This is a genomic window from Bartonella sp. CL70QHWL (assembly GCF_042194855.1).
GTDB lineage: Bacteria > Pseudomonadota > Alphaproteobacteria > Rhizobiales > Rhizobiaceae > Bartonella.
Genome location: NZ_JBHINJ010000002.1, coordinates 115,343 through 173,013, shown reverse-complemented (window position 1 = coordinate 173,013; position 57,671 = coordinate 115,343). Strand labels below are relative to the sequence as shown.

General features: G+C 38.6%; 53 protein-coding genes (2 of these 53 running past the window's edge). 40 read left to right on the top strand and 13 right to left on the bottom strand.

Going from position 1 to position 57,671, the window contains the following annotated elements; translation table 11 throughout:
* From ACFIJZ_RS01980 to ACFIJZ_RS01970, 3 genes are all read left to right on the top strand, one after another.
* Positions 1-164: the 3' portion of a hypothetical protein gene (locus ACFIJZ_RS01980; RefSeq protein ID WP_375630889.1), read on the top strand. Its footprint begins 157 nt before the window's first position; the window shows 164 of its 321 coding nt (coding positions 158-321); its start codon lies beyond the left edge, outside the window; the stop codon is at positions 162-164.
* Positions 151-654: a hypothetical protein gene (locus tag ACFIJZ_RS01975; RefSeq protein WP_375630888.1), complete on the top strand. Its 504-nt coding sequence runs from the start codon at positions 151-153 to the stop codon at positions 652-654. The genes ACFIJZ_RS01980 and ACFIJZ_RS01975 overlap by 14 nt, the downstream gene beginning before the upstream one ends.
* A 69-nt stretch (positions 655-723) precedes the next feature.
* Positions 724-981, top strand: a complete 258-nt coding sequence (locus ACFIJZ_RS01970) for an AbrB/MazE/SpoVT family DNA-binding domain-containing protein (RefSeq protein ID WP_375630887.1) — start codon at positions 724-726, stop codon at positions 979-981.
* A gap of 675 nt (positions 982-1,656) precedes the next feature.
* On the opposite strand, the gene ACFIJZ_RS01965 is transcribed toward ACFIJZ_RS01970, so the two are convergent.
* On the bottom strand, positions 1,657-2,142 hold the full coding sequence (locus ACFIJZ_RS01965; RefSeq protein WP_375630886.1) for a hypothetical protein: 486 nt from the start codon (positions 2,140-2,142) through the stop codon (positions 1,657-1,659).
* A 310-nt stretch (positions 2,143-2,452) separates the two neighbouring features.
* On the opposite strand from ACFIJZ_RS01965, the gene ACFIJZ_RS01960 reads away from it, so the two are divergent.
* The 22 genes from ACFIJZ_RS01960 (at position 2,453) to ACFIJZ_RS01855 (ending at position 22,702) form a co-directional block, all read left to right on the top strand.
* Positions 2,453-2,767, top strand: coding sequence for a hypothetical protein (locus ACFIJZ_RS01960; protein ID WP_273724397.1), 315 nt, complete (start codon positions 2,453-2,455; stop codon positions 2,765-2,767).
* Entirely contained in the window at positions 2,748-4,073 is a 1,326-nt protein-coding gene (locus ACFIJZ_RS01955) for a PBSX family phage terminase large subunit (RefSeq protein ID WP_375630885.1), read from the top strand. The genes ACFIJZ_RS01960 and ACFIJZ_RS01955 overlap by 20 nt, the downstream gene beginning before the upstream one ends.
* Positions 4,058-6,112, top strand: coding sequence for a portal protein (locus tag ACFIJZ_RS01950; protein WP_375630884.1), 2,055 nt, complete (start codon positions 4,058-4,060; stop codon positions 6,110-6,112). Before ACFIJZ_RS01955 ends, ACFIJZ_RS01950 begins: the two co-directional genes overlap by 16 nt.
* Positions 6,113-6,123: 11 nt before the next feature.
* A complete protein-coding gene (locus ACFIJZ_RS01945) occupies positions 6,124-7,035 on the top strand; it encodes a hypothetical protein (protein ID WP_375630883.1) in 912 nt (303 codons plus the stop codon).
* Between the two features lie 97 nt (positions 7,036-7,132).
* Positions 7,133-8,275: a N4-gp56 family major capsid protein gene (locus tag ACFIJZ_RS01940; RefSeq protein WP_375630882.1), complete on the top strand. Its 1,143-nt coding sequence runs from the start codon at positions 7,133-7,135 to the stop codon at positions 8,273-8,275.
* Between the two features lie 19 nt (positions 8,276-8,294).
* Positions 8,295-8,744, top strand: a complete 450-nt coding sequence (locus ACFIJZ_RS01935) for a hypothetical protein (RefSeq protein WP_375630881.1) — start codon at positions 8,295-8,297, stop codon at positions 8,742-8,744.
* A 72-nt stretch (positions 8,745-8,816) separates the two neighbouring features.
* Positions 8,817-9,515 carry a hypothetical protein gene (locus ACFIJZ_RS01930; RefSeq protein ID WP_375612494.1) on the top strand — a complete coding sequence of 233 codons (699 nt, stop codon included), beginning with the start codon at positions 8,817-8,819 and terminating at the stop codon, positions 9,513-9,515.
* Positions 9,515-10,972, top strand: coding sequence for a hypothetical protein (locus tag ACFIJZ_RS01925; RefSeq protein WP_375630880.1), 1,458 nt, complete (start codon positions 9,515-9,517; stop codon positions 10,970-10,972). The genes ACFIJZ_RS01930 and ACFIJZ_RS01925 overlap by 1 nt, the downstream gene beginning before the upstream one ends.
* Positions 10,973-11,013: 41 nt before the next feature.
* Positions 11,014-11,397 (top strand): hypothetical protein, encoded by a 384-nt coding sequence (locus tag ACFIJZ_RS01920; RefSeq protein ID WP_375630893.1) that lies wholly within the window; start codon positions 11,014-11,016, stop codon positions 11,395-11,397.
* 1 nt (position 11,398) lies between these two features.
* Entirely contained in the window at positions 11,399-12,454 is a 1,056-nt protein-coding gene (locus ACFIJZ_RS01915; protein WP_375630879.1) for a tail fiber domain-containing protein, read from the top strand.
* A complete protein-coding gene (locus ACFIJZ_RS01910) occupies positions 12,454-14,217 on the top strand; it encodes a hypothetical protein (protein ID WP_375630878.1) in 1,764 nt (587 codons plus the stop codon). Before ACFIJZ_RS01915 ends, ACFIJZ_RS01910 begins: the two co-directional genes overlap by 1 nt.
* A complete protein-coding gene (locus ACFIJZ_RS01905) occupies positions 14,210-16,456 on the top strand; it encodes a hypothetical protein (protein WP_375630877.1) in 2,247 nt (748 codons plus the stop codon). The genes ACFIJZ_RS01910 and ACFIJZ_RS01905 overlap by 8 nt, the downstream gene beginning before the upstream one ends.
* Positions 16,456-17,448, top strand: coding sequence for a transglycosylase SLT domain-containing protein (locus ACFIJZ_RS01900; protein WP_375630876.1), 993 nt, complete (start codon positions 16,456-16,458; stop codon positions 17,446-17,448). The genes ACFIJZ_RS01905 and ACFIJZ_RS01900 overlap by 1 nt, the downstream gene beginning before the upstream one ends.
* Positions 17,441-18,421, top strand: coding sequence for a phage tail protein (locus tag ACFIJZ_RS01895; protein WP_375630875.1), 981 nt, complete (start codon positions 17,441-17,443; stop codon positions 18,419-18,421). The genes ACFIJZ_RS01900 and ACFIJZ_RS01895 overlap by 8 nt, the downstream gene beginning before the upstream one ends.
* A gap of 9 nt (positions 18,422-18,430) precedes the next feature.
* Complete coding sequence (locus ACFIJZ_RS01890) at positions 18,431-18,694, top strand: hypothetical protein (protein ID WP_375630874.1); 264 nt, start codon at positions 18,431-18,433, stop codon at positions 18,692-18,694.
* A gap of 6 nt (positions 18,695-18,700) precedes the next feature.
* On the top strand, positions 18,701-20,410 hold the full coding sequence (locus ACFIJZ_RS01885) for a hypothetical protein (protein ID WP_375630873.1): 1,710 nt from the start codon (positions 18,701-18,703) through the stop codon (positions 20,408-20,410).
* Between the two features lie 13 nt (positions 20,411-20,423).
* Complete coding sequence (locus ACFIJZ_RS01880) at positions 20,424-21,089, top strand: lysozyme (RefSeq protein WP_375630872.1); 666 nt, start codon at positions 20,424-20,426, stop codon at positions 21,087-21,089.
* Positions 21,086-21,313 carry a hypothetical protein gene (locus ACFIJZ_RS01875; RefSeq protein WP_375630871.1) on the top strand — a complete coding sequence of 76 codons (228 nt, stop codon included), beginning with the start codon at positions 21,086-21,088 and terminating at the stop codon, positions 21,311-21,313. Before ACFIJZ_RS01880 ends, ACFIJZ_RS01875 begins: the two co-directional genes overlap by 4 nt.
* On the top strand, positions 21,246-21,452 hold the full coding sequence (locus tag ACFIJZ_RS01870) for a hypothetical protein (RefSeq protein WP_375630870.1): 207 nt from the start codon (positions 21,246-21,248) through the stop codon (positions 21,450-21,452). Before ACFIJZ_RS01875 ends, ACFIJZ_RS01870 begins: the two co-directional genes overlap by 68 nt.
* Positions 21,445-21,663, top strand: coding sequence for a hypothetical protein (locus tag ACFIJZ_RS01865; protein WP_375630869.1), 219 nt, complete (start codon positions 21,445-21,447; stop codon positions 21,661-21,663). Before ACFIJZ_RS01870 ends, ACFIJZ_RS01865 begins: the two co-directional genes overlap by 8 nt.
* Positions 21,664-21,754: 91 nt before the next feature.
* A complete protein-coding gene (locus ACFIJZ_RS01860; protein ID WP_375630868.1) occupies positions 21,755-22,177 on the top strand; it encodes a helix-turn-helix domain-containing protein in 423 nt (140 codons plus the stop codon).
* A gap of 294 nt (positions 22,178-22,471) precedes the next feature.
* Positions 22,472-22,702, top strand: coding sequence for a hypothetical protein (locus ACFIJZ_RS01855; RefSeq protein ID WP_375630867.1), 231 nt, complete (start codon positions 22,472-22,474; stop codon positions 22,700-22,702).
* Between the two features lie 463 nt (positions 22,703-23,165).
* Here ACFIJZ_RS01855 and ACFIJZ_RS01850 read toward each other — a convergent pair whose 3' ends face one another.
* The 6 genes from ACFIJZ_RS01850 to ACFIJZ_RS01825 form a co-directional block, all read right to left on the bottom strand.
* Positions 23,166-23,399: a hypothetical protein gene (locus ACFIJZ_RS01850; RefSeq protein WP_375630866.1), complete on the bottom strand. Its 234-nt coding sequence runs from the start codon at positions 23,397-23,399 to the stop codon at positions 23,166-23,168.
* An 8-nt stretch (positions 23,400-23,407) separates the two neighbouring features.
* Positions 23,408-23,614: a hypothetical protein gene (locus ACFIJZ_RS01845; protein ID WP_375630865.1), complete on the bottom strand. Its 207-nt coding sequence runs from the start codon at positions 23,612-23,614 to the stop codon at positions 23,408-23,410.
* A gap of 892 nt (positions 23,615-24,506) precedes the next feature.
* Entirely contained in the window at positions 24,507-25,292 is a 786-nt protein-coding gene (locus ACFIJZ_RS01840; protein WP_375630864.1) for a DUF1499 domain-containing protein, read from the bottom strand.
* A 533-nt stretch (positions 25,293-25,825) separates the two neighbouring features.
* Entirely contained in the window at positions 25,826-26,365 is a 540-nt protein-coding gene (locus ACFIJZ_RS01835) for a hypothetical protein (RefSeq protein WP_375630863.1), read from the bottom strand.
* Positions 26,358-26,954, bottom strand: coding sequence for a DUF1214 domain-containing protein (locus ACFIJZ_RS01830; protein WP_273791544.1), 597 nt, complete (start codon positions 26,952-26,954; stop codon positions 26,358-26,360). The genes ACFIJZ_RS01835 and ACFIJZ_RS01830 overlap by 8 nt, the downstream gene beginning before the upstream one ends.
* A gap of 17 nt (positions 26,955-26,971) precedes the next feature.
* Positions 26,972-29,122 carry a transglycosylase domain-containing protein gene (locus ACFIJZ_RS01825; protein ID WP_375630862.1) on the bottom strand — a complete coding sequence of 717 codons (2,151 nt, stop codon included), beginning with the start codon at positions 29,120-29,122 and terminating at the stop codon, positions 26,972-26,974.
* A 343-nt stretch (positions 29,123-29,465) separates the two neighbouring features.
* Between ACFIJZ_RS01825 and ACFIJZ_RS01820 the strand changes: the two genes are divergently transcribed.
* The 12 genes from ACFIJZ_RS01820 to ACFIJZ_RS01765 all read left to right on the top strand — a co-directional run bounded on the left by ACFIJZ_RS01820 (position 29,466) and on the right by ACFIJZ_RS01765 (position 43,922).
* Complete coding sequence (locus tag ACFIJZ_RS01820; protein ID WP_273723886.1) at positions 29,466-29,702, top strand: hypothetical protein; 237 nt, start codon at positions 29,466-29,468, stop codon at positions 29,700-29,702.
* A gap of 21 nt (positions 29,703-29,723) precedes the next feature.
* Positions 29,724-30,389: a response regulator transcription factor gene (locus ACFIJZ_RS01815; RefSeq protein ID WP_375630861.1), complete on the top strand. Its 666-nt coding sequence runs from the start codon at positions 29,724-29,726 to the stop codon at positions 30,387-30,389.
* Positions 30,389-31,807: an ATP-binding protein gene (locus ACFIJZ_RS01810; RefSeq protein WP_273791546.1), complete on the top strand. Its 1,419-nt coding sequence runs from the start codon at positions 30,389-30,391 to the stop codon at positions 31,805-31,807. The genes ACFIJZ_RS01815 and ACFIJZ_RS01810 overlap by 1 nt, the downstream gene beginning before the upstream one ends.
* A 234-nt stretch (positions 31,808-32,041) precedes the next feature.
* Positions 32,042-32,812 carry a tetratricopeptide repeat protein gene (locus ACFIJZ_RS01805; RefSeq protein ID WP_273791547.1) on the top strand — a complete coding sequence of 257 codons (771 nt, stop codon included), beginning with the start codon at positions 32,042-32,044 and terminating at the stop codon, positions 32,810-32,812.
* A 77-nt stretch (positions 32,813-32,889) separates the two neighbouring features.
* Positions 32,890-33,369 carry a cytochrome c maturation protein CcmE gene (gene ccmE / locus ACFIJZ_RS01800; RefSeq protein WP_273791548.1) on the top strand — a complete coding sequence of 160 codons (480 nt, stop codon included), beginning with the start codon at positions 32,890-32,892 and terminating at the stop codon, positions 33,367-33,369.
* A gap of 7 nt (positions 33,370-33,376) precedes the next feature.
* Complete coding sequence (locus tag ACFIJZ_RS01795) at positions 33,377-35,356, top strand: heme lyase CcmF/NrfE family subunit (RefSeq protein WP_375630858.1); 1,980 nt, start codon at positions 33,377-33,379, stop codon at positions 35,354-35,356.
* Between the two features lies 1 nt (position 35,357).
* Complete coding sequence (locus ACFIJZ_RS01790) at positions 35,358-35,768, top strand: cytochrome c-type biogenesis protein (RefSeq protein ID WP_273791550.1); 411 nt, start codon at positions 35,358-35,360, stop codon at positions 35,766-35,768.
* Positions 35,769-35,982: 214 nt separating this feature from the next.
* Entirely contained in the window at positions 35,983-37,494 is a 1,512-nt protein-coding gene (locus ACFIJZ_RS01785; protein ID WP_273791551.1) for a Do family serine endopeptidase, read from the top strand.
* Between the two features lie 73 nt (positions 37,495-37,567).
* Entirely contained in the window at positions 37,568-38,254 is a 687-nt protein-coding gene (locus ACFIJZ_RS01780) for a response regulator transcription factor (RefSeq protein WP_273791552.1), read from the top strand.
* Entirely contained in the window at positions 38,251-39,633 is a 1,383-nt protein-coding gene (locus ACFIJZ_RS01775) for a HAMP domain-containing sensor histidine kinase (RefSeq protein WP_273791553.1), read from the top strand. The genes ACFIJZ_RS01780 and ACFIJZ_RS01775 overlap by 4 nt, the downstream gene beginning before the upstream one ends.
* Positions 39,634-39,710: 77 nt before the next feature.
* Positions 39,711-42,656 carry a bifunctional [glutamine synthetase] adenylyltransferase/[glutamine synthetase]-adenylyl-L-tyrosine phosphorylase gene (locus tag ACFIJZ_RS01770; RefSeq protein WP_375630855.1) on the top strand — a complete coding sequence of 982 codons (2,946 nt, stop codon included), beginning with the start codon at positions 39,711-39,713 and terminating at the stop codon, positions 42,654-42,656.
* Positions 42,657-43,097: 441 nt separating this feature from the next.
* Positions 43,098-43,922 (top strand): outer membrane protein, encoded by an 825-nt coding sequence (locus ACFIJZ_RS01765; RefSeq protein WP_273791555.1) that lies wholly within the window; start codon positions 43,098-43,100, stop codon positions 43,920-43,922.
* 1,450 nt (positions 43,923-45,372) lie between these two features.
* Here ACFIJZ_RS01765 and ACFIJZ_RS01760 read toward each other — a convergent pair.
* The 5 genes from ACFIJZ_RS01760 to ACFIJZ_RS01740 form a co-directional block, all read right to left on the bottom strand.
* Entirely contained in the window at positions 45,373-46,257 is an 885-nt protein-coding gene (locus tag ACFIJZ_RS01760; protein WP_375630853.1) for a metallophosphoesterase family protein, read from the bottom strand.
* A gap of 606 nt (positions 46,258-46,863) precedes the next feature.
* Positions 46,864-48,960 (bottom strand): glutamine amidotransferase, encoded by a 2,097-nt coding sequence (locus ACFIJZ_RS01755; protein ID WP_375630851.1) that lies wholly within the window; start codon positions 48,958-48,960, stop codon positions 46,864-46,866.
* Positions 48,957-51,755 carry a DUF4159 domain-containing protein gene (locus ACFIJZ_RS01750; protein WP_273791246.1) on the bottom strand — a complete coding sequence of 933 codons (2,799 nt, stop codon included), beginning with the start codon at positions 51,753-51,755 and terminating at the stop codon, positions 48,957-48,959. Before ACFIJZ_RS01750 ends, ACFIJZ_RS01755 begins: the two co-directional genes overlap by 4 nt.
* Positions 51,752-52,663, bottom strand: a complete 912-nt coding sequence (locus ACFIJZ_RS01745) for a DUF58 domain-containing protein (protein ID WP_273791245.1) — start codon at positions 52,661-52,663, stop codon at positions 51,752-51,754. Before ACFIJZ_RS01745 ends, ACFIJZ_RS01750 begins: the two co-directional genes overlap by 4 nt.
* Positions 52,664-53,695 (bottom strand): AAA family ATPase, encoded by a 1,032-nt coding sequence (locus ACFIJZ_RS01740; protein WP_375630849.1) that lies wholly within the window; start codon positions 53,693-53,695, stop codon positions 52,664-52,666. It abuts the gene before it with no gap.
* A 245-nt stretch (positions 53,696-53,940) separates the two neighbouring features.
* On the opposite strand from ACFIJZ_RS01740, the gene ACFIJZ_RS01735 reads away from it, so the two are divergent.
* Positions 53,941-55,194: a CCA tRNA nucleotidyltransferase gene (locus tag ACFIJZ_RS01735; RefSeq protein WP_375630847.1), complete on the top strand. Its 1,254-nt coding sequence runs from the start codon at positions 53,941-53,943 to the stop codon at positions 55,192-55,194.
* A gap of 633 nt (positions 55,195-55,827) precedes the next feature.
* On the opposite strand, the gene ACFIJZ_RS01730 is transcribed toward ACFIJZ_RS01735, so the two are convergent.
* Positions 55,828-56,304, bottom strand: a complete 477-nt coding sequence (locus ACFIJZ_RS01730; protein ID WP_273791242.1) for a tRNA (cytidine(34)-2'-O)-methyltransferase — start codon at positions 56,302-56,304, stop codon at positions 55,828-55,830.
* A 724-nt stretch (positions 56,305-57,028) separates the two neighbouring features.
* Here ACFIJZ_RS01730 and petA point away from each other — a divergent pair.
* Together petA and ACFIJZ_RS01720 are read left to right on the top strand one after the other, a co-directional pair.
* Positions 57,029-57,577, top strand: a complete 549-nt coding sequence (petA, locus tag ACFIJZ_RS01725) for a ubiquinol-cytochrome c reductase iron-sulfur subunit (protein ID WP_375630845.1) — start codon at positions 57,029-57,031, stop codon at positions 57,575-57,577.
* 4 nt (positions 57,578-57,581) lie between these two features.
* A protein-coding gene (locus ACFIJZ_RS01720; RefSeq protein ID WP_375630843.1) for a cytochrome bc complex cytochrome b subunit crosses the window boundary here: on the top strand, positions 57,582-57,671 show its beginning. The gene runs 1,164 nt beyond the window's last position; the window shows 90 of its 1,254 coding nt (coding positions 1-90); its start codon is at positions 57,582-57,584; its stop codon lies off the right edge, out of view.

Sequence of the window (57,671 nt, the reverse complement as noted above, 5' to 3'; positions counted from 1 at the left end):
GGGGGCTGGCTAATGATAAAATAAAGATAAGTGTATTAACTATAATTATAGGTCTCTCTTTATCCACGTGGTTATTTATTTTGGATAAAGAAACATGTTTAGCATCAGATGAAATTGGGCAAGATATTAGACAGACATTTGGGGGTATAAGTGAAAAAAAATAAAAAGAAAGATGCTTACATTTCACAAGTGAAAGTACGTCAAGATCCTGTTAATCAATTGGCAATTGAAATGCGTGCTAAACGCTTTGGTTTGACTATTGAAGAGGCTAAAAATCCGCTTGCTGGTACTTATGTTGGGCGGCTGTGTTTGCAAGGTGTGCTTACTCAAGACCAGTATGATGCTGCACAAAAATATCTTGAAGTGAAAAATGACTATTTGTGTGCAAAAGGTTTACCAAGCGCTGTTTATGATGAAATACCATCATCTTCTGATGACAAAGCAAGAGAAAAATGGGTTGAATTTGCAACAGGACAGTTTTCTAATATGCAAGAGGCGATAAAAGAAACACAACATCTCTATAGACAGTATAATCTTTATGCAGCAATACAATATATTGTTGTCGAAGACCGAACATTAGCACATCTTGTGAATTCATTGCGGGTCGCTCTTAACGCGCTTCATAAATATTTTGACAGAAAAACTAAATGGTAAATGTTTTATTGTTCTTTTTCCATACAATATGGAAAGTTATTGAAGGATAAGTTCTAGAGAGAGCATTTTATGTATATAACAAAATTACGTAAAGTTAGAGGGTCAGTTATGCTCTCTATACCGCCGGCATTGCTTGATGTTCTTCATCTTTCTGAAAACACGCAAGTGGGTTTGGTTGTTGACAATGGACGCTTAATTGTAAAGCCACAGGTATCGCCAAATGACACTCTTGAAGAATTGTTAGCACAATGTAACCCTTCAGATGATTTTGCGGATGATGATATGGAGTGGTTTGATGCCAAGCCTGTTGACAGAGAGCTCTTGTAATGAAGAGCGGGAAAGAGAATTGCGTTATGACGATATCTATTCGATTGCCTAGTGAACCCTATGATAAGGAGCTTGTCGTGTTAGTTTTGGCTGTTGGACATAGAAAAAATATATGTAAAGGCTAAGGAAAATCTTTTATAAAATATTTTGATTCTTAATCAAGGATTAAAAGGAGTAATACCGCGCAACTAATTAGAGCAGTTGTTAATAAAAAGAAATAAGCAGGAATTTTCAATTTAAAGCGCCAAAGTAAGTTAATGATGATGGACATTATACTAATAAATATGAATATTCCTGTTATAATGATGAATATAATGATGAAATCATCAAATGTTATGCGCCTCTGAGGTTTTTCATAATCAGAAACAGTGGAAAACGAAATGTTATATTGATTAATTCCACTATCTGATAAAATCTTGTTTGGGTGCTGTTCTACTACGTATTGCTTTTGCAAAACTTTAATTTTTTCATGTAAATTTTCATCAGTATTAGAAGACTTGTAATGAGTAAGAATCTGTTCACTGTTAGCATAATCAGAAAGAAAAAGCCCACTGATCACTATGATTAATAAGTAAATTATTTTTTTTGCTGATAAGTAATTCATTATTTCTTTTGTGGTTGGAGTTTAAGTATATATTAAAGATTAGGGAAAACGCTTAATAAATATTTTGATCGTTAGACAATTTTCCAAATAAATTTGATCAACGCTACCAGCGCTATAAGACAAATTAATATCAATGCTATAATCGCTACGATTCCTACAATTTTATCTAAATTTTCTATTATAGTAATAAAAATACCAATAAAAATTAACACTCCTAAAAATGCTATTCCTATTACAGGATAAAATACAAAAGCTGCCGACCCAGCCGCCCAAGCCGCTGTTTGGAATTGGAGGGACAAGAGCTCATAAAATGCGCTGTCAATATTTTCATCTTTTAAACTTAGCTTTTCTTCTCTTGCACATGCACTTAGTATCAAAAGATACGATACAAATGCTACAAATATTGGTACAATTAATTTATCTTGTTGTTGATTGTCTAATCCGAAGGGATTAAAAGCAAGTATCATAAGACTAATTATAGCAAAGAACGGTAAAAACAAAATTAGTGTAAATGTCTTTTTAATTCTGCATAAAGCAGCTTTTTTGAAAAATAACATTAATTCCCCCCCACTTTTTGCTAATCAATAATTTAGTGCTTCCGTATAATTGATTCGTTGAGATAATACAATTGTGAGTTATTGGGTGCTAAAGACACTAGATTTAGGTGAAAAAAATAAAAAATACACAATATCGTGATTTTTTTTGTTGACAGGATATGAAAAATAGTGTTTTATGGCGCTGCTGTACTAGTCGAATTGTGTCTAGAATTACGGTAAAGGTATAACCTTTCTTATAAGTTTATATGATTGTTCAGAACCCTGCTTTTGCGGGGTTTTTTTATTGTCTTGTTTACAAAAAGAAACACACATGAAAACCACTGAAAAACTTGCAAAAAGAACGCCCCCAAAGGCAGGTCAAGGGCGGGTAAAAGGTGTGCCAAATAAAACGACACGTATTTTGAAAGAAGCAGTGCTTAAGGCAGCAGAGCGCGCTGGTAAGAAATATGGTGATGATGGTTTGGTCTCTTATCTAGAAAAACAGGCAATCAAATGCCCCGCTGCTTATTTGGCATTGTTGGGGAAGATTTTGCCTCTTCAAGTGACAGGGGAAGATGGCGGGGCGATTAAGATGATAACGCGTGTGGAAATCGCGCCTTTAGTTCATGACAACACGACAGATTAATATTGTTCCAAAGCTTATACCGATTTTTACAGATAAGGCTTTGGTGCGTGCGGCTTGGGGTGGACGAGGGTCTGGAAAGACAAGATCATTTGCCTTGATGGCTGCTTTAAAAGGCTATCAATTTGGTAGGGAAGGAATATCAGGCACTATTCTTTGTGCACGTCAGTTTCAGAATTCTTTGGCAGAAAGTTCATTGGAGGAGATTAAACGCGCCATTGAAGCGCACGACTTTTTAAAGGACTATTACAAGGTTGGGGAGTCGTCGATTAAGTCGATAGATGGTCGTATAGCCTTTCAGTTTTCTGGTCTGGACCGGAATATAGCTAGTATCAAGTCTATGGGGCGTATTTTGCTTTGTTGGGTTGATGAGGCAGAGCCCGTTACAGAGACGGCTTGGCAGACGCTTATACCGACGTTGCGAGAAGAAGGAGAGGGATGGCGGGCAGAATTATGGGTGACATGGAACCCGTTGCGAGAGAATGCCCCCGTTGAGAAGCGGTTTCGCTTTTCAGACAATGCGGCAATTAAGCGTGTTGAGATCAACTGGTCAGACAACCCGAAGTTTCCCAAGATTTTGAATGAAGCGCGATTGGATGATCTGAGAAACCGTCCAGAGACCTATAAGCATATCTGGGAAGGGGATTATCTGAAAGCGGTTCAAGGCGCTTATTATCAAAAGGAAATGTTGGCAGCCGAGCAGGAGGGGCGGATAGGGCGCGTTGCTCGTGACCCCTTGATGCAAATACGTGCTTTTTGGGACATTGGGGGTACGGGCGCCAAGGCAGATGCAACAGCGATATGGATAGCACAGTTTGTGGGGCGAGAGATCAGAGTGCTTAATTATTACGAAGCACAGGGACAGCCGTTATCCGAACATATCGGTTGGTTACGTCAAAATGGTTATGAGAAGGCATTGATGGTTCTCCCCCATGACGGTGCGACCAGAGACCGTGTGCACAATGTGAGTTTTGAGAGTGCTTTAAATGATGCGGGCTTTGAAACACAGGTTGTTCCTAATCAAGGGGCTGGTGCGGTTAAGATGCGTATAGAGGCGGTGCGGCGTATTTTTCCTTCTGTTTGGTTTAATGAAGAGATGACGGTAGCAGGGCGCAAAGCACTGAATTGGTATCATGAGAAATGGGATGAGAAGCGCGGCATTGGTTTGGGTGCAGAGCATGATTGGTCGAGCCATGGGGCGGATGCCTTTGGTTTAATGTGCATTGTCTATGAAGCACCCAGTGTCAAACCCAAGCAAGAGCGTTATTGCACTATGGAAAGAGAAGCGGCATCATGGATGGCATTCTAGATCAAGACTTTCAAAAAACGACAATCCTTGATGAATATGAAATCTATAAGCGTTTAAAGTCTTGGTATGCAGAAGATATTGAACATGTTAATGAATGGCGTGAACAGGCGCGTGAAGATTTTGATTTTTATAATGGTCGTCAATGGGCAGAGGAAGATCTTGCGGTTTTAAAAGAGCAACGCCGTCCTGTCATGACTTTTAACCGCATTGCACCCCTTGTGAATGCTATTGTTGGAGCGGAGCGTAATAATAAGCGCGAAGTACAGTTTCAACCACGGCAAATGGGAGCAGCAATACCCAATGAATTGCTTACTGGAGCAGCAGAATGGTTTCGTGATGAGGCGGAGGCGGAATATGCCGATTCCGATGCTTTTCAGGATATGGTCATTTGCGGTATGGGCTGGACAGATACGCGGCTTGATTATGATACAGATCCCGAAGGGATACCTGCTGTTCAACGTTTAGATCCCTTAAAAATGGTTTGGGATGCCAATGCTGTAAGACCAAATCTCATTGACGCACAGCGTATGTGGTATGTTGATCGCAAATCCGTTGAGGATGCTAAAAGTCTTTTTCCTGATGTTGCTGTTGAAGATCTTAACGCCGATTGGGCTATCGATAGTACAACCGCTTCTGAGGATTCTCATGTGTCGCTTGATGCGTATCAAGATGACTCCAATGCGACTTCTCTCTCAGATCCGTATTCTGGGAAACGCTATGTTACGCTGGTTGAATGCCGTTGGTTTGAATATGAGACCACTTACAAGGCGCCTGATCTTCAAACCGGACAGATGCGCAACTATAGCAAACAGGAGTTTGAACAGCTTCAAAGGGTAATGCCACAATTACAAGGGGTGTGTTTTAATAAAAAAGTGGTGAGACGCGCTTTTCTGGGACGACGTCTTTTAGCAAAGCCCGATAAGCCATTAGCACCTGATGGGCAACTTGGGTGGGAGTGTATCACGGGCACGCTGGATAAGCTTAAAAACCAGTTTTACGGGATTGTTCGCCCCGCAAAAGATCCACAAAAATGGTCGAATAAATATTTTAGCCAAGTGATGTATATCCTTAATAGCCAGTCTAAGGGCGGCTTGATGGCAGAACGAGGCGCTTTCGATGATGATCGCCAAGCCATGGAAAGCTGGGCGCGAACGGATACGATTACTTGGGTTAAAAATGGCGCGCTTACAGGAGGGAAAATTCAACCAAAGCCAAGTGCACAATTTCCCAATGGATTTTTCCAGCTGTTTAATGAATCGCGTGAAGCGATAACGCATGTAACAGGGTTATCGGCTGAGTTTATCGGAACACGGGAGGTCAACCAAGCCAATGTGCTGGAAAATACACGCCGGCAATCAACGCTTAATTTGCTTGCGGGGCTGTTTGATAATCTCAAGCTTTATCGGTGTAGGCAGGGAAAGATTATCCTTTATCTTATCCAGAATTATCTCTCTGATGGGCGTTTGGTGCGTATTTCTGGACAAGAGAATGCGCAGTATGTTCCATTAACACGTGAAGCTGTCACAACGCTTGAATACGACATTATTGTTGATGATTCACCGACAAGCCCCAATGAAAAAGAGAAAACTTTTGCGACAATTACGCAGATGTTGCCATTGCTTGGTGGGTTCTTAACACCGGAGATGATTCCAGATCTTTTAAAGCTTTCCCCACTACCGGCAACATTGGTAGCAAATTTAACGGCAAAAGCACAGCAGGCACAACAAGAACAACAGCAACAGCAGATGATGCAACAAAGCCAAGGGGCGCAATTAACTCCAGAGCAACAAGCAAAGATTGCTGTTTTACAGCAAGAAGCGCAAGAAAAGAGCACACTCTATCAACTTGATGCGCAGCAGAAACAAGCGGCATTGCAGCAGAAAAATATCGAACTTTTCTTGAAACAAGAACAAGCGCGCATGCAGCTCGAACTTCAACAGGCAAAAAATGAAATAGCGCAGCGTGATTTAGAACGCAAAGCTTTACAGACACAGTTGGAACACTATCGAGTTTTGACAAAAAATATAATAGCACATTGAAGGGACAGAATATGGAAGAAGAGTTTACGCCTGAAGAACAAGCAATCTATGATGAACATTTTGCCAGTGATAATGCTGTTGAGTTGGTCGAGCCAGAACAAGTTGAGGAAGTTTTTGATGCAGAGGAAAGTTCTGAACAGCCAGCTGTAGAACCACTTCAAGAGCAGCCAAATTCTGATGTAATAGAATCTGATAAACTAGAGCAAGAGCGGCAAGCACGACAAAAGGCAGAACAAAGCGTCATTGAAGCGCGTGAATTGGCTATTGAACTTGCGCAAAAATATGCCGCAATGCAGGAAGAAATCACGCGCCGCCGTGAGGAAAATATTCCCTCCCTAGAAGACGACCCAAAAGCACATTTTGCATGGCTTAGTCATAAGGTACAAGAACAACAGAAATTGCTTGATGAGTTTTCTCATATGAGAGAGAGCCAAGAGCGCATGAGTCAAGAGGAATATGAACGCCAAAAGTTGGGGGATTATTTCGAGGAAGCTAAAGCGCAAGTACAAGATAAATATCCAGATTTAGACAGTATCACGGACTATCTCTATGAAAGAGCAGACAGTGTCTTACAAGCGCAAGCAAGCCTTTATCCGCAATGGAAAGATCCAGAGGCACGGCAACAACAAATTGGTGCTGAATTGCGCCAAATATGCCAGCAGTGTCAGAAAGCCGGTATAAACCCAATTGAGGTGCTGGTGCAAAAAGCAAAAGCTTTTGGCTATAGTGGAGCGCCCGTTAAGGACGAAGTAGGAGCCCTTCAAGAGCGCTCTCAAGCAGCGCGGACACTTACAGCGCGCGGCGGACAAGTTCCAACAGGCGGTATGGATGTGAGAACGCTCTTTTCCATGCCAGAAGCCGAATTTGCTGTATGGGTTGAGAAAAATCCCGAAAAATTTGAACAAATTATGAGCAGAGCGTGAGATGTGCGTGGTGACGCAACAGAGAGAACCAAGTGATTGTTATCGTTTGGGGGTGCCGCAAGGCGAGTTTTAAAAACCAAGAAAGGCATTGATTGAAATGGCAGTAACACAGGTAAATCTTAATGACCCATTAGCCGTTGGCGTTTGGGCTAAGATGCTAAACACAGAAACTTCAAAAGCGTTGCCCATTGCACCGCTGATGGGAAAAGGAAAAAACAGCATTATTCAAGTATTGGATATGCTAGGAAAATCCGCTGGTGACTCTGTGACGAGCGGATTAAGAGTCCAACTTATGGGGGATGGCGTTAGCGAGGGACAAACGCTGGAAGGCAATGAAGAAGCACTCCAATTTATGAATGAAACGGTGCGTATTAACGAGCTTTCTCATGCTGTACGCGTAAAATATGAAGGCACCATTGATCAACAACGTGTTTTATTTAATTTACGAACAGAAGCAAAGGATGGGCTTGTTGATTGGTATGCAGATCGCTTAAGTTTGATGTTCTTCATTCAGGCAGCAGGTTATACAGCACCATGGATTCACTTCGAAGGACGCACCATAACCCTTAAACCCGTACATTATGGCTTTAATGCTCCATTAGAGCCAAGCAAATTGCGTATTATTCGCCCAGCTAAGAAAAAGACTGATGAAGAACTTACAAAAGACGATGTTTTTACATTAGATCTTATAGATCAGGCTGTTGAACGCGCTAAACTTGCTAATCCACGTTTGCGCCCTGTTCGTGTTGATGGAAAATCGGCATATGTGATGTATCTCCACCCAACACAGGTGACCCAATTGCGTACCAATACAAAGAGCGGGCAATGGTTAGACATTACCAAGGCAGCTTATGATGGCTCTGGAGCTAAGAACCCAATTTTTAATGGTTCTTTGGGGATGTATAACGGTGTCATTTTGCGTGAAGCTGAACATGTCCCCAATGGTATCAATTCAAAGACACAAGAGCCTGTAACATCTGTTCGCCGTGCTGTGTTGCTTGGTGCGCAAAGTGTTATCATGGCTTATGGGCGCGTTGGCAATGGAGCAACAGGAGGCGATGGGAAAGGGGGAACACGCTATAAACTTGTTGAAGAACTGTTTGATTATCAACGTGAATTTGGGGTTGCAGCTAAAACCATTATCGGCATGAAAAAATCACGCTATACCTTGCCGCATTCTGATCAAGGGGGGCAGGATTTTGGTACGATTGTTATCCCTTCTTTTGCCGAAGCAAGCTAATTATTAAAGGATGACAATTATGGCAGAAAAATCGCTAATTACACAGGAACCTGATGAAATCGTTGAAACCATTGAGACTATTGGCATGACAGATGAGGGATTGCCACCTGTTTTGCAGGGACGCAACAACTCTACGCAGCAGGTTAGTTTTTTACGGGCGTGTGTTAAATGTACAGACCAAGGGTTGATAACGAAAATTGGCGTTCTACCCCGAGGGGCTTTTATCAAAAGCATTACAGCTTATACTATGGAGGATTTTGAAGATGTAAAAGCTACATTTGGAAAAGAGCCTCATGGTAATGATTATGGAGATGTATGGCTTCGGCAATCTACCGATGGCAATGTGTACATACCCATGGAGGAACGAGATGTTCCATTAGAGGCTGAAAATACGATTTACATGACACGAGACAAGAAAAGCACCAAAGGTGATGCTGAGGTGATTGTTGAGTTTTACACTAATCGTTAAAGGCAAGGGGGCGTTTATTGCTTGCGTCCCCCTCCTATACAAGATGCCCCAATACATTTGGAAGAGGCTGATATGACAATAATAGTACAGACAGGTGGTCCGATTGGAGACAAACAGACCATTGCTCCTTGGGATAAAAATTTTATCCAGATGTTAAACGATATTCAGGATGAAATAGATGATCAAACAGATGAGTATGTTGATCAAGTGCAAAGGGCGATATTTTCGGCTATTCGCTTTTGTGAACGATTGCCTTTTTATTTCAATGAAAGCCGCGAAGTTGTTTTTACCACTCTAAAGGGCAAAAGCCGTTATGGCGCAGAGGAAAATCCAGTTATTCCGGCTGCTGTTCGCATTGTTGATGCTTACGTTTATGAAGATAATCACAGCAAAGCAAAGCTTTTGCAGGTAGATCCTCTTGTTATTGAGAATCTTGAGGATGATTGTAGCCATGGCATGCCTACACGCTATGCTTATTTTGAACAAAAGCTTGTCTTGTATCCAACACCAGAGCGCGTTTATTCTATCAGGCTTATTCTTGACCCTGTAAGAATAAAAGATATTGAGAGTGCACAAGAAGCGTCCATATGGTTTTTAGAAGCCTATGAACTGATCAAAACGCGTGCAAAATATGAAATTTATACCAATATTATTAAAGAACCACAGATGGCAGCGGCAGCTTTTGCCATGTTTCAAGAGCAACTCGATGCGCTTCAAATTGAAACATCACGGCGCAAGAATTTGTTAAAAATTCAACACACGGATTTCTGATGACCTTTATTCCTATTGCTGAGTATAGACCAGATGTTGCATTTATTAATAGTGGTTATTCTAGTGAGATCGTGAACGTTTTACCTGCACCAAATTCGTATATTCCGTTTCCCATTGTGGCGCCGGTCTCAGATCCTTTTCCGGATGTGATTTTGGGGGTCTATGCGGTGCGCTCATTGGGTGGTGTGCGCATCATTGTGGGGGCACCAACAAAACTTTATGAATATGACAACAGCACGCGCGGCTGGAAAGACATTAGCAAACCTCACACACAATATCACGCCAATGAGACTGCACTTTGGTCTTTTGCCTCCTTTGGTGATCATATCATTGCTGTTAATAGCAATGACCCACCACAAATGCTTTCGTTAAAAACGGATGAAAGGTTTTGTGATTTGAGTGGTAATCCCCCGCGTGCTGGACTTGTGCGTGTGTGGGGTGATTTTGTTTGCCTGATGCAATTAACAGATAAGCCAAACCGTGTTCAGTGGTCCGGTTTGAATGATGCGACACATTGGACGGTTGGGGAGAAAAGTTGCGATTATCAAGATTTTCCCGATGGAGAATATGTTCAAGGGTCTACGGAATCAACAAATCCACTTATTTTCATGCGCTCAGCCATTTATCATGCAACCTTTGTACCAGGCTCTAAAATTATATTCAGTTTTGCAAAAATAAAAGACAAAATAGGTGCGAAAAGCAGCACAGCAATTGCAAGCCGTGGAGACTGTACTTTCTTTGTCTCTGATGATGGTTTTTATCAAATCAACAGTGCTGGTGAAATGCTCCCTATAGGCTTTGGTAAAGTCGATAAAACCATCTTCACACTTTACAATAACTTTGCCATTGATGAGATGAGGGCATGTATTGATCCGGTCTATTCTCGTGTTTATTTTTCTATCAATGATAACACTGAAGGGATGCATATTTATGTTTATGATTGGCTTTTGCAAATATGGAGTGTCATTAAGGGGCAAAACCTTCTCTTATTTCCCCTTTTTGCAGCCGGTTATACATTAGAAGGCTTAGACGAAGTACAAGAGAGCTTGAAAGATTTACCAGCTTCTCTTGATAGTAAGATGTGGCAAAATGGTGCGCCTGTTTTGGGAGCCTTTACGCCAGACAACACATTTGGTTTTTTTGCAGGTCCTCCGATGGAAGCAGTTATTGCTTCACAAATTGTGGGGGATACGGGCAGGCAAATCAACTTGATGAGTGAGGCTTTTGTTCAAGCGGATACAACAAAAGGTTTTTTAAGTGTTGGGGCGGCTTTTATCATTGATAACAAGAACCAATTAAATTGGGCTAAAGAGCGTTATGCCGGCTATAATATTGGGATGTATAATATCCGCTCACGGGCGCGTTATCACGCTTTGCGTCTGAGAATACCAGAAGGCACGCCATGGACACATATAACAGGCTTTGATGTAACGCTGAAACCCGTGGGCATAAGATGAGTTTTAAGATCTATAATACAGAAAAATGGAGCGCTGAACAAATGGCGCCCTATTTTGATAATGTCATAAAATCGATAGCTTACTTTAATCAAAAATTCCCTGATGATTATAATACAGAGACCATTTTAAACGATATTTTGAAGGGAGAAAAAGTTCTTTGGATTATCGTTGATGCGCATGAAAACTTTATGGCGCATGTCACAACACAGTTACAAGAACTCGTCACTGGAGCATTAAGGGCGGTTGTTGTCACGCTTGGTGGAAAGGGAGGAGCACCCTTAACAAAGCTTATCACTCAGATTGAAGCTTATTACAAGGAAAAAGGGGCAGAAGAGCTTGTCATCATAGGCAGGCGAGGGTGGGAAAAATCTCTTAAAACGCATGGATATCTCGTTAATCTTTTAGAATATAGAAAGCAGCTTTAACATGGGAAAAAGTTCTAAACCAATCCAGAATACCCAAAACACGACGCAAACAAATGAACCCCCTGCATGGGCAAAAGGTATTTTTGAACACGCAGCTCAAGATGCCATGACTTTTTATAACCAAGGCAGCGGAAAAGCCGTTTATGACGGGCAGCGTGTTGCGGATTTAAGTGATCAAACAAAGAATGCGATTAATGGGCTTAGCAATAATACGCATAACTATGATAACAACACTTTAAATGGATTAGCCACAGGGCAAAATTCAACAAGCCAAAACTTAAAGAACATGGCTTCAGGGCAACAAATAGGCAATAACCCTTACTTTAATGAAGCACTTCAAAACGCATTAAATAAAGCAACAAGCTCTATTAATAGTTCATTGGCAGGTGCTGGGCGTTATGGTTCGGGTGCGCATACCGGCGTTTTGGCTGATGAATTGGGGGGCATAGCAACACAAGCTTTATCACAGCAATATAACCAAGATGTCAACAACATGATGAATGCCAATGGTCTCATTGACCAAGCAAACCAAAATCAGTTGGCGGGCGCCAATAACTTCTTTCAAGGTCAAGGTCAGGCAAATCTTAATGCGTTGACGGGAGGGAGTGTGCTTGATGCCAATCATCAACGGCAATTGGATGAAGAGCGGCAAAAATGGGAACAGCAGAACAATCTTGATTGGGACCAGTTAAGTAAGTTGCTTACAGCTGGTGGAGCTGTTGCTGGAAATTATGGAACGCGAACAGGACAAATGACGACATTGACTCCACAGCCAAAACCTAATCCGTGGGAGATTGTTGGAAATGTTGGAACTATCCTTGGTACTTTTGCTGGGCTTAGTGATATCAGAGCAAAAGAAAACATCAGAGAAGCTGGGCAGAGAAATGGCTATAAACTCTATGAATACAACTACAAGGGGCACCCAGAGCGCTATCGCGGGGTGATGGCACAGGATGTTTTGAAGTCAAAGCCAGAAGCTGTTTTCTTGCATAAGGCGACAGGCTTTTTGCATGTGGATTATGGCAAGCTTGGCTTTGAGATGGAAAGGGTGCAGTGATGTTTTGGCGAGAAGAATTAAATGCATTAGAGCGTGAAAAAGCTTATAGAAAGCGTAAAGCGTTGGAACTTGCTGCTTTTAGCACAAACTCTTTTGATGTGAGCAATGGGGATAATACTCCACAAAAATTGAGTCCTACAGAGCTTATTCGTGGTTCTCAAGCAGGGACAGAACAAGCTGGGAAAAAAACGCCAGCAGAATTGATTATGTCTACAGATGATTTAAAGCGCCAAATGCCTCCATTGCCGGATGTTTCAAAGGATACTGTTAAGGTACAAGAGGCGCCAGAGCAACAAAAGTATGACTTCTCAGATCAGGGAGGTGTTGCATCAATGATTCCTCAATCTCCACTTGTTGGGAACATTGATCAGTCTAGTGGGGATGAAGCTGGGCGACAGCAAAAAAATGTGATGGATTATATTGCTCAACTTAATGAGAAATCTATAGCGGAAAACTCTTTGAAAAATGATTCTGGAAATGATGAGGAAAAGCTTTTTGATGCACCTATAGAAGAAGAAAAACATTTGAATGCACACTTACCAGAAGAGGAGCATTTAAAAGCAAGTGGTGATCTTGAACAAAAAACAGATTATATCAAGTCACTTGATAACTTTGTTCAGACAGGAGCAAATCCAAGTAGCTTATGGGAGCGTTTTAGAAAATCAGAATTTTCCGAGCATTTAATGGATTTTTTTGCAGGGCTTGCGTTAGGAAAGACACCACAAGAAAGTTTTTCAAATGCATCTATCCTTATGCGGCAGGGCAACAAGGAACGCGCACAATATAAACAAACTTTGCAATTTTTACGCTCTAAAGGGTATAGCGATGAAGATGCGCAAGCACTCACGCAATATCCAGATCTTGCCATGAAAATCATAGGCAACACGTTAAGCCCTCAAGAAGGCTATAGAACATTGACAGCGGAAGAAAAGGCAGAGCAGGGATTGCCTGAGGATATGACTTTCCAAGTCTCAACAAGCACAGGGAAAATTATACCTGTCCAAGGAGGACAGCGTTCCACTGCTTCTGGATTAGGGGGGAATACCGATGGCATGCTGTCAAAGCCTGAATCAGGTTATATGTATGTTAAGGATGAAAATGCACTTGGTGGCATACGTGCGGTGCCAATTGCAGGCAGTGGTTCAGAACATAAATTAATTCAAGAACAGAAGGAGGAGGAGCGTAAAAACCAACAAATGCAAATGCGAATTCTGGAAACAGCAGACAGGTCAAATCGTATACTCTCAGCATCTAAAGAATTGCTAAAAACTATTGAGGAACACCCGCATGTTGTTGGTTTCACTGGTCCTATAATGTCGTTCCTTCCTAATTCTAAGGCAAAAGATTTTGGGCATATGCTCGATTCATTGAAGGCAAGTATCGGGCTTGATGCCTTGAGAAAAGCAAAAGCATTTTCACCAAATGGCGCATCTGGCTTTGGGAATTTGTCTAATATGGAATTGCAAGCATTGCAAAACTCTGTAGCGGCGTTGTATCAAGATCTTTCTGCAGAGCAAATGAAGAAATCTTTAAAAACAGTTATTGACACTTTCAATAAATCCAATGCAGCAACGCGCGCAATTCTTTTTGGTGGTGCAGAAGCAACAAACGAGCTCGTTCGAGCCGCCTATGGGCAAGATGCTTATAAGGGAAATCATGCACAGTCAAATGATCCACTAGAAAAACAGATAGAAGCATTGCCGGAAGGCATGTTGTTCGTTGATAGAGATGGACGCATTAAGGAGAAACAAACCAATGGCTGAAGTAATCCCCCCTCTTATTAATCGTAAAAACACAAGAGTCATTGGGCATATAAGTGACTATACACCAGAACAGCTTCAAGAGCTTTTCGCGAAGAATAAGGAAAGGCTAAGTGGTTCTGTTACAGGAAATAATGGTGCAACAGAGGAAGATGGTCCACATCCAAGTGCAGCGGGTGCTTTTGGATGGGGAGCTCTTCATGGGTTAACTATGGGGTATGATGATGAAATAGCTGGAGTATTCGCTTCGGGACCTCTGGGACCTATTAATTATTGGATGGGAGATGAAGAAGCAGTTAAAAAATATAATGAAGTGACAAAGCGATGGCGTGATTATCAAAGAGCGGCGAACCGAGATCATTTTTATGCATCTCTTGCGGGGAATTTAACGGGTGCTGCGGCACCCGTAATTGCTTCTGCCCTCTTTCCACCCGCGGCAGGGGCTACTGCTGCTGCTCGTGCGGCAATTGGGGCTGATGTTGTGCTGGGAGGTAGAGCTGGTGTTGCAGGAGCACAAATAACCAGTAAAGCTTTAGCAGCAGGAGAAAGGGCGGTGCAATCTGCTTTAGCAGAGGGTGCGGAACGGGCAGCGGCAAAAGCTGCAGGTGAAGCAGCAATGAAAGCAGTAGCAAGTAAAGAGGCAGCAAAATTTAGCTTGGGGCGTGCAGCAAAAACTGGAGCCATTTATGGTGGAATAGCAGGCAGTGGTGAAGGGGAAGGGCTTGCAGATACTCTAGTGTCTGCTGGGTTAGGTGCAGGGCTAGGCGTTGCAACACCATTTGTGGCACATTCTGCTTTAAAGGTTACACCTTTTGTTACAAAACCATTCAAAGTAACGGCTTCTGGTGTTAAGAAAACATCTGCTGTTGTCAAAAAAACAGCTGAGAAATTGTTTGGTAAAACTGAACCAATAACACAAGGTGTAGAAAAAGAAGCATTTCAGATAAGCGATAGAGCGCTTAGGGATGTAAGCCAAACTTTAGGGGATGAAGGTGTTGATAAACTTGAAAGGGCATTAAAACAGCGAGGTCCTGATTCAATGATTATTGATCTTCATGATGAGCTTGCTACAAGAGCTTTTAAGGCAGCAAAAAAAGATTCTGATACATATTCGCTCATAAGTAATCGTTTGGGAGCTAGACAAGATGCGAGTGCACTGCGGGTAAAGGATGCGTTGACAGATGTGATGGGTCCAAAAGTAGATACGCTTAATTTAAAGCAAGAGATTATCAAACAAGCACAGAAAAAGGCTGAACCATTTTATGAGAGGGCGAAAGCTTCTCCCATTTCTAATGCTGTTCGTGAAGATTTATCGCGGTTGCAAGAAACTCCTGCCTTCCAAAAAGCCTATAAAAAAGCAATTGCGCAAATGCCAAATGAAGCGGATGCAACAGTTATAGGGAGCAATGGATATCCAAAGCTGAATATGCGAATTTTACATAAGATGAAAGAGGTTTTGGATGATCAAATTAATTCTGCGCGCATCAAAGGAAAACAAGGATATGCGCGAGATTTGACTCTGTTCAAACAACGCATTCTGGACGTTTTGGATACGTCCTCTCCAGATTATGCTAAAGCACGGAAAATTTATTATGACGAGCGTACTATTGGTGATGCCCTCGAGCAGGGAGAGCAAGCACTGAAGAAGAGCGTTAATCTCGACACAATCAACAGTCAACTTTCGGATTTTGGGTTGATGGAAAAAGAGGCTTTTCAAAAAGGTATACGGTCGAAACTAGAACATGCGGCAGGCAATGCACAGAATTTTGACCACAATCTTTTGAGTTTGTTTGACACGCAAAATGGTCAAGAAAAGTTGCAGCGTATTTTTGGCGAGGATAAAGCCAAGCAACTTATGAAAGTGTTGCAGCCAGAAGTGGAAAGAACAAAGCTTTTTGCACGCTTGCCAAACCATATGGGTGAAGTGGAAGAGAGGGGGGCACAACAGACTATGGGTATAGGAAAGATTGCTTTCATCAAGGCAGTTGTAAAAAATTTCGCAAGAGAATTTGGACGCAAATTCTCAAGCGTCCATAAAGATACTGAGAGAGATATTGCAGCGCTTATAACAGCGCGGGAAAAAGGAGATTTTGGGTTAGCAAGAGAAAAAGCCGTTGAACTAATTAAGACGTTTCATGAAGCAGAAAAGAAACGCTTAATAACACGAGAAAATTATACGAAATTCATTAATTTTGTTGGCATTATTTTGAATAGCAGCGTTGATAGAACGGTTATAAACTAATGATCAATTTTCATCCCAAAGTGAAGCGTGCCATTTCACAGGCAGCACAAAAATATGGTTTACCAGAAAGCTTTCTTGAACGTGTTGCTATGATAGAAAGTAATGGTAATCCAAATGCAAGAAATAAGAACAGCAGTGCAGGGGGGCTGTATCAATTTCTCGATTCAACAGCAAAACACTATCAACTGAATAATAAGTTTGATCCCTTTCAAGCAACCGATGCTATGGCACGGTTAACGAAGGATAATACGCGTTATTTAGTCACAGCATTAGGCAGAGAGCCATCAGAGGCAGAGCTTTACCTCGCACACCAACAAGGACCAGCAGGGGCAGTAAAACTTATCAAAAATCCACATATTCCAGCAAGCCAGCTTTTAGGTCGACAGGCAGTCACACTCAACGGTGGCAACATGGAAGCTACAGCAGGGGATTTTATGAATCATATTTATGGGCTTTATAATAAAACGGGAGATGCTTTGAAGAGAACGATACAGCAAAACCAAAGCAATGGACAAGCAGCACCAAACGAGGAGGGTCCTTTGTGTGGGTTTGAGAGGCTTCAAAAGACACTTCAAGGTAATCAAGTGGGTCAAGGTAATCAAGGGGGCAACCAATTGATGGCATATGACACGCCATTTCCAAACAGAATGATGGCACCTGAAAGCAGAGACAATTTAACAGGACAGATTATGGAAACCACACCATTGCAAGCACAAGGTATTGATGCAGGTGCTCTTAAAAAGGGCTTTTCCGGTTTGCTTCATTTAATGAGAGAGAATGGAGAACGACAAAAACAGCAGGCACAGATGGTACAGCAACAAATGTTACAGCAACCAGTCATGGCGGGTTTCTCACAATCGACTGGGGGACCGACAGATTTAACACCTCTTATTGATCCCTCTAGGCGGCAATCTGTTAGTTCCTATGGGCGGCAAAAAGAAGAGCAATTGCGCGAAGAGCTATTAAGAAGAACGGGGGCTTATCATGTCTGATATTTATGACTGGTCACTCACAGCTGATCAAAATGCCAATTCCGATAGTATCATTAATTGGGCAGAAGGGCAGCCGCCTAGTTCTGTTAATGATAGTGCGCGGGTCATGATGCAGCGTATACGTGAATATCTTGCCGATAATGGTGGTTCTCTTGACTCAAAGTTTATTGTGAATGGAAAGGAACAAACAACATCAATCACGTTGACGACGGTTTCGCCAATAGCAAAATATAAAAACGATATCATTATTCGCTTTAAGGCGCGTGGTATAAATATTGGTACGACAACAATAAACATGAATAATATAGGAGCAAAGCCACTCTATAAAGCCACCAGCACGGGGATAGTACCATTGACAGGTGGTGAGTTACAAACAAATGGTATTTATGAAATAGTCTATAATGATGGCGCATTAACAAAAGGTCTTGAGGGCTGGTATCTTTTAAATCCTACTCCCATTCCACCACCGAAGGTTGAAACCTTTCCTTGTGGTTTTATTGCGACCTTTGCTATGCAAGAAGTCCCAAACGGCTGGCTTTTATGTGATGGCGCTACTTATGAACGCAAAGATTATCCGCAATTATTCAAGGCGATAGGGGATAAATGGGGAAAAAACAGTGATACAACCTTTAAAGTTCCAGATTTTAGAGGAGTGTTTTTGCGCGGCTTTGATAATGGTCGCGGTTTAGACAGAAGTAGACAATTTGCCGATATACAGCAAGATTGCCTTAAATCGCATACACATATTTGTAGTGTTGAATCGGCGGGACAGCATACACACGAGTTTCAGTATAATGGAGTGGGATGGAGTGCCAATGATATTGGTAGAAGAAACCCCTCTTATCACTATCAAACCCTTTCAGGGATAACAGAACCTGCTGGAGTGCATACGCACAAGGTAACACTTTCTTCAACGGGTGAGGCAGAAACGCGCCCTATTAATGTACCGGTTGTTTATGCCATAAAATCATAAGGTTTTCAAATGATCAATAATCCGTCTGCTATTGATGATATTGCGGACGCGGAGCAAATCCGCGTCCTTTTTTATGCAAGCAATAGAATGGTTCATGCACCCTTAAATAAGGTACTTGATCTTGTCAAAAGCGACATACAGCATGATCTTTTAAGCGCTTTGGCAGAATATAAAGAAGCAACAGATAAACGCATAGAGATCATGCAAAAACTTATTGATGAATTACAGTCTCTCATCCCCAAAAATCTCAAAAACAGACTTACTAAGGAATGAAACGCGATGCCATTACCCTATCATACGCACATATTTAAGCTTGAACCAGCAACAAAGAAAGAAGTCAAAGAAGGTATTTTAAATAGTAAGGCTCTTGCACCTGTTTCAGTAGGAAGTGCAGCAGCTTATCAGGTAGAATATTTTGCAACAGCTGCTCAAGGGAAAAAGGCTGATGATGCTGTTGCAAAGAGAGATATTGGAGCTCTTGCTTACAAAGATAAGGTCACAATCCACGATATTGAAGCAAGTGGTGAAGCTCGTGAGAATGCGATTTTATCAGGCGCTGGCTGGGTAAAAATATCGCCTTTAGGGATTGGCGATATGAAGGCTGCTACATATGATCCCGATAATGTGGGGGCAAATGTATTTTCTATGGAAAATATGAACGAGGGTCCTACAAAAAAGATCTTAACCACAGAGGAAAGATCAAAACTACGATGGTTGAGTGCTACCCAACCAACAATAGAAAAGTGGCATAAGGGAAGTGAAGGTGTTTATTATCCCATATCTCCGGTAGATCTCAAAAATACCATTAGTTATTTTGTAGGATTAAAGTCTGTTGGTATGTCAAGATTAGTCTATGATCCAGATAAAATAGCAAAAGATGCCTTTGATATGGAGAATATGAAAGAGGGGAATACGCATCTTATTTTAACCCCTCAAGAACGTGCACAGGTTGCAAAAATTGATAAAATTGAAGATGTGGCACAGCACGCACAAGAAAGTGCACAACAAGGGCTTTATGCAGCAAGTGAGGCAAGGAGTATAGGGAGTGCTGCATTCAATACAGCGAAAGATGCGCAAGATCACGCTGTAGATGCGAAAAATACCGCTGAGTCCGCACAAAAAACAGGAGACAGGGCACAAGCTGTGGCAAGTGTCGCACAAGAAACAGCGGATAGTGTACAGAAAAAAGTTGATCTCATTCAACCTCTTGCAAAAAAAGACTGGATTGATGGCATAAAGACAGTGGATGCACTTATCTCACCAGCCAAACTGATGGCTTCAATCAAAGCAAATAGTAGCAATAGCAGCGGCGCTGGTAGCGGCAACAATGGTGGCGGGGTTAGAAAACCTGTTGAAATTCTGATGACAGAAAGCGGAGATATTCCATTGCCTGATGGTATTACTGCTGACACCGATATCGAAGTATGGGCTTGGGGCGGTGGAGGTGGTGGCGTTAAGGATGGTGGCGGCGGCGGCGGTCAATGTGTGCATGTTAAAATGAAAGGTTCTGATTTAGATAAATTAAAAACAGCTTACATTGGTCGTGGTGGTAAAGGCAATGACAGTAACATTTTGTGCAATGGTGGTAGAACAATGATCAAAGGGCTTGTTACAGCAGAAGGAGGATATTCCGTTTCCATGACTCTCGTTAACTTTGGAGGGAAAGGTGGCGATGGAGGAGGAAACAGAGAGGGCATCAGTGGTGAGAGTTTTATTTTTTCTGGTGGGAATGGTGGAGGAAGTGGAGTCGACGGCAAGAGAGCTGGTACCGGTGGAAGTTCGTTTCTTGGCGGCGGCGGCGGTGGTGGTGGTCAATGCAAGGGTTCTATCATGGGGCAAGGTGGTGAGAGTTACAAAGGTGGTAACGGTGGTAGAGGTGGTAAAGAATGCGGCGGCGGCGGCGGTGGATATTTTGATGGGAAACACGGAAGCGACAAAATTGGCGGCGACGGTGGTGACGGAGCAGTACTCATAAAGGTATATTTATAAGGTGAATTGAACAATGGCACGGAAAATAAGTAAAGACTGTTTATACTGTTTAAAAAAGTGGGAAGGTTTGCGCTTGCAGGCTTATCAAGATACTTCTGGCATATGGACGATTGGTTATGGTCATACGAAAAAAGCCGGTCAACCAACAGTTGTTGAGGGTATGGTGATTACGGAAAAAAAAGCCGAAACCATGCTTTTAGCAGATTTGCGGCAATATGAGAGGGCGGTAGAAAAAGCAGTTTGTGTGAATTTAAGCGACGAGCAGTTCGGTGCTCTTGTTTCCTTTTGTTATAATGTGGGTATTGCAGCTTTCCAAAACTCTACACTGCTTAAAAGGCTTAATCGGGGGGATTATGAAGCCGTTCCCTTCGAATTACAAAAGTGGACTAAAGCGGGAGGCAAACGTTTACAAGGTCTTGTACACCGGCGTGTAGCAGAGGCAGGGTTGTGGGCGAAAGGGGCTTATGTTTCTTCTAATTATCAAACAGTAGAATCCAAAGAGCCAACAGGGTTTCTCAAAGCAGAAGCATTGGCACCGATTATTGGTTCTTTTTCAGGTCTTGGTGGGTTTTTAGTGGGCAATGGACCCATTCAATGGGCTTTAGCCGCCATTATGGTTTTAGCCGCATGTACTGGCATTTTCTTTGTTGCTAAACGCTTTCAGGAGCACCGCCTATGATCTTATGGATGAAAAGAAACTTGATGGTAACAGGTGCGGCTTTAGCCGCTTTTTTTATTGCCTTAGCAAGAGCTTTTACTCTTGGTAAAAAAGCAGAGCAACAAAAGCAAACAGAAAAAGCTTTAAAAGCAGCCACAACACGGCTGGAGGTGGAAAGTGAAGTTAATCAAAAAAGTGATGCTGATGTGCATGCTGCTCTCTCTGACTGGTTGCGCAACAAATAAATATGCTTCTTCTTGTGTTGGTTGGTTACCTATTTATTTAAGCCGGCAAGATCTGAACGCCATCAGTTCAAACTTAGCAAGAGAGATCTTAAAGCACAATAATCTAGGTGAACGCTTGTGTGGGTGGAAACATGGTTAGAAAAAAATCCAAAAAACACACAGAGCTTACAGAATCAGAAAAAGAAATGCTTCAAGAAATGATCATCACCTATCAAAGCGTGAAAATGATGTCTCGCTTGATGAAGTGGATAGCATTTTTTCTTTTTTTGTTTATCCTTGATTTTGCACGCCTCATGGATGCGCTAGATAATGTCATTGCACATTTAAAGCAGTGGTTCTCAAAAAATTAAAAAAACCATTATAGTAAAAAATCAGTTAACGAAAGCCTGAGAATTTCTGCTAGAATCACGAGAGAGCTTCTTTTTTAATAGGATTTTTTAGATGCCAACACCATTTGGTAAAACCTTACGCAAACTTCGCATTGATCATTCAGAACGCCTTTTAGATATGGCTAAAAAATTAGATATATCTGTAGCATTTTTATCATCTATAGAAATTGGCAAAAAGTCTGTTCCTGTAGGACTGGAGGAAAAGCTAATTGAACTCTATGCTTTAGATCAAGAGGTAGCAGAAATTTTGAGAAGAGAATCAGATGCTTGTCGTAAAAGTTTCACTATAAAGCCTTCTGATACATTCAGATGTGAAGCTGTTGGTATGTTCTCTAGACTGATAAACATTATTTCACAAGAAGATTTAGAACTATTAAAAAAATTATTAGAGAAAGCTGGCAAAAAGAATGCGCTTTGTAAAGGAAAGTGTGAAAATCCTATTCCCGAACCTAATTATATGGTCCCTAACCGTTAAAAAATATAAATAAAATCAATATCTTATTGCAATTAAATTTAAGATTCGAATTCAGGTACCCCAGCCAATTCTAGTGAAATTAGTTAATCAAAGTTCAGCTTGAGAGTGGATTAGCCCCCTTAACCTCTGTGTTGCTATTCATAGCAAGTCTGGTAAGTTGAGAAACACTTATTTATAGTGGGTTAGCTCTAAATATGGTAAGGTTCTCTTGAATATGTATCATATAGACACGTTTTTTATAGAAAGTGTATCATATGGATACGTTTTTTAAATAATTAATTAAGGAGAAATAATATGTTTGGTTCAAGAGGTTTCTTTGACAAATGTGGTCCTTTTGACTATATCTCTGCTGGGAGTTCGACAGCGCTTGTAGGTGGGGCTAATGGAATTATAAGTGGGTTAACGTACGGTTGGGTAGCGGGACCACTAACTCTAGAAGTTGTAGGGGGACACGCAATGGCAGGCTATGCGCTAGGGTTTGCGTACGGTTTGGAAAGTAAGTATAATGAGTGTCATCCTTTTTAGTTATTAAATAATATAAAAGTATCTCTGAATTCAGTATTTTACAACAAATTTCAGAGATACATTATAATTTAAGGTGTATTATAATGGATATTTTTTATAAAGTTATAAAATGGCCATTTTTTATAATTATAGGATCCTTCATATATATTATTATTTTTAAAAAAATTAGTGATTGTACTTGGAAAGAATCTATAAAAGCAACATTATTTGGATTAATTATATTATTTTTTCTATTTTATATTAATAATTATTTTGTTAATAATTATTAATATATTATGTTTGTTATATGAGAATAAATTATAGCTTATATATTTTTTGTAATTTTGTGAATATATAATTATTTGGGTTTTTTATTATGGATATTTTAAATCTTTTTTAACAACAATTATGATTAGAATTTTAGATTTATTTATATATTCAAAGGTAATGATTGGAAAAAAACTTAAAAAAAGAAATATTGAAATTAATTATTATTTTTTATATTATGAATTTTTTCCTTAAATATATTAACTTTTAGCAACATATCAACCTCTCCAATACGTGTGAACAACTCTCCTATTTGCCAAGTGCGTAAGACAGGCAAAGAGAGGCTTAACACATGGGTGTAAATACGACGTGCAAATTCTAGAGTTAGCCGATTTGCTAAATAAGCTCCTAAATATCCCGATAGAGTACTCAGAGCTGTACTAAACAGCATGATAGCAATCATAAGGAAACGATAGCATAAAGACTTTCTATGCGCTGAAAGGGCAAAATACGGTCAATAATCGCTTGAAAAATAAAAGGATTGACCAAGCCAAGTAAGCGCAAAACAATGGCCACAAGACTAAGTTCAATGACATAATGAATATATTTCTTGGTAGTTTTAGTAAACCACGAGAAGGATACGAGATTTTCAGGTGAATTGTTCATTTAATTTTATTATTTTGTTAAGAAAAAACAGTTATTATGTCTCATAATTCAACAGTATTGTAAATAGAATTATTTATAAAATTATATTATACATTATGTATATTGGTAATAATATTTTTTACTATTAATTGGTAATGTTTTTGATATGTTGTTTTCAATATTTATTTTTATATTTTCATTTGCATTAATTTATAGATACAGTAGTGATAGTTGGAAAAATAGTATAAAGGAGTCGCTTAAGACATTTTGTTGGTTCTTTTTGTTATTTTTGGCGTTTTGTTTTATTTATTTTGCGTTTAAATATATTAGATATTAGTTTTTTATTTTATTATTATTTTTGTTTACAAAATTGCAATTATCATTGATTGTGACAATTATCGGTGAATTTGTATGTATTGTAATGTTTTTTTTTGAAGATTTAATGCTTGCAGATTTTAAAAAATCTGTAAAATCTTATCATCGATGATAAGTGTGTTTTTATTTTTGATTTTTTCTGTAACTATGTGAGTTTACATCAGATTAGATAAATAGATTTCTCTATCTTGATGGAGATATGATTTTCTACTCTCATTGGAAAAATAAGCCTGTACGAAATGCTTAATTTCCTTATTAGAGAAGTCTTTTTGCCTCCTCTTATGATGAGATTTCTGAGCATAAAAAATATACGTAAATTCAATTATGGTATTTAAGTTTAGAATTTGAATTCAGATATTTTATCTACATATGACGAGCTAAAAATAGGCTATAAGTTGCCAGGGGATGGTCAAAGAACTTGTCAGTATGCTTATAGCTGTTGAGAAATAATAACTGATTTATTTGCTTTTGCACGTCTCAAAAGTTATTTTTGAAATAAGCTGATTTAGTCAAATATAATTTATTATACCTCTAACTTCTATTCATCATCTTGAGAAAGAGGCAGTGACGCGATTTCTGTATCAAGGGCATCCATAAAATCGATAATAAAAGCAGCATTCGTCCCCAAATCTCTTGGCAAATAACGAGAAGCAGAGCGCATATCAACGAAGGTTGTATCCCCTTCATTGGTTAAGCGTATCACAATGTCTGAAATGAAACCAAGGTAAAAAGTTTTTGCCATTGTTTCAATATAAAGCGCATTTTCTTCACCTTTAAACTCTCGTTGAGCCACAACAGGCCAATCATAGGCTGCTAAAACATTGAGAACAGATTCGCGAATACGATCAGGTGAGCCATCATAACGGCGCCCCGATATTTCTGGCCATTGTGACATCTGTAATGTTGCTTGTTCAGTCAAAACACTTTTGAGCGGTAAAGCATCGCTGGGACGTATTGTGCGAAAAAAAGCCGGCGGGCTTTGTGTATCGGTAGAAATATCGTAAAGAGCCGGTAAGGTAAACCAAAGTCCAAAAAATAACATCAGTGGTGTAGCCGTTATTACCGAATAAATGATCCCTTTTAAAGCTTTCATTCCCCCTAGGGCTCCATAGACCCATAAGCTGTAAAGTGCTTTTAAAGCAAGAAAAAGAGAAATAATCACACAGCCGGTAGAGATTCCGATCAAAATTATGAAGTCGGTTACGTTAATGACGGAAAAACGTTGTAAAATGAATGAAAATAATAAAACAAAGAACGACAATCCACCAAATCGAGGGGACCATACTGCTGCTCTTGAAATGAACCGAACATATCTCTTCTTCATGAAGTTTTTCCCCTCAATTGTAAACTATAAGCCAAGTTTTTTCAGAGTGCATATCTTACAAAAAGCTTATGCTCATAAAACAAAAATAAAGCACTTATTTTTGAGGTCAAGGATGCATAATGTCTTATAAGTTTCCAGCGATTATTTTTGCACTTCATTGAAGGTAATCAGTATTTTTTCTATAGTTTATCATGTCATTGATGCGAATTTTATGGGAATGTTTGTAAATAAAAAGAAATAAACTCAAATAACAAGTTTTACGGTTGTTAGCAGCATATTTTTCTAGAACTTTACTCTTGATTTTCTCTTCTGATTGCTGGGAGTTTTTTCTGTCAGATAATGCGTAATCAAATAGGATATGATGATGTGCAATAGAGATTTCATTCTATCTCAATAAAAAATTGAGGGATTTATAATCAGATAAATCTGAATTCGAAGATTCAATTAATAGAGAAAAAGATAACCATTTTGATAGGCTTCATGTATTTTGTATAGAAAGTAAGGTATTGTACAAATGAGAGGTTACTCCGTTTTTATTCATAAAATATGCGGCAGGTCGCAGATGAAAGAAAAGATTCACTTTCTTTTTTTGCAAGTGAAGAAGGGGCAAAAATACGTAAAATGACAAAACCTTCATTCAAATTTTTAGCAACCAAAACTGAATTGGCATTTTTTTTAGGTTTTGATTTTTTGAGTTCTATGATTTGTATTGGTTTTCCAATAATAAGATCGAGTGTATTATCAGGGGCTGTTCGGTCATTAAGGCTATAGAAAATAATTCCTTTGTGTGAGTAGGCTGCTAGTGACCAAAATTGTCGTGTTTTCAAAGCTTTTAAATGAACAGGTCCATTTTCAAGATTAAATCTGCAGACTTTAAGAAGAAAGAGGGGATCAGCAGATTGTTGAATAGGATTATCGGGAGTAAAAGCAACAAATTGATAAGGGGCTCCGGATTTTTTAAGTGCTGTCCATATATTATTTTGTGCCCAATAGGGGATCAGAAAGAGAACGCAAATATGAACGATAATAGCGCCAATGATTGCAAGAAGTGCGGTATGAATAAATCTAGTCACAATTTATTTGTCCTGATGGAATTTGTTCTATTGATGGCATTGTAAGCTTTTGTAATGCCGTTGCAGAGATGATTGAGGTATCGTATAAGGTAAGAATAAGCCCGAATTCTTTTTGACTAACTGTTGCAAGCCAATTGCCAGCTTGTGGTGTAGGTGAAATATTGATGCGCAATGAGCCATCATGCTCATAAATAATAGCATTCGTGTGGAGTTCAAAAGGTATTTCTTTGGATGAAGTATAGGGTTTTAGGGATTTGTCAGCTGTATAAAGGGTGAAAAGACGAGTTTCAGGGATGGTGCCTTTGAGTAAATAATGACAGTGGGGGTGGAGTGGACGCCCTTGGTTGTCTTGCCAAATCTGGAATTGAAGACCTTCAGTGCGTCCGAGTGAAACAATGCCTCGTTTGGTCGTGCGGGCGCGGGTATAAGGATCCATATTGGCGGTTCCCATTTTTGGATAAGCACTCCATTTTCCAATTCTAAAGCGTTCAAAATGAGGAAAGGAATTGAGCACATAATCGACACTCAGTTTTCCACATAAAATGGAAAAAGCGAAGATAAAAAAGAAAATGGTGATATTAAAAAACATCAGTGAATATCTTGAATTCAAAATGTTGAATCTCCAGTTGTTTTCACCTTCAAAGAAATTGCAGATGGTTTTTTCAGATCTTTGTTAATCAATCGCACAATATTCAATGTTTCAGGAGAAAGCGTAGAGGGTATTGGGGAAAAAAATTCAGAATCTGCATGGGAGGAAAGTATTGGGGGATGATAAGGAAGAAGAGAATCTTTAACACCATAGAGTTGTTTGAGCATAATATTTTGGTGTGCAGCAAGCATGATGCGTTGCCATATCATGGCAGGAACTCCACCCCCAAAAGCACGATTCATCGGTGAAAAGTTATCATTTCCCATCCATACCGCTCCAGTATAATTGCCAGTAAAGCCAACAAACCAAGCATCACGATAGGATTGTGATGTTCCAGTTTTCCCAGCGACGAGAGTCATGGGCAGAGCAGCACGCTTACCAGACCCTCGTGTTGTGACACCCACCATCATTTGGTTCATATAAGCAGCTGATTGTCTGCTGAGAACTCGGTGTAACTTATTTCCGTTATGCTCGAAATCCCATACCACATGCCCATCAATTGTTCTGATTTGCGTGAACCCATGACGATTACCAGCTATCCCACCATTCGCAAAGACATTAAAGCCAGTTGCTTGATCCATGGGGGTCATGTTGGAAGTGCCAAGAACCATCGTTTTGTGTGATAAAATATGCGCGTTAATCCCCATATTCTTGATGAGATCTATGATAGGTTGGGTATCGCGGTGAAGATATTGATAGGTGAGATACACAGGGACTGTATTAATAGAAAAAGCTAAAGCTGTTGCTAAATCAATTTTCCCCAAATAACGGCCCGAATTATTTTTTGGTGTCCAACCTCCCCAATTGATCGGAGCATCTAAAACGATTGTCGAGGGAGAAAGTCCGTGTTCCAGTGCGGTTGCGTAAACATAAGGTTTGAATGAAGAACCAGTTTGTCGTCCGCCTTGTGTTGCTCTGTTAAATTGGCTCTTTTTATAATCTTGTCCTCCAACAATTGCGCATACGGCACCGTTATTATCGAGTATAACAGTGGAAGCTTGTGTTACGCGATATTGTTGACCATACTGATGTAAATGATATGCAATTGATTCTTCTGCTGCTTTTTGAATATTTGGATCAAGAGTCGTTTGAATAATTAAACTATGGCTTGGAAGTTGATTGCGCATTTTTTTGACTTCCTCGAATGCCCAATCAAGAAAATAATCAGGCTGATTATTTTCTATTTGGGGAAGTGCCCTAGCAGGGTGGCGATGCGCATTGATAATCTGGCTCTTCGTCATAAAGCCACTATTAACAAGATTAGAAAGGACGATATTGGCACGTGTTTGAGCCGCAAAGAGATGACTATGAGGAGCATATTTTGTTGGAGCTTTAAAGAGTCCTGCTAACATAGCAGATTCACTTAAAGAGACATGACGTATGTTTTTTCCAAAATAAAATTTTGCTGCTGCGGCAATACCAAAATTGTTTCCTCCCATATAGGCCCGGTCAAGGTAAAGTTGTAAAATCTGCTTTTTGCTAAAATTTGCTTCTAGCCAAAGAGCAAGATAAGCTTCTTTGATTTTACGTGTTATGGTTCTTTCGTTTGTTAAAAATAAATTTTTAGCCAATTGTTGTGTGAGAGTTGAACCACCTTGCACCACACCTTTAGCTTGCATATTTTGTGAAATTGCCCGTGTAAGTCCTTGAAAATCAATGCCCCAATGATCAAAAAAACGACGGTCTTCTGTAGCGAGAACCGCTTTAATAACAGTGTCAGGCATTTCTTCAACGGGGACAGAGATCGCCGGCAGTGCACCACGGTGCCCAATGGAATTTCCATAGCGATCTAGAAAAAGAATGGAAAAGTTTTTAGGAGAAGACCAATCTGTTTTGGTCACTTCAAAAACAGAAATGCCCAAAATAGTGAAAAGAGTAAATCCCATCAACCCTAATGTCAGTATTTCATCGAGAACTTCAACGATAAAACGTTTCCATCCTTGAAGATGAAAATTTTGTGAGACGATTTTTGCCTTTTTCCAGAAAAAACTGTTAGCAGAACGAATGTGATAAAGCGCTGTGTCTAATCGTGCGTCTAATTCAATGAGAGCAGGACTGTGAAATGGCTTACGATGTTGCCCTTTCTTTTTTTTAAAAAAATCAAACATTTAAAGAGAGCCTATGGCAAAGAAATACAACCAAACAAATCTACAATAATTATATGGAGTAGAAGTATTTTTTTGCTATAGTGCTAACAGAGAAAGAGTTTATTTTAGAATTATTCATTTTTCGTAAGATAGTGTATTAATATTTTATTATTTTATTGAATAAATTTTATTCTCATTATTAAAAATATTTTTTTGATTTTTTAAAAATTTGGAGTAATGTTAATATGTTCTTCTGTAAGATAGAGGATAAATTATTTCCATTTGTGATTTTTAAATCGACTAAAAAAAACCATTATTTCTTTTATCCTTTATCAAGGAGAAGAGATGGGTTATTGAAATATTTATGATGAAAAAAAAATTCTTGTTCGTAATAATAGCAGCTTTTTTAGGAGCAGATTCTGTTCTAGCTTCTGGGTGTGCTGAAGTAGGTAAGAAGGCTGCCGCGCAAGAGAGCGGGGTTCTCGTCCGTTCAAAACCGGTTGTTCAGGATGGAAAGGACATGTGTGCAATTGTAGTTGTTGTACCAGCCCGTAATGGTGAAAAGTTACGTCGTGTTGAGTTTTTTGTTCCTGCTGATTAGTTTTTGGCAGATGGTGTTGTGATGCGTATCTTAATCGTTGAAGATGATCGGAATCTTCACCATCAATTAGCAGAAGCTGTAAGACGTGCAGGATATGTTTCCGATAGTGCTTTCGATGGTGAAGAAGCTTATTTTTTAGGGAGCACAGAGTCTTACGACGCGGTGATACTTGATATAGGTTTACCGCAGATTGATGGTATTAGTGTTGTTGAAAAGTGGCGTCAAGAAGGGCTCTCCATGCCTGTTTTAATGCTAACGGCGCGAGACCGTTGGTCTGATAAGGTGCACGGTATTGATGCTGGAGCTGACGATTATGTTGTGAAGCCATTTCATTTGGAGGAAGTGATGGCACGTTTGCGAGCATTAATTCGTCGCACTACGGGACATGCGACAAGTGCATTATGTTGCGGAAATGTTTTGTTGGATACAAAGACGTCTCGTGTTTTTGTAGATGGTCAATTGATTAAACTAACATCTTATGAATTCAGACTGCTTTCGTATCTCATGCATCATTGTGACAGGGTCATTTCAAGAACAGAGCTTACTGAACATCTTTATGATCAGGATTTTGATAAGGACTCGAATACGGTGGAAGTCTTTGTAGGTCGGTTACGGAAAAAGCTTGGAGTGGATTTGATTGAAACTATTCGAGGAATGGGGTATCGCGTGAGAATGCTAGGTGATTAATGAATGTTTTTGAAGAGAATAATTGGTGTAGGAGGTTCTTTTTTGTAATTACTCGATCTCTCAGTTTACGTGTTATGATCTTATCAACATTATGGGTTGTTATTTCTCTTTTATCGATTTCTGCAGTAAGTATTTTATTTTATAAGCGTTCAACTGAACAAAGCCTAGAGCGTATCCTTTCTGCTCAACTCTACAGTCTTATTGCAACAGTGACGGTGTCATCGGAAGGTACTTTGATAGGAGGGGCTGGGATTGATGATATTCGTTATTCTGATCCAACAACAGGATGGTATTGGGAAGTTGTTGCGATATCCCATAATTTAAAAGGAAGATTGACATCCCCCTCATTGGGAACAGGCGAGATATTTACACCAAGTGATGTTGATATACCTTTTGACAATAAATTCTTTCGCTCTTATCGGATAACGGGGAACAATGGTCAAAAATTACAAGTGATTGAGAGTGATGTTGTTCTTGATAATAAAAATCATATTGCACGTTTTCGGCTTGTTGGGAATATCGATGAAGCTCATGCCCAGGTAAAGGAATTTACGCGAACTTTGCAAATTTTTCTTTGGAGTTTCGGTATCGGGAGTGTTCTTATTAATATTGCTATTATTTTCTTTAGTTTTCAACCGTTGAAGCTTATTCGACACGCATTGAATGATATTCGCGAAGGAAGAGTTCATTATGTGAATACGGATTTAGTAAGCGAAGTGATGCCGCTTGTACAAGAGATGAATGCTCTCATTAATAATAATCAGCGTATTATTGAGCGATTTCGCACACAAGTTGGTAATCTCGCGCATTCATTGAAGACGCCTCTATCTGTGATTATGAATGAGACAGATAAGATGCGCGGAGAAAAGGCTTGTTTGTTGAGAGAGCAAACGCAAATAATGCAAGCTCAAATCAATCATTATCTTCAGCGTGCACGGATTGCAGCACAATGCGATAGTATTGTCTATCATACGTCTGTTCGCAGTGTGCTTGAACGTTTGGTGCGGGTTATGAAAAAGCTTAATCCTGAAAAACAAATTCAATTTATTATGGATGTTGATGATATTGTTTTTTCTGGAGAGAAGGAAGATTTAGAAGAAATTGTAGGGAATTTGATTGAAAATGCTACTCAGTGGTCTCGAGCAAAGGTTTTGATCTCTTGTTGTTTAGAAGAAAATGTTGAAGAAAAAGAATATTTTAGTATCTTTGTAGAAGATGATGGTCCTGGTTTAACAGAAGACAAAATTGATGAAGCATTAAAAAGAGGGCGGCGGTTTAATGAAAGTAAACTAGGGGCAGGCTTAGGGTTAGCAATTGTTTCAGATATGGTCAGTGAATATGGTGGCAATCTCTTTTTATCACGTTCTGATTTGGGTGGATTGTATGCAAAAGTTTTGTTACCTAAGATGGGAGAATGACATATTTTCTTCTTAAGCAAGAAATGTCTATAAAGTTTATAAAGCAGTATTTTAGACAATACATAAAGAGTAGGGAAACATTGTTTTTAGTTTCTTTGCTTAATTGATATATATGATAGATATTTTATAATATTCTCCATGAAAAAATGAATTTTTATTAATTCACATTACTTTTCTCATGAAGAGGATAAAATGTAAGCGAGTTATTCTCTGTTCGTATTGGAAAAAAACGATATGCTCTTATTAATTTTTGCAGCATTTTTTCTGACTTTTCTGGCAAGTATTCTTTTTCTTTCACTACGTTTTGACGATGAGATAAAGAAAGAATGGACAGTTGAAACCGTAGATGGTTATAGAAGCCATAAGCGTATGATTGAGTTTAACAAGCTTTATATGAATTATAAAAAAAGAAATATTCTTAAGGCTTTGAGTATTTTGTTTGTTCTTCTGATGACATGGAGTATTTATGGGCTGACAGGCAATCCAGAAGTGAAAAGTTATTTTTTTAGCGAATTAATGGATAAGGATCCTAAAACTCTCAGTAAGCAAGAAAAGCTTATTCGTTTACAAGTGCTTTTTTTCCGTGCACCTCACGATGGCAAGCTAGCAGATGCGTTAGCGGTAGGGTATCTCGAAGAAAGCCTTTTTCAAGAAGCTGTGAATACTTATTTAGATGCACTTCGTTTGAATGGCGAAACAGCTCCAAGGCTTGTCGGATACGGTTTAGCATTGGTTGGTTATGAAGGGGGGGTGATAACGCAAGAAGCGCAAAATGCCTTTCAAAAAGCAGCAGATTTAGCCCCAACAGATTTTTATCCACGTTTGTTGTTGGCCGATGCATTGCATCAAGCAGGAAAAACTGCGCAGGCAGTGCAATTTTTACAAAGCTTTCTTGATACAATGCCTGAAAATTTTTCAGGACAATCACGTGTTAAAAAAATGATGATTCAGTTACGTGATTTATCGAGTGAGCATACAGAGAAAAGAAATCTTGCACCTATGTAGAAGATGTGCAAAGCTCTTAAAAAATAAAATATTGATACTTAATTATAACGTATTTAAACTTTTTTCGCAGAGTGTCTATGAACAGTCAATCTTTAAAGAGTTCTGCCTCATGGAAGGTTATTTTAGAGCAGCGAAAAAAAAGGCGCTTACTGATCATATTATTATGTTGTTTGGTTATGACAATTGCAGCAAGTCTCATAGTGTATGCAATGCGTCATGCGGTCAGTTTTTTTAGAATGCCCTCTGAAATTACAAGAGAAGATATTTTAACGGAGCGCCCTTTGCGTTTGGGTGGCTTTGTTGAAAAGGGAACCGTTCAATATGTTGGAGAGAGAGGAGTTATTTTTTTTGTAACGGATAACAAAAAACATGAAAAAGTGGTTTTCAATGGTGCCTTACCGGATCTTTTTCGTGAAGGTCAGGGGGTGATTGTAGAAGGGCATTTCGATAAACAGGGCTTTTTTATAGGGATGCGTATTTTAGCAAAACATGATGAAACTTATATGCCTAAAGAAACAGCTGATCGTTTGAAAAAACATTACATTATGGAGAAATAATTCGATTGTGCTTGTCGAACTGGGTCATATTTTTTTAGCTGCAGCATTTTCAGTAAGCTTATTAGGGGCGTTTTTACCTGCTTTAGGTTTTTGGTGGAGAGAGCGTTTGTTAATGCAAACAGCTGTTCCTCTAACATATATCACTTTTACATTACTACTTTTATCTTTTTTAGTGATAATTTATGCTTATGTCGTATCTGATTTTTCTGTTTTGAACGTTGTTGAGAATTCTCATTCAGAAAAACCGATGCTCTATAAAATTACAGGTGTTTGGGGAAATCACGAAGGCTCTATGTTGTTATGGGTTTTAAGTCTTGCTTTTTTTAGCGCATTGATGGCTTTTTTTAGCCAACATTTGCCAGAAGATTTTAAGACGCTTGTTTTAATTTGCCAAAGTTGGATTACAACTTCTTTTCTTTTATTTATTCTTTTTGTATCCAATCCATTTTTACGCGTGAATCCACCAGCATTGCAGGGAAATGGTCTCAATCCTCTTTTACAAGATATCGCATTAGCAATTCATCCACCGCTACTTTATTTAGGTTATGTTGGTTTTTCACTTTGTTTTTCTTTTGCCGTTGCGGCATTGATTATGGGACATGTTGATAGAATTTGGGCGCGTGGAATTCGTCCGTGGCTTTTACTTTCTTGGTGTTTTTTGACATTGGGTATTATGGTTGGCTCCTATTGGGCTTATTATGAGCTAGGATGGGGCGGCTATTGGTTTTGGGATCCTGTTGAAAATGTTTCGTTTATGCCTTGGCTTTCAGGAACGGCTCTTTTACATTCTGCTCTTGTTCTCGAAAAACGAGAAATATTGAAAAGTTGGACTTTGTTTTTAGCGCTGCTTACTTTTTCCCTTTCTCTGATGGGAACTTTTCTTGTGCGTTCTGGGCTTTTAATTTCTGTTCATAGTTTTGCTGTTGATCCAGCACGGGGGCAGGCAATGCTTGCGCTTTTCTTTTTTTTTACAGGAGCGGCTTTTTTTCTTTTTGCTTTGCGCACCCCTATTTTAAAAACAGAAAGATTTTTTCAACCAATTTCACGTGAAGGGTTTATTATTTTAAATAATTTGTTACTTACAACAATAACAGCAACAGTATTGATTGGTACGCTTTATCCTTATTTTATTGAGATATTAACTGGGCAAAAAATTTCTGTAGGGGCTGCTTTTTTTAACCTTACCTGTGGACCGCTAATGGTTTTGCTATTGTTGTTTGTTCCGTTTGGGACAATGATGGCATGGAAACGCGGTGATTTTCTTGCAGTTTTTGAACGGTTATGGTTTGTTTTTGTATTCGTTGGTATCGTCTGTTTTATAATATTCTATGCGGCATCTGTGCGTGATATTTTTGCAGTTTTAGGGATTGGGCTTTCAGCGTTTGTTTTTTTAGGCAGTTTAGCGGATCTATGGGGAAAGAGTGGATATGGCAAGAGAGCTTTTTCAGTACGCGTTAAGAGATTTCTTGGATTGCCATGGTCTACTTTTGGTGCAGCAATAGCACATATGGGATTAGGCGTTACACTATTTGGTATTGTTTGTGTGGCAAGTTTTGGGCAAGAACGTATTTTAATCATGAACATAGGGGATAGGGTGACGATAGCGGATAAAACGCTTCATTTTGATGCAGTGTATGATGGTGTTGGTTCGAATTATTCGACAATGGAGTTTTATTTTAAAATATATGAAAATAAAAACATTGTGGGTCATGTAACAGCCTCAAAGCGATTTTACTCAAGTCAAAATACATCAACAACAGAAGTTGGTCTGAAAAATCATGGCTTATCGCAGCTATATATTGTACCGGGACATATCGATAATCGGGGTCTTGTTGTGCACGTATGGTGGAAGCCTTATGTAATATGTATTTGGTTAGGGGCATTCATGATGGCTATGGGGGGATGTCTTTCTCTTCTGGGGTATTGGTTTCGCATTGGCATGTACAATAGGGTAGTGCTTGCTTTAAATTTTTGGAAAAGACATTGAGATGAAAAAAATTCTTTGGATTGTATTTTTTTTAATTGCAACGTTTCCTTTTCAATTAGCAATAGCAGTAGAGCCGGATGAGATTTTAAAGGATAAGATTCTTGAAGCGCGAGCACGCCATATTTCATCGCATTTACGTTGTCCGGTTTGTCAAAATCAATCAATTGATGATTCAGATGCTGCTTTAGCACGTGATTTACGGCTTTTAATTCGGGAAAGGCTAAAAATGGGCTATAGTAATCAGCAAGTCACTGACTTTCTTGTTGAGCGATATGGTGAATTTATTCTCTTGAAGCCACCATTGAATAAAATAACTTGGTTTTTATGGTTCTCGCCTTTGATCATTATTATCACTGGCATAAGTATCATATTTTTCCACTTCAAACGGAATAATCATGCGTTATGTGAATGAAAAAGAACAGTCAAAAATGTCATTGCATTAAAAAAGATGTTCCATAAAAGAAATCAGATCATTTGCAATGAGCATACAATCTTATTGTAATTATATTAGGGAATACTGAAACCTTACAAAACTTTAATAATTTAGACAGAAAACGGTAAGGTCTGGTATTTTATAAGTGGTCGGAATTGGAATAAAGGTATGATTGAATAGGAGCATAGAGTAAATGGTTAAAAAGGCTTTCTTTAAAACATTTGTCGCAGTGAGTTTTTCTGCGATATTGGAAAGTGCACTGTTTTTTAGTGGATGTACATCAAGCTTGTGGATGACAAAGGCTCATGCAAGTTCTGTATTTACTTCGTTAATGCAACAACAGGGATTTGCCGATATTGTTGCTCAAGTGAAACCAGCCGTTGTAGCAGTACAAGTAAAGAGCAATAAAAAGAAAGAAGATAGGTTCTTTAGCAACTTTTTTAGTGGTCCAGGACTTGATCAATTACCAGATCAGCATCCTTTAAAAAGATTTTTTAAAGAGTTTTATGATTTTGATAAACCTAAAAATAAATTTCCGCACCAATCGCAGAGACTCCGTCCTGTTGCTTTTGGATCGGGTTTTTTTATTTCATCTGATGGTTACATTGTGACCAATGATCATGTGATTTCTGATGGAACAAGTTATACTGTTGTTCTTGATGATGGTACAGAATTGAATGCAAAGCTCATTGGGAAAGACCCCAAAACCGACCTTGCCGTACTAAAAGTGAATGATAAAAGAAAATTTTCCTATGTTGATTTTGGTGATGATTCAAAGCTTCGTGTTGGGGATTGGGTTGTTGCCATTGGGAATCCATTTGGTCTTGGTGGAACTGTGACAGCAGGTATTGTTTCTGCACGTGGACGTGATATTGGCACTGGTGTGTACGATGATTTTATTCAGATTGATGCTGCTGTTAATAGAGGAAACTCTGGTGGTCCAACGTTTGATCTTAATGGAAAGGTTGTTGGGGTTAATACAGCAATTTTTTCTCCTTCTGGAGGAAATGTTGGGATTGCTTTTGCTATTCCGGCTGCGACTGTAAAACAGGTTGTACAACAACTTATTGAAAAAGGTTCAGTTCAACGTGGTTGGTTAGGTGTTCAGATTCAGCCGGTAACAAAGGAGATTTCCGATTCAATAGGTTTGAAAGAAGCCAAAGGTGCTTTGGTTACTGATCCGTTAAAAGGACCGGCAGAAAAGGCTGGTATTAAAGCGGGTGATGTAATTATTTCAGTGAATAATGAAAAAATTGCTGATGCGCGTGAGCTGGCGAAACGTATTGCAAATATTAAACCAGGAGAAATGGTAACCATAGGGATTTGGAGATCAGGTAAGGAGGAGAGCATCAAGGTTAAACTCGCTTCAATGTCTGAAGATGAAAGTAAGAAAGAGACTTCAAAATATTCAAATGGACAGAGTGATTTAGATGAAACATTGGAAGATTATGGTCTGATTGTTATGCCTTCTGATGATGGTGTAGGGGTTGTCGTAACGGATGTCGATACCGATTCAGATGCTGCAGATAAAGGGATACGCCCTGGTGATGTCATTGTGACAGTAAATAATAAACCGGTTAAACGAGTCTCTGATATTATTAACACAATCAAAAATGCTCAGCAGTTAGGACGAAAGGCTATACTCTTACAAGTGCGGACAAATGATCAAAATCGTTTTGTTGCTCTTCCAATTTTCAAAAAGTAAGGCTTTAGTTTGTAGGACAAATGTTTATTAAATATTTGTCCTACAACATAATAAAATAATGGAGATACGTTTTATGAAGATACTCGTTATTGAAGATGATCATGAGACGGGGCATTATCTCGAAAAAGCTTTTTTGGAAGTAGGGCATTCCGTTGATGTTGCTTATGATGGGGATACGGGATATGCTTTAGCAACCACGGAAAATTATGACGTTATGGTTGTTGACCGAATGCTTTTACATCGTGATGGTCTTTCTATTATTGCTGAATTGCGCGCTAAAGGCAATGAAACACCGGTTCTTATCCTGTCTGCTTTAGGGCAAGTTAATGATCGTGTAACGGGGCTGCGTGCAGGGGGAGATGATTATTTGACAAAGCCTTATGCTTTTTCTGAACTTCTTGCGCGTGTTGAAGTTTTACAACGGCGGAAAAATCCTAAAGAAGCAGAAACTGTTTACTGTGTAGGTAATCTTGAGCTTGATCGGTTAGCACATACGGTAAAACGGGGTGATAGAAACATTCTATTGCAACCACGAGAGTTTCGTTTACTTGAATATTTGATGCGTTATGCGGGGCAGGTTGTTACACGCACTATGCTTTTGGAAAATGTTTGGAATTACCATTTTGATCCACAAACGAATGTCATTGATGTCCATATCTCCCGTTTGAGAGCCAAAATTGAAAAAGATTTTGATGTTCCCCTTCTTCATACAGTGCGTGGAGCTGGATATATGCTGAAAGTACCAGATAACAAAGCATGAATCGTTTGATTAATATAATGCGCACGACAGCGCTAAGGCTTTCAGCACTTTACATTTTATTGTTTGGATTGGTGGCAACAGGACTTTCTATTTATATGACGGCATTTTCTGCTTCATTGTTAACAGAGCAAACTGAACAGGCTTTACATGAAGAATTAAAGTATATTGAAAATGCTTATAATTATGGGGGATTATCCTTATTAATGCGCACTATTGATTATCGTTCAAGACAACCAGGAGCATTTCTTTATCTTGTTACAGATTCTATGGGGCGTATTTTAGCAGGAAATGTAGCACGTATTGAATTAGGTCTTTTGAATCAGAGTGGTTTTATTTCTACCTCTTTTTTGTATTCCCGTTTTGGAGAACATGGCAAAACAAGTGAACATCGCGCTTTGGCGGTTATTGTTGATTTGCCTAATGCTATGAAGATTCTTATAGGACGTGATTTGGATGAGCCAGAACGTTTTGCAGTGGTTATTCGTAAAGCTGTGATCATTGCACTTGCTGCAATGGTTGGAGGCGCTTTACTCATATGGTTTTTTGTTGGCAGGAGAGCTTTACAAAGGATTGATCATGTAACGGCTGCATCACAGCGCTTGATGGATGGTGACTTCAGTGGGCGTTTACCTGTCTCTGGAGTAGGGGATGAGTTTGATCGATTGTCAACCAATCTTAATGTTATGTTAGACCGCATTGAAGAGTTAAATATTGGTTTACGTCAAGTATCAGATAATATTGCTCATGACCTGAAAACGCCGTTAACGCGTCTTAGAAATCGTGCTGAAGAAGCGCTTTCAGGAAATAAGACAAAGCTTGAATATCGTCAGGTCCTTGATAGGGTTATTGCAGAATCAGATCAACTTATTTGTACGTTCAATGCAATTTTAATGATTTCACGTATTGAGGCCAGCAGTGCAATTGAGCATCTTGAAATGATGAATATGAAACTGATCCTTGAGGATGCTGTTGAGATTTACGAACCTTTTGCTGAAGAGTCAGGTGTTTTACTTCGGTTGGGGAATATATTTGATAAAGAGCTTAAGTTGAATCGTGAGCTTGTTGCACAATCAATTTTTAATCTTATAGATAATGCCATTAAATATGCGTCTAAAGGTGAAAGGAAAGCGGAGGTTTGCTTATCAATGGAATATCGTGATGAACATTTATTAGTTGTTGTGAGCGATAATGGACCAGGAATAGCAGAGGATAAACGTGAAAAAGTGACAGAACGATTTGTTCGTCTTGAAGAAAGCCGCACACAACCTGGGTTTGGGATTGGGTTAAGTATAGCAAAAGCAGTTATGAAGCTTCACGGGGGTGAATTGTTACTTGAAAATGCAAATCCAGGGCTTAGGGCTGTTTTGTTATTTCCTTAAAGATATTTTTCTTCACTTTTCTCTTTTCATACGTAACAACTATTTTAAAAGTATAAAGCAGTAGAAAGGAAAGCAAAATGCTTTTCAAGGGAGCGCAGACGAAACAAGCTTTTTTAAAAACACAGCTTCTCCCTTTATGCCCTCTCGATAAAAGTAGTTCCCAATGGTTAAAAGACATGGAAGAACAAGCAAGGAAAGAAGGTTTAGAATCGCTTATTTCCATCATTTCAGAGAGTGGAACGCAGATTGATTTTATCAGTTCGGTTATGACCTTATCTCCTTTTTTGCGTGAGGTTTTAATTGCCAATCCATCATATCTTAGTGCTTTATTAAATGTTGATGTAGAAACAAGGCTGAGCGAAATTATAGATGATATTACGGCTATCGATAAGGATGAAACTATAAATGAAACTTCATTGATGGCTGCTTTAAGGCGCAAAAAACGAGAAGCGCATGTTCTCATTGCTTTAGCTGATTTGGGAGGTGTTTTTACTTACGAAGTTTCATGTGCTTGGTTGACACGTTTGGGCGAAGCAGCATTAAGTGTAGCACTACGTTTTCTATTAAGAGAAGCGCATGATCATGGTAAGATCAATTTATTAAGCCGTGAGAATCCAGAAAAAGACTGTGGTTTAATTATTTTAGGGATGGGAAAGTTAGGAGCAGGGGAACTTAATTATTCTTCTGATATTGATCTTATTGTTTTCATTGATGAAACATCACCTCATATTGGTAATCTTTCTGAAAGTGTTGACGTATTTTCTAAAATGGTACGCCGATTAATCCGTATCATTCAAGAACGCACTGCGGAAGGATATGTTTTTCGTCTTGATTTTCGTCTTCGTCCAGATCCAGGATCAACCCCTTTGGCCTTACCAGTAAGGACTGCATTGCGTTATTACGAAGGGCGTGGGCAAAATTGGGAACGAGCAGCCATGATTAAAGCACGTCCAGTTGCTGGTGATAAGAGGGCAGGTTTTAACTTTATCAAAGAGCTTTTTCCCTATGTATGGCGGAAATATTTAGATTACGCTGCTATTGCTGATATTCATTCGATCAAACGTCAAATTCATGCGCATAAAAATTACGGTCAAATTGCAGCTTATGGGCATAATATAAAGTTAGGTCGTGGTGGTATTCGTGAGATTGAGTTTTTTGTTCAGACACAGCAACTCATTGCTGGTGGACGTTTTCCTCAATTACGTGGACGTCAGACAGTTGCAATGTTAGCAGAACTTCACACGCTTGGTTGGATCAGTGAGAAAACGAGAAATAGCCTTATAAAAAGTTATGCTTTTCTTCGAAATGTGGAACATCGTATTCAAATGCTTTTCGATGAACAAACACATCTTCTTCCAAATGATACTGCTCAATTCACAAGTGTTGCCTATTTAATGGGTTATCAAGACAGTAGCAGTTTTATCCGTGATTTATTAAAAACACTTCAGGTTGTTGAAAAACATTATGCAGCACTGTTTGAGAATGAGCAAGAACTTGGTTTAGAAATTGGTAATTTAGTTTTTACCGGTGAAGAAGATGATCCGGAGACATTAATAACGTTAAGCCGTTTAGGCTTCGAAAGAGCAAGTGATATTTGTCGTATTATGCGCACGCTCCATTTTGGTCGTTATAAAGCAACGCAATCAGCCGAAGCACGCGAGAGATTAACGGAATTAACACCAGCTCTTTTGAAAGCTTTTGGTGGGACAAAACGAGCTGATGAGGCGATGTTGCGTTTTGATGGTTTTTTACAGGGCTTACCTTCAGGAATTCAGCTTTTTAGTCTTTTGCAGTCTAATCCCTCTCTTTTGGATATGCTTGTCCTTATTATGGGTGCTGCTCCACGTCTTGCAGAAATTATTACACGCAGATCCCACGTTTTTGATGGAATGTTAGACCCAAATATTCTTTCAGAATTACCAACAAAAACGTATTTAGAAAAACGGCTTGAATATTTTCTTGAAAATGTTCTTTCTTATGAGGAGATTCTTGACCATTTAAGGATTTTTGCAGATGAACAACGTTTTTTGATTGGTATTCGAATTTTGAATGGTGCAATTACAGGAGAAAGAGCGGGTTTTGCTTTTACTGCACTTGCTGATCTTATGATTACAAAAACATTTGCTACCGTTCAAGAGGAATTTTCTCGTCTTCATGGTCGTATTAAAGGGGGGCGTGTTGGCATATTGGGTATGGGGAAACTTGGAAGTCGTGAATTAACAGCAGATTCCGATGTTGACCTCGTTTTGCTTTATGAACATGATGATGATGCAGAAATATCTGATGGAGAAAAGCCTCTTTATATTTCTCAATATTATACGCGTTTAGCACAGCGCCTCGTTTCTGCTTTATCCACTCTTACAAGCCAAGGTGTTCTTTATGTCGTTGATTTAAGGTTACGGCCGTTAGGCAATAAAGGACCTATTGCTGTTTCTTTTCCATTTTTTAAAAAGTATTATCGCCAAGAAGCATGGATATGGGAATATCTTGCTTTAACAAGGGCTCGAGGCATTGCAGGAGATCCTGATTTTTTACAAAAGCTAGAAAATGAAGTGTGTGCAATTATTGCTATTTCTCGTGATAAGAAGGAAGTTGCAAAAGAAGTGTGTGAAATGCGTTCCTTGATTGCAAAAGAAAAGCCGCCAAAAAATCAATGGGATTTAAAAACGATGTCTGGTGGCATTATGGATTTGGAGTTTATTGCTCAATTTTCTCTTATTACGCATGTCATTGAGTTTCAAATTGGAGCGACGACAGCGGATATTTTAGATCACTTACCAAACAGTTTTCTTAATCAGTCATGTATTGCTGATTTACATTATGCCTATCGTCTTTATACAAATTTGAGTCAAATTATACGGCTTTGCTTAAATGATTCTCTTGATCCCAATGACATGCCACCTGGATTAAGTGACCTTTTGTTAAATAGTGTTGGGGAACCTGATTTGCTTCGTGTTGAAAAATTAATTGCAGAAACTGGGCAATTGGTCTGTTCAGTTTTTACAAAAATCATGAAACATTAAAATAATTCTATAAGAATAATAAAAATTATTAATTCCATTTTTATATTAATTTTTGTCTTTTATTTCACTACACGCTTGAGAGGGTTAGAGTGAAGTTCTCTAGTGGTTTTTCAAGTGTGATGAAAAAATTTCTCTGTTAAATGTGCTATTCTAGGTATTATTCTTTATACAAAAAGCGATGAGTGACTAGTTTAGTGAATGATATGCTTTATGAGCCTTATCTCATTCTTTTCAAAAAATTGATATTATAATTATTTATATAATTCTGGATAATAATGATCAATATGAAGCTATAAAAGCTACTATAGATTAATAGTTTTAGGAAATTATAAATAAGATTTTAATTTTTCAACTGTGTCATTTTTGCTATAGATTTTTTGAAAAAAGTGTGAAACGATTTATTATTATTTATGTATCACATTAGCTTTTAGGGGAGCAATTATGATTACAAAGTATTTAGCCTCAACATCTATATTTTCTTTAATTTCAATTTCTGTAGTACAGGCGTCGGATATCGCTATTCCTGAACAGCCTGTTCCTGTTATTGCAGCGCCTGCTTTTTCTTGGACAGGATTTTATCTTGGAGGACAGATTGGTAACTTTTCAGGTAAAACAACTGCAAGTTATTTAAAAGATGAGACAAGGATATGGAATCCAATTGGAAAGGAGAATTTACCTAAACTTTCTGGTTTTATAGGGGGAGTTTATGCAGGTTCCAATATTGATATCGATAATAGTTTTATTATAGGTATTGATACGGATATTATGTGGTCTGGTAAAAAGGATTCTAAAGATGTCGATCTACCGGAAAAAAGTCCAACTGAAGAAAAACCACAACCTACAGAAGAAAAAAGTCTAACAAGAGATTTGCATGAGAATGATTCAACAAGGCGTATTAAAGCTGTACGTCATACCTTAAAACAAAAATGGGCTGGTGCTACACGGGTGAGAGTTGGTTTTGCGATTGAGCGTATGATGCCTTATATTTCCGGAGGGGTTGCTTATACGCAGCTTCAGAATATTTTTGGGTTAGTTACTGATAGCAAAAATGGAGAAGTTGATTTTTCTGATTGGTTGCATGATGAAAAAAAGACCATGATTGGTTACACCCTTGGAGGTGGTATTGATTTTGCAATGACTGATAATGTTATTGTGCGTGCAGAATATCGTTATTCAGATTTTGGCAAAAAAAAGTTCATACAGGATAAATTTGAAATGGGCTACAAAACAAATGATTTCCGCGTGGGTGTAGCTTATAAATTTTAATTTTTTGCAGAATTAAACAATTCAAAAGTCTCATTTTCGAATGAGGCTTTTATTTTTCAGATATGCGCTGGAAAATATTCTTCACTCAAAAGAGCTACTATTTTATTCGAACAATACGTTGATTTATAAATATAATTTACTTTTTGTCATGTTGAGTGAGAGATCCAAGGATCATAAGATTTTCTCATTTTAAACCTATACCATGTTGACCAATCAAAACCGCGTCTTTTGTACGTCAAAAGGAGGGAGAGCAGTGAGATAAACAACATTAAAGAAAGAATAAAAATGCTTCTTATGAATCATCTTAAGTGCCAAAAGCTGTCGCTACATTGGGGATTGGCAAAGTGTGAGATTTGATACTAGCTTGCTTTTCCATAAACGTAAAGATGGTGATGCTAAATGGACTTATCATTACATCATTCATAGGTGCCGTCGGGAAATGAGTTTGGGTGCTGTAAAAGATGCTTTTTTAAACCAACACATAAATTGGCAACTTAATGGTGTTTTGTTTTATTTGAAAGACCTCTGATACAATCGACTTTTCTGTTTTGCGTTATCGTAAAATATTTTATTTAATAACAAAAAGATCGCAAAAAAATTCTAAAGCACATAAAACTACATCCGCAATATAACTCAATAATAATAAAAATTCATATTATAATTTTTATTATTAGATATTTTATGTGATATTATAAATAATAATTTATAATAATAAAATAATTATAAAGAGTATTATAAATTTATTTATAGGAAAAAATAGATAGCAAATTAGGAATTTATCGAGACATAAAAAACATTATTACCTATATCTGTTATCGAAATATAATCTATTATTTTTTATATTTTTTTTAAATGTACGATAATAAATATCGAGTGAAATAGTAAGGGATTATTTCAAATCTATTTACGATAAATCAATCAACATTATTTGTTTATAAATCACAAGTAGGTTGGGTTATTTAAATTATATACTTTAGTTATTATTTGGCTTTTTTAGTCATCTATTTTCAGGTATAGAAGCTGAATGAGCTTCTCTATTATTCTATAAAATATCATCATTGTAATATTATAAGGATTTTACGCATTAGATGCTTTTGGAGGAGTGTATGATGAAATTTAAAGCAGGGTTTATGTGTAGAGCTTTGTGAAGTAAATCACATGCGCAATTAGCAGCTGGAACCCGTGCGACAAGAATCCGGATTATTTATAAATCAGATGGGGTAGAATTTTCGTCCTTTAGGGCGGGAAGGAAGAAAACCAATAAGCTTGTAAAAAGCTCGTTACATAAGTGGGGCAGCAGATGGAATTCTCTGAGAAAAATTGATCTATTAACAGAGAAGGTGAAACTTTGTCTTTTAAGGAGAAAAAGGGAAATAAGAATTATGATTTCCAAAGGGATATGAAATAAAAATATTTTCGTTTTTGGTTGTTTTGGCAACTATGAAGGTGTTTAAAGATTAATTGTTTCAGTACATGCAATCTCGTTTTTGGGGTTGATAATGCTATAACGTTGTAATTGGCAATGCCATTGATTTTGTAAGCGTTCAATGGAAAATAAATTAAAGCCTGCGGGTGGTTTTTTATCACCAAAAGCTTGTGATGCGGAAGGAACACCAACAATAGGAATTTTTTTAATTGGTCCTTCAATGTAATTCAATGTGGGTAAATGAGTATGTCCGTGAAGAATAAGTTCACAACCGTGATATTTGATAACGTTTAGAAAACGTTTTATATCCCGTAGTTTTTTATGCCAAGACGTTGCATTGGGAAAAGGGGGATGGTGAATCATGACGACACGAAAAAGGTTGCGCTGTGCTGCTTCTTTTAAAAAGAGCGGTAAAGTTTGCGCTTGCATTTTACCAAAATAACCAGAAGCTTGAAAAGGCAGTGTCGCAATGGCTGAAGAAGCTGCTATGATGGCAACATCTTTGCGAATGCGCATATAAGGAAAGACGCTTTTTTGAGGGATGTCACCTGTAATCCAAGGTTTAAAGAGAGTGCATGCTTTTTGGAAAGCGCCGCGGACATAGGCATCGTGATTTCCAAATGTCAAAGAAATATCTTGAGGTTGTCCTAAGTTAAGTAGCCAACGACGTGCTTGTTCAAATTCCTTATCGAGAGCAAGATTTACAAGATCACCAGAGATCACAAGGTGATCAGGTTTTGTTTTGTTCAAGGCATCTATTAAAGTTTCTAGGACGTCTGTTGCCATCTGACTCTTACGTTTTTTTTGCCAATTCAGATAACCGGTAAGACGTTTCCCAGAAAGTTCGAAGAGGGAAGGTTGCGGGAGAGGTGAAAGATGTACATCCGATATATGGGCAAGATAAAACATAAAAGCTCGTAGAGTATTAAAAACGATTTAAAGAATAAACATAAGATAAGTTAGTGCTTAAAGGCAAGAAAGATTGTAAAATAAAAATTAGCTTGCAAAAAAGAACGCCTCAAGCGGAATGTTCCAAATAGAATATCCCCAATAGAATATCCCCAATAGAATATCATTGTGTTGTACATTCACATATTTGTAAAAAAAACATTTCTCAATGCGTTTGAGCTAATTTCACGACCGGTATTCGATGCTATAATAGAAAGCTTCTGTGAAGTATATAGGGCTTACTGTACACTACCATCTCTACGCTTATACAAGGTGCAAATAAAAACCATCATACTATTTTCCCCCAATTTTGTGAAAATCCTTGCTTTAGAAGGATTCATAAGAGGTATTTCATTCTTTTCTTCGATGGTTTCTATCCATACAGCATCTCTTCTAATAATACGCAAGAGAATGTTTTTTATTTTTTTAATATGAGGATATTTGAAATAAGGAGAATTATACTGTATTTTTAGTTATAAATCAATACGTTATCTAATTATAAAAGACAAGTAAATACGTAAAAAGATAAGCTGAATTTTAAAACTATTATACGAAATCTCAAACCTTTTAACGTCCTTCATAATACCACATGCTGCTCAACAGTAAAAGGCAAGCAAGCAATGCAAAAAAACCAGAAAATATCGAAAAATAAAAGGTATTGATTAAACGGGTTTCTGTTGCTTCTTTCAGAACAATTGAATGTTCTGGGGAAGAGGACGGACTTGTTTTTGATTGAATCAGTTTGAATGGAGGAAGATGAATGTTTTCTTTTCCCTCAGGGTGTAAACGTCCGATGTAGCCGCCTGTGTGCTTAATAATGGGGGCTAGTTTTTCTTGTGTTGAAGTCAAGTCCAACAACTCAAGATTATCGAGCATCCCTACAGAAGAAAGTATTGTTAAATCGCCATTTTTAATGGTAAAAATTCCTGTCTCATCAGTGGTCACAGTTGCAGTAAAAAGGCCTTCTTGATCTTTGGTCAGAGTAATATTTTCTTTTTTTCCAGAGGGAAAGATTATTTCAGCGGGTTCTGGATGGTCTTTTAGAGTTTGGCGGCGAATTGTTAAATGATGATGGCTGCTGGTCGCACTTAATTTTTCTTCTTCAAGTTCTGGTTCTTTCATGAGCCAATGAGCAATTCGTCGATAAAGAGCAGCATAAGGACCGCCGCCTTCGAAACCTCGAGCCCAAAGCCAACTTTCATCAGAAAGCAACATGCCTACACGTCCTTTATCAACATGCGAGAGAAGTAAAAGTGGTTGCTCATCGGCTCCTTTCATGAGGGCGATTCCGTTATTTATGTTTTGAATAGCAATTTGTCTCAACCATTGCCCCCATTGAGAAGCTGGAAGGTTAAGTGTTGCAAGACCTCTTGTGACAGGATGGCGCTCACCTTCTTTGGTTAATGTGGGGCGAAAAGGTTTTTCAATAATAGTTCCATTAGGTAATGCCGGTAAAATGCTTATTAAAGGTGTTTTCGCAAGTGAGTTTTTTTGGGCAAATTCAGGTCCTGTTACCATCAACAATGCCCCCCCCTTTTGTACATATTGGGCGATATAATCATAATAGATTAAGGGGAGAACAGTAGAGTGCTGGTAGCCATCAAGGATGATGAGATCAAAGTTATTAATTTCTTCAACAAAGAGTTTTCTTGTGGGAAAGACCACTAAGGATAATTGGCTTGAGGGCGTATTATCTGCTTTGGTGGGAGGACGCAAAATAGTAAAGTGAACAAGATCAATATTGGAGTCACCTTTCAAAAGGTCTCGCCATGTCCGTTCTCCATTATAAGGAGCACCTGAAATAAGAAGAACGCGTAAATTTTCTCTGATTCCTTCAATAATTGTTATGGCGCGGTTGTTTTCAAAGCTTAGTTCACCTTTGTGTGGATCGGTTATAACTTGGATAATATTTTTTTCAGCATGAGGAAGGGTAATTTCAGTTTGAAAAATCACGCCAGGAGTCACAGAATAATGGCCAATGTCTTGTCCATTGATGCTTAGTGTAATATTTGCTTTCTGTGGTATTGTTTTTTTGGTGGGGCCTTTATCTTCTACCAAAATGGAGAGCGTTTGTGGTTTGTTGACAAGGGCAAATCGTGGAGGAGAGATAAACTTAATTTGGCGATCAAATTCATCTGAGTGCCCTGTAATCAGAGCATTGAGAGGTGCTTCATGATGAAGGTCTGATAGGTCAGGAATGTCATGCACTTGTCCATCGGTGATAAAAATGGTTCCTGCATAACGAGAGAGCGGTACATCAGATACTGCTTGTGTTAAAGCCTCAAACAAATTCGTTGAGGGCGCATACTGATTATCAGCAAGTTTTCCAGCTTCAATAAAGCGTGGTTCAAATTGTGGATAATGCGCCAATGCTTGAGTTAATTGCGCGCGCGCTTCATCACTGTCGTTTGTACGTGTTCCAAATGTTTGGCTTTTGCTGCGGTCAATAACAATTCCCACTGTGCTTTTCAGTGGTTCGCGCTGTTCTTTTATGATCATTGGATTGAGCAAAGCAAGGATGAGGGCGCTTAATGCCATCAGACGAAATAAAGAACCTTGCCGTTGCGTAACAAGACCAACAACGACAAAAAGAATCGATATTCCACTTAAGAACAGAATCCAAATGAGTGGTAAAAAAGGCTGAAAAGTGAAAAATGATATCATTGCCTTCTTTCTCTTTTAAAGCGTTCCAAGAGTGCTGGAACATGAACTTGATCCGCTTTATAGTTTCCTGTAAGAACATAAAGGACAATATTTAAACCTGCACGAAATGCCCATAGACGTTGCATTGGATCATTGGGAACAAGGGGATATTTCCATGTCCCTTTTTCATCGAGTGCCCAAGCACCGGCAAAGTTATTGGCAGTAATGAGAAGAGAACTTACATTATCGCCGCTGGCAAGAGAATTTTTATTTTTTTTGTTTGTTGAGGAGGATTCAATCCATAAAGGTGAACCACGGTAGAGACCAGGAAAATCTGGCATAATATAAAAAGAACGTGCAACAACATGATCTGTTGATGCTGGCTCAATGGATGGAATATTTAACTCTTTTAAGATATCTCGTAATCTTTGCGTTTCTGGAGTGGCATCTCCTTCAAGATTAAGATTGCTCTTTATCTGATCGCGCGTGTCAAATAAAATTGTTCCCCCATGTTTCATAAAGTTATTTATTTTTTCAAGGCTTTTGGGGGTTGGTATAGGACTTTTAACATCAATTGGCCAGTAAATAAGAGGATAAAAAGAGAGTTCATCTTTATCGAGATCAAGTGCTGTAACAGAGCCGAGGGTAAGCATTGTGCGCTCTGCGATAAATTGACTTAACGCTTCTAGACCACTTTTACTCGTTGTATCAATTTCATGATTATTGGTTATAACATAGGCAAGATGTGTTGCGCCGGCAGCTTGTACACTATCATGATGGTTTTCTTTCGTTTGTGCATGAAGAGTTGGATCATATGAAAACAAGGCAATAAGACTTATAAAGGGGAGGAGAAACATATTACGCCGTTTCATGAAAGAAAAAATATCGCCCATCCATAAAATGAGAAAATTGTCAAAGGCGAATAATAAGATGGCTAATCCTAAAAGTGGACCAATAAGATTTTTTTCTTTTGTATCGTAAGATAAAGGGCTTTTATTAAGAGAAGTTGGCAATGATGATTGTTTCATTAAGTGCGACGAATGAGTTAAGAGATTGAGTGCATAAAAATTGTTTTTGACACCATAAAGTCCTGGGGGAGTATGGTAGGAAGGATGGGGTGGATTTTGAGAGTCAAAGATCAAAGGAACAACATCAGAGGGTGGTACTTGTAATTGTCCGTCAACGGCTATAGTTCGCCAAGGGCTTTGTACCACGGTTCTTTTTTCTCTGTGTGTTAGGTTTGTGTTTTCGTTAGAACCTAATGTGATTAATTTTTGCAGCATTTGTGCAAAAAAGCCAGAAAGAGGAAGATTAGACCATGTTGGGTCAGGAGCAACATGAATGAGAATGAGGGTTCCTTTACCACGTTTTGCTGCGGTAATAAGAGGAGTTCCGTCCGAAAGGCTAAGCCACGTTTTTTCAAAAAGATCTGGGGTTGGTTCTGCGAGGATTTGGCGCGAGACAGTAACATCTTTTGGAAAAGGAAGATCAAAGAAAAAGCTATTTTTTGCAAAAGGGGCAAGCTTTTGTGGTTTTGTCCAAGACATAATACTTCCAAGGGAACGTTGACCTGGGCGTAGTGGTATCGGAAGAAGGTTATCGTAATGTTCTGCGCCACTGAGTTTTTCTCCTGCAAAGCGGATGAGTGTTCCCCCTTTATTCACAAAATCAGAAAGTTTTTTTTCTGCTTTTGGGGGTATGTTAACAATGTCACCCATAATCAAAACAGATGGATTTTGTTTAAGCAAATGATCAATATCCGTTGAAAGTTCTCTTCCACCGGCTGTTATAAGCTGTGTATGACCTTGTAAGGCTTTGATAATGTAATAAAATGGAGCAAGTAAAGGCTGTGCCATTTCATTGGTATCTGGTGAGAGAAGAGCAACACGGCTTATCCTGTTATGGCTGTCTACCAAGAAGGTTGCAGCAGCATGGTTTTGATTGTTTATTTTTATCCAAGCGATATCATTGCGTAGTTCAAGTGGTACATTAAAAGGAACAAGTGCTGTTGTTTCTCCTTCAGAGAAATTGTTCGTAAATTGACCGAGAAGTTGATTATTTGAATCGTAGAGGCTGAGTATAGCGGGAGTGTTGCTGTGTGTTGTTGAGCGGATAATACGCGCGCCCATGTTTCCATTGTTATTTTCTATGGATGTTATGCCGGTTAAATCGGAAATATCAGTCAAATACCACAAGAAGTTTCTAGGTTTTAATTCTTCAAGATGAGCAAAAGCTTGCTCATCTTCATTTGTTCGTAATCCATCACTCAAATAAGCAATATCAAGAGGTTTTCCTTTGGTTATTTCGCTGAGTTTTTTGAAGGCATGCACACGGTTGACAGGCCAAGGACGCGGTTGCAAATGCATTAAATGCTGTTTTATAATCTTGGCTGGTTGGGGCTCTATATTGGAGATATCATTTTCAGCCGTTGCAACAAGATAAATATTTTTTTGCTGTTTTTCTGCCTGTGCAAGAAGCATTTCAGTGATAGAGATGCGCTTTTTCCATTCTTTTACAGAAGCCCAACCATTATCAATAATGAGTGCAAGGGGTTGAGATCCAGAAAAGCTGATTGGTTTTTGATTCCAAGTAGGGCGTGCTAGAGCTATGATAACGAGTGCCGCTATGGTTAAACGCAACAAGAGCAACCACCAAGGTGTATGTTTTGCTGTTTCTTGTTGATGAGTTGGTTTGGGTAAGAAGCGAAAAGGGGGAAAAAGCTCTTTGCGCGGAGATGGAGGAGTTATCCGTAACAGCCACCAAATGACCGGTAGGAACAAAAGCCCTAGTAACAGAAAGGGAGCAGCAAAACTCAAAGTGCCCTCCTTTTTTGCAATGGAGAGTCGCTCATTGTATTTGCAAGATGAAAAATGGTCTCTGTTAAAGGTTGATCCGTTGTACTAACGTGATAAGACCATCCTTGGCGTGCGCAAAAATTTACCAATTCTTGTCGCCTTGCGTGATATAGTTTACAATAGCTCTTACGAAGATCTTCTGCTTTAGTGGAAACATGTTTCTCTTTCGTTTCAGGATCCAAAAATTCTGTGTGACCTGTGTAGGGAAAGCTTTCTTCTGCGGGATCAGAAATTTCAATTAAATGAGCTGTCACCTGTTTTGTAGTTAAAACGGTTAAATGTTGGATGATTTTTTCAGGATAGTCGAGAAAATCACTCATTATAACGACATGTGAAAAGCGTGTAATCGTTGAAAAATCCGGAAATGAATTTTCATCTGAATGATTTTCTAAAGCAAAGGCTATTCGTTCTACGACATTGGATGTCATTGTGGGGGACATTAAGTTGGGAATAGCAATATGTTCGCCACTGCGTGCAAGAAGGGATGCCAAGGTAAGGGTAAGAATAATGGCATGATTACCTTTAGAGATTTTAGAAAAGCGCGAACAGTAATGCATTGATGCGCTCTGATCAGGACAAAGCCAAACGGTTTGTGTCATTTGCCATTCGTTTTCGCGCAGATACGTATTTTCATCACGCGCTGAGCGACGCCAATCAATGCGGGTAATGGATTCTCCTTCCATATAGGGACGAAATTGCCAAAAGTTTTCCCCATTACCGCTTTTACGTTGTCTGTGCCATCCGGTTATCAGTGTATTAGCGATATGACGCGCTTGCAAAAGGAAATATGGCATTTTGCCAGTATCCTTATGCAGTTCATTTGCCAGCGACAATGGAGGCTTTTGTAAAACTTTTTTGCCAAGTGCCATTCAAAGAGCATCTTTCACAAGGTTATTGATAATATCTTTTACGGTTATATCTTCAGCACGGGCAGAAAAATTAAGAGCCATGCGGTGTTGTAATACGGGATAGGCTAATGCTTCAACATCATCAAGTGAAGGGGCTAAGCGTCCATAATAAAGAGCACGGGCGCGAACACAAAGTGAAAGGGCTTGTGATGCCCGTGGACCAGGTCCCCAAGAAACATAAGTATTAGCAAGGCTATTGTCTTTATGAGGGCGAGATGAGCGGACAATTTTTAAAATAGCTTCAATCACATTTTCTGAAAGAGGCATTTTGCGAACGATATTTTGAATTTTTTGCAATTTTTTGCCGGATAAAATTGGTTTTGCATTTGTTTTTTTTTCTTTTGTTGTTTCTAAAATAATCCGTCGCTCTGTTGTGAGGTCAGGATAGTCAATATCGATTTGCATCAAAAAGCGATCCAGTTGTGCTTCAGGAAGTGGGTATGTCCCTTCTTGTTCGAGAGGGTTTTGCGTTGCAAGAACATGAAAAGGTTGTGGCAAATCATAACGGGTACCTGCAACAGTGACATGATATTCTTGCATAGCTTGTAAAAGGGCTGACTGTGTCCGTGGGGAAGCACGATTGATTTCATCGGCCATGAGAAGTTGCGTAAAAATAGGACCTTGAATGTATCGAAAAGAACGTTTACCGTCTTTATCGGAATCCATAATTTCAGAACCAATAATATCCGATGGCATTAAGTCAGGAGTGAATTGGATGCGTTTTTCATCAAGTCCTAAGACTGTTCCCAATGTTTCAACAAGACGTGTTTTTGCAAGTCCTGGAGCACCGACAAGAAGGGCGTGACCACCAGCAAAAATAGCGATTAAAGCATATTCGATTACCTGATTTTGCCCAAAAATAACTTTGTCAATTTCTTGTTGTAAAATATCCAATTCTTTGTGTGTCGTATCAATATCATCAATAATGACTTGAGCCTCATGATTGATATTGACCTTTTTTATAAAATTGGATGATGGATCATGTTGACTCATATTTCTTCCTTAAGGCGTTTGTCGCAAAAATGGTAATTTTCTCTGCATGATAATGGATATCTTATTGTTTGTAACAGAAAATGAGAAGAAATGAAGTATCATATGCCGTTTTTTTTCATATTCGTATAGAAGAGAAAAGTTTCTTTGGAAGAATAGACGTGCTTTATAAGGGATGTCTTAAAAATTTTGTTTTATGAAGAGAGTTCTTTAAAGCAGTGAAGACAACTTTTTTGAAAGGTTAAAGGGTGAATATAAGACAGAACTTCAAACAGGTTGCGTGGTTACAACAAAGTGATATTCAAACACTTCTTCGTGTTTTGTCTGAGGAGGGGGAAGAAGCGCGTATTGTAGGGGGAGCAGTGCGCAATCAACTGCTAGGGCAGCCTATTAGTGATATTGATATTGCAACAACCTGTTTGCCGCAACAGGTTATTGCACGTGTAGAAGAAGCAGGATTTAAAGCTATTCCTACAGGGATTGCTTTTGGTACAATAACAGTAATTGCTCATTCATGTTCTTATGAGGTTACAACGCTTCGCTGCGATATTGAAACAGATGGTCGTCATGCAAAAGTGGCATTTGGTCGTGATTGGAAAAAAGATGCTGAACGGCGGGATTTTACGATAAATGCACTTTATTGTGATGCTGCTGGAAACCTTTATGATGATGTGGGAGGTTTAAGTGATATTGCTAGCCGAACAGTTCGTTTTATTGGGGTTGCAGAAGATCGTATTTGCGAAGATTATTTGCGTATTTTACGGTTTTTTCGCTTTTTTGCGTGGTATGGAGCAGGGCGACCTGATGTGCAAGGATTGAAGGCATGTGTTCGTTTAAAACACGGTTTAAAAAAACTTTCTTCTGAACGTATTTGGGCAGAAATGAAAAAGCTTCTTGCGGCGTTTGATCCAACGCGTGCTCTTTTATGGATGCGACAAAGCAGAATTTTGGCACTCATTTTTCCTGAAACAGAACGATGGGGCATTGATGCAATTCACGCATTGGTGAAGACAGAACAGACTCTTGGTTGGAAAGTTGATCCATTATTACGGCTAGAAAGCCTTCTTCCTCCTGACCCCATACGTCTTCATGAAATGGCACAGCGCTTGCATTTTTCCCATAAAGAAAGAACGCGATTAAAAGAATGGGCAGAGTTAGAAATAATAAACCAAAACTGTTCTGATCATTTTGTGCAAAAACTGATTTATTTTCATGGACGACAGCCAGTTTTAGATCAATTATCGTTGTCTGTCGCTGCATCACATCTTGATCATCTGGAAAAAAGTGATGCTTTGCAAAAAGCAGAGGGTTATGTCAAGCTTCATCAACTTGCCAAAAAATGGCAGATTCCAACTTTTCCTATTAATGGTAACGATTTAATAAAGAAAGGTTTTACGAAAGGTGTACTTTTAGGAAAAAAGCTTAAAGAGCTAGAAATGATATGGGTTGAAAACGGATTTTTAATGGATCGTCATGCACTATTAGAAAAAATTGATTTATAATATATCTGTTTACAAACCCACTGTTGTGTATATTTTTTAAGTCAACATATTAATTTATAATAGTAATTTTTCATGTGAAACAAGAGCTCCAAATATTGTAAGGTTATTTCAAACCTGTTCATATTACATCAATCAAAATTATTGCCTTAGACGTCACAAGTGAGGAAAAATGATTACAGAGAGGAAAAATGTCTCTTATGAACCATCTCAAAGATAAGGATTCTCGAAAATGAGAACGAATAAAGAGAATAGTGATAGCGGTTTGCACTTTGTATGAGCATGAAGAGGGGGATGTCTAATGGATTTTTACTAGGAGGAGTATTTAATCATTTATAGGTGGTGATATGAAATGGATATGATGGGCACTAAGAAATACTTATTTTATCAGCACTTAATTGTTGGAAAATGATAGGCATTATACGCTCTAACTGTTTTTTATATATTGTATATTGTTTTTCGTAATAATTTATGTTTTTTTACAGGAATTCTGTAAGTTATTCCAAAAGTATTATTGAAACGTATGCGCTTTTAATTACTTATTATACGCTATAAAAAATATTTTTTAATTATTTAAAACCATATTTTATGTATTTTTATCGTTCTATTAAAAATTTTAGTGGAATTGTTGTGTTTTTATAGATTACAGGTTCTTTCATGATAACCAATTTGGCGTAATGCTTCTCCTGTTGTTATGGCTACGCTCATGGCGAGATTTAGAGAGCGTGCCTGTGGTTGCATGGGAATTTTCAATGTGTAATCGGCCGCTTCATGAACATAATCGGGAACGCCAGCTGTTTCACGACCAAAAAGTAAAACATCATTTCTTTGATAGCATATCTGCGTATAGCATGTTTTTGCTTTTGTACTTAAAAGCAACAGGCGGCGGTTTAAGTGTTTCATGGAGCTTATAAAATGTTGCCAATCAATGTGTCGTTCTAAGGAAGCATATTCGAGATAATCCAATCCTGCGCGTTTGAGATTACGATCCGACAGATTAAAGCCTGCAGGTTCAATAATGTGCACATGTAAACCAAAGCAAGCGCTAAGACGTAAAATCGTTCCAGTATTACCAGCAATATCAGGTTGGAAAAGAGCTATATGAAGTGTCATGTTCTCTGTAATATGATTTTTCTTTCGACTTTGTAAAGAGGCACCACAATTTATTCGAAAAATATGCTTTGAGAAATACATGTTTTTACGGTTAATTTTTATTCCCTTTAAATTTCAGGGAAAAAGTTATGTATACAGGTCTGTTTGGGATAAGAGAGAAGCTCCCTATTAGAGACTTCCTTTTATTGAGCGATCCATGAAATGGATTGGCTCATTATGTTGAAAAGTGGGGTATTTAATGAGGTTAGATCATCCATTTTAATTAAAATCAACAAAATATGCTTTTTATGCAAAAACAGAAGCGAAAAAAATACTCATGCAACCAGTTGGAATTGAGGAAGGGAGAGATGCTGTAAATGTGTTAAAGAAATAACCGATAAGCTCAACTTATTTACTGAGATATGGTCATAACAAGACAATATTTCTTTCTTTAGAAGTGTTTATTTACATGCTATCTCTGATTTTCACGGGTGGGGGAGTAATTTTGATTGATTAATATGAATAGGTTTGAAATGAAAGAAACTTACGGTGTTTCAGAATTTCATTCACTCTGTAAAACGATGAATTATCATTATAAAACAGTTTTTGTATAAACCATACAAATGGCAGGAGTTTTTTACGGGGATGTTTTCATGGTTGAGGTAACTGAATGATCAAGCATTGTACAATGGGAGAGGGTATGGTAAAAGAATGTTTTAGCAAAGTGTCTCTTTAAGTTAAGTCCATGGGTGAGCAAACGAGGCGGGATTTTCTGTTTTTGGTAACAGCTGTTGCAGGAGCAGTTGGAATGGGAGCGGTTGCGTGGCCTTTTATCCGTCAGTTGCGTCCAGATGAAGCTGTTTTGGCATCTTCCTCTGTTGAGGTTGATCTTTCTGGTATTGAAGAGGGGATGTCGGTAACGGTAAAGTGGCGAGGACAGCCTGTTGTTATTCGAAATCGTACGGCAAAAGAAATTGCTGATGCGCGCGCTACTGAATTGAGACTTCTAAAAGATCGTCAAGCGCGCAATCCTAATCTTGAAGGTGAAAAAGAAGCAACAGATTTTGCGCGTTCAGCAGGTAAAGGACGTGAAAATTGGCTGATTGTTATTAATCTTTGTACGCATCTAGGCTGTGTAACACTTGGGCAATCGGGTAAATTTGGAGGATGGTTGTGTCCCTGTCATGGGTCTGTTTATGATACCGCTGGAAGAGTGCGGTCAGGCCCAGCTAACTATAATTTGGTTATTCCACCTTACCAATTTCTTTCTGACACTTTGCTCAAAATAGGATAAGGTTATGACAAGGTTTCCTCCTTATTGTCCTAAAAATGCTCTTGCTCGTTGGTTTGATAAGCGTTTTCCTCTTCCTCGTTTTTTTTATAATACA

Coding starts and splice junctions, on each gene's coding strand:
- ACFIJZ_RS01775 (WP_273791553.1), top strand. CDS start 38,251: ATGAATCGTTTGATTAATATAATGCGCACGACAGCGCTAAGGCTTTCA.
- ACFIJZ_RS01890 (WP_375630874.1), top strand. CDS start 18,431: ATGATCAATAATCCGTCTGCTATTGATGATATTGCGGACGCGGAGCAA.
- ACFIJZ_RS01960 (WP_273724397.1), top strand. CDS start 2,453: ATGAAAACCACTGAAAAACTTGCAAAAAGAACGCCCCCAAAGGCAGGT.
- ACFIJZ_RS01910 (WP_375630878.1), top strand. CDS start 12,454: ATGTTTTGGCGAGAAGAATTAAATGCATTAGAGCGTGAAAAAGCTTAT.
- ACFIJZ_RS01925 (WP_375630880.1), top strand. CDS start 9,515: ATGACCTTTATTCCTATTGCTGAGTATAGACCAGATGTTGCATTTATT.
- ACFIJZ_RS01765 (WP_273791555.1), top strand. CDS start 43,098: ATGATTACAAAGTATTTAGCCTCAACATCTATATTTTCTTTAATTTCA.
- ACFIJZ_RS01820 (WP_273723886.1), top strand. CDS start 29,466: ATGATGAAAAAAAAATTCTTGTTCGTAATAATAGCAGCTTTTTTAGGA.
- ACFIJZ_RS01860 (WP_375630868.1), top strand. CDS start 21,755: ATGCCAACACCATTTGGTAAAACCTTACGCAAACTTCGCATTGATCAT.
- ACFIJZ_RS01745 (WP_273791245.1), bottom strand. CDS start 52,663: ATGGCACTTGGCAAAAAAGTTTTACAAAAGCCTCCATTGTCGCTGGCA.
- ACFIJZ_RS01780 (WP_273791552.1), top strand. CDS start 37,568: ATGAAGATACTCGTTATTGAAGATGATCATGAGACGGGGCATTATCTC.
- ACFIJZ_RS01920 (WP_375630893.1), top strand. CDS start 11,014: ATGGCGCCCTATTTTGATAATGTCATAAAATCGATAGCTTACTTTAAT.
- ACFIJZ_RS01915 (WP_375630879.1), top strand. CDS start 11,399: ATGGGAAAAAGTTCTAAACCAATCCAGAATACCCAAAACACGACGCAA.
- ACFIJZ_RS01950 (WP_375630884.1), top strand. CDS start 4,058: ATGGATGGCATTCTAGATCAAGACTTTCAAAAAACGACAATCCTTGAT.
- ACFIJZ_RS01965 (WP_375630886.1), bottom strand. CDS start 2,142: ATGTTATTTTTCAAAAAAGCTGCTTTATGCAGAATTAAAAAGACATTT.
- ACFIJZ_RS01895 (WP_375630875.1), top strand. CDS start 17,441: ATGTCTGATATTTATGACTGGTCACTCACAGCTGATCAAAATGCCAAT.
- ACFIJZ_RS01730 (WP_273791242.1), bottom strand. CDS start 56,304: ATGACACTTCATATAGCTCTTTTCCAACCTGATATTGCTGGTAATACT.
- ACFIJZ_RS01875 (WP_375630871.1), top strand. CDS start 21,086: ATGATCTTATGGATGAAAAGAAACTTGATGGTAACAGGTGCGGCTTTA.
- ACFIJZ_RS01945 (WP_375630883.1), top strand. CDS start 6,124: ATGGAAGAAGAGTTTACGCCTGAAGAACAAGCAATCTATGATGAACAT.
- ACFIJZ_RS01930 (WP_375612494.1), top strand. CDS start 8,817: ATGACAATAATAGTACAGACAGGTGGTCCGATTGGAGACAAACAGACC.
- ACFIJZ_RS01955 (WP_375630885.1), top strand. CDS start 2,748: ATGACAACACGACAGATTAATATTGTTCCAAAGCTTATACCGATTTTT.
- ACFIJZ_RS01760 (WP_375630853.1), bottom strand. CDS start 46,257: ATGTTTTATCTTGCCCATATATCGGATGTACATCTTTCACCTCTCCCG.
- ACFIJZ_RS01790 (WP_273791550.1), top strand. CDS start 35,358: ATGAAAAAAATTCTTTGGATTGTATTTTTTTTAATTGCAACGTTTCCT.
- ACFIJZ_RS01825 (WP_375630862.1), bottom strand. CDS start 29,122: ATGTTTGATTTTTTTAAAAAAAAGAAAGGGCAACATCGTAAGCCATTT.
- ACFIJZ_RS01755 (WP_375630851.1), bottom strand. CDS start 48,960: ATGATATCATTTTTCACTTTTCAGCCTTTTTTACCACTCATTTGGATT.
- ACFIJZ_RS01885 (WP_375630873.1), top strand. CDS start 18,701: ATGCCATTACCCTATCATACGCACATATTTAAGCTTGAACCAGCAACA.
- ACFIJZ_RS01810 (WP_273791546.1), top strand. CDS start 30,389: ATGAATGTTTTTGAAGAGAATAATTGGTGTAGGAGGTTCTTTTTTGTA.
- ACFIJZ_RS01940 (WP_375630882.1), top strand. CDS start 7,133: ATGGCAGTAACACAGGTAAATCTTAATGACCCATTAGCCGTTGGCGTT.
- ACFIJZ_RS01905 (WP_375630877.1), top strand. CDS start 14,210: ATGGCTGAAGTAATCCCCCCTCTTATTAATCGTAAAAACACAAGAGTC.
- ACFIJZ_RS01815 (WP_375630861.1), top strand. CDS start 29,724: ATGCGTATCTTAATCGTTGAAGATGATCGGAATCTTCACCATCAATTA.
- ACFIJZ_RS01865 (WP_375630869.1), top strand. CDS start 21,445: ATGGTTAGAAAAAAATCCAAAAAACACACAGAGCTTACAGAATCAGAA.
- ACFIJZ_RS01740 (WP_375630849.1), bottom strand. CDS start 53,695: ATGAGTCAACATGATCCATCATCCAATTTTATAAAAAAGGTCAATATC.
- ACFIJZ_RS01970 (WP_375630887.1), top strand. CDS start 724: ATGTATATAACAAAATTACGTAAAGTTAGAGGGTCAGTTATGCTCTCT.
- ACFIJZ_RS01935 (WP_375630881.1), top strand. CDS start 8,295: ATGGCAGAAAAATCGCTAATTACACAGGAACCTGATGAAATCGTTGAA.
- ACFIJZ_RS01855 (WP_375630867.1), top strand. CDS start 22,472: ATGTTTGGTTCAAGAGGTTTCTTTGACAAATGTGGTCCTTTTGACTAT.
- ACFIJZ_RS01830 (WP_273791544.1), bottom strand. CDS start 26,954: ATGTTTTTTAATATCACCATTTTCTTTTTTATCTTCGCTTTTTCCATT.
- ACFIJZ_RS01805 (WP_273791547.1), top strand. CDS start 32,042: ATGCTCTTATTAATTTTTGCAGCATTTTTTCTGACTTTTCTGGCAAGT.
- ACFIJZ_RS01900 (WP_375630876.1), top strand. CDS start 16,456: ATGATCAATTTTCATCCCAAAGTGAAGCGTGCCATTTCACAGGCAGCA.
- ACFIJZ_RS01785 (WP_273791551.1), top strand. CDS start 35,983: ATGGTTAAAAAGGCTTTCTTTAAAACATTTGTCGCAGTGAGTTTTTCT.
- ACFIJZ_RS01880 (WP_375630872.1), top strand. CDS start 20,424: ATGGCACGGAAAATAAGTAAAGACTGTTTATACTGTTTAAAAAAGTGG.
- ccmE (WP_273791548.1), top strand. CDS start 32,890: ATGAACAGTCAATCTTTAAAGAGTTCTGCCTCATGGAAGGTTATTTTA.
- ACFIJZ_RS01840 (WP_375630864.1), bottom strand. CDS start 25,292: ATGAAGAAGAGATATGTTCGGTTCATTTCAAGAGCAGCAGTATGGTCC.
- ACFIJZ_RS01850 (WP_375630866.1), bottom strand. CDS start 23,399: ATGCTGTTTAGTACAGCTCTGAGTACTCTATCGGGATATTTAGGAGCT.
- petA (WP_375630845.1), top strand. CDS start 57,029: ATGGGTGAGCAAACGAGGCGGGATTTTCTGTTTTTGGTAACAGCTGTT.
- ACFIJZ_RS01770 (WP_375630855.1), top strand. CDS start 39,711: ATGCTTTTCAAGGGAGCGCAGACGAAACAAGCTTTTTTAAAAACACAG.
- ACFIJZ_RS01845 (WP_375630865.1), bottom strand. CDS start 23,614: ATGAACAATTCACCTGAAAATCTCGTATCCTTCTCGTGGTTTACTAAA.